38 protein-coding genes (1 of these 38 running past the window's edge) are annotated in these 44,267 nt (G+C 59.3%); 33 read left to right on the top strand and 5 right to left on the bottom strand.

The window, feature by feature from the left end:
- Positions 1-933: 933 nt before the first annotated feature.
- The 14 genes from rpmH to RE428_RS23960 all read left to right on the top strand — a co-directional run bounded on the left by rpmH (position 934) and on the right by RE428_RS23960 (position 15,743).
- On the top strand, positions 934-1,068 hold the full coding sequence (gene rpmH / locus RE428_RS24025; protein WP_004579611.1) for a 50S ribosomal protein L34: 135 nt from the start codon (positions 934-936) through the stop codon (positions 1,066-1,068).
- Positions 1,069-1,087: 19 nt separating this feature from the next.
- The gene (gene rnpA, locus RE428_RS24020) at positions 1,088-1,462 is read left to right on the top strand and encodes a ribonuclease P protein component (protein WP_004579612.1); all 375 of its coding nucleotides are present in this window, start codon (positions 1,088-1,090) and stop codon (positions 1,460-1,462) included.
- A 21-nt stretch (positions 1,463-1,483) separates the two neighbouring features.
- Entirely contained in the window at positions 1,484-1,768 is a 285-nt protein-coding gene (gene yidD / locus RE428_RS24015) for a membrane protein insertion efficiency factor YidD (protein WP_081614546.1), read from the top strand.
- Positions 1,769-1,772: 4 nt separating this feature from the next.
- Entirely contained in the window at positions 1,773-3,476 is a 1,704-nt protein-coding gene (gene yidC, locus RE428_RS24010) for a membrane protein insertase YidC (protein ID WP_004579614.1), read from the top strand.
- 121 nt (positions 3,477-3,597) lie between these two features.
- Positions 3,598-4,959 (top strand): tRNA uridine-5-carboxymethylaminomethyl(34) synthesis GTPase MnmE, encoded by a 1,362-nt coding sequence (gene mnmE, locus RE428_RS24005; protein ID WP_004579615.1) that lies wholly within the window; start codon positions 3,598-3,600, stop codon positions 4,957-4,959.
- A 193-nt stretch (positions 4,960-5,152) separates the two neighbouring features.
- The gene (locus tag RE428_RS24000) at positions 5,153-5,905 is read left to right on the top strand and encodes a substrate-binding periplasmic protein (protein ID WP_004579616.1); all 753 of its coding nucleotides are present in this window, start codon (positions 5,153-5,155) and stop codon (positions 5,903-5,905) included.
- Positions 5,906-6,108: 203 nt separating this feature from the next.
- Positions 6,109-6,855 (top strand): substrate-binding periplasmic protein, encoded by a 747-nt coding sequence (locus tag RE428_RS23995; RefSeq protein WP_004579617.1) that lies wholly within the window; start codon positions 6,109-6,111, stop codon positions 6,853-6,855.
- A 525-nt stretch (positions 6,856-7,380) separates the two neighbouring features.
- A complete protein-coding gene (locus RE428_RS23990) occupies positions 7,381-9,006 on the top strand; it encodes an ABC transporter substrate-binding protein (RefSeq protein WP_004579618.1) in 1,626 nt (541 codons plus the stop codon).
- An 18-nt stretch (positions 9,007-9,024) separates the two neighbouring features.
- Complete coding sequence (locus RE428_RS23985) at positions 9,025-10,053, top strand: ABC transporter permease (RefSeq protein WP_004579619.1); 1,029 nt, start codon at positions 9,025-9,027, stop codon at positions 10,051-10,053.
- A 1-nt stretch (position 10,054) separates the two neighbouring features.
- Positions 10,055-10,948, top strand: coding sequence for an ABC transporter permease (locus tag RE428_RS23980; RefSeq protein WP_004579620.1), 894 nt, complete (start codon positions 10,055-10,057; stop codon positions 10,946-10,948).
- Positions 10,949-10,957: 9 nt separating this feature from the next.
- On the top strand, positions 10,958-12,643 hold the full coding sequence (locus RE428_RS23975; protein ID WP_004579621.1) for a dipeptide ABC transporter ATP-binding protein: 1,686 nt from the start codon (positions 10,958-10,960) through the stop codon (positions 12,641-12,643).
- A complete protein-coding gene (locus RE428_RS23970; RefSeq protein WP_004579622.1) occupies positions 12,640-13,338 on the top strand; it encodes a GntR family transcriptional regulator in 699 nt (232 codons plus the stop codon). The genes RE428_RS23975 and RE428_RS23970 overlap by 4 nt, the downstream gene beginning before the upstream one ends.
- Before the next feature lie 4 nt (positions 13,339-13,342).
- Positions 13,343-14,935 (top strand): gamma-glutamyltransferase family protein, encoded by a 1,593-nt coding sequence (locus tag RE428_RS23965; protein ID WP_004579623.1) that lies wholly within the window; start codon positions 13,343-13,345, stop codon positions 14,933-14,935.
- A gap of 13 nt (positions 14,936-14,948) precedes the next feature.
- Entirely contained in the window at positions 14,949-15,743 is a 795-nt protein-coding gene (locus RE428_RS23960; protein ID WP_004579624.1) for a sulfite exporter TauE/SafE family protein, read from the top strand.
- A gap of 25 nt (positions 15,744-15,768) precedes the next feature.
- Here the strand turns inward: RE428_RS23960 and RE428_RS23955 are convergent, their stop codons facing one another.
- The 4 genes from RE428_RS23955 to RE428_RS23940 all read right to left on the bottom strand — a co-directional run bounded on the left by RE428_RS23955 (position 15,769) and on the right by RE428_RS23940 (position 20,370).
- A complete protein-coding gene (locus tag RE428_RS23955) occupies positions 15,769-16,308 on the bottom strand; it encodes a hypothetical protein (RefSeq protein ID WP_040882330.1) in 540 nt (179 codons plus the stop codon).
- A 3-nt stretch (positions 16,309-16,311) separates the two neighbouring features.
- Entirely contained in the window at positions 16,312-16,947 is a 636-nt protein-coding gene (locus RE428_RS23950) for a hypothetical protein (RefSeq protein WP_004579626.1), read from the bottom strand.
- 250 nt (positions 16,948-17,197) lie between these two features.
- Positions 17,198-18,133: an ectoine hydroxylase gene (thpD, locus tag RE428_RS23945; RefSeq protein ID WP_004579627.1), complete on the bottom strand. Its 936-nt coding sequence runs from the start codon at positions 18,131-18,133 to the stop codon at positions 17,198-17,200.
- Positions 18,134-18,549: 416 nt separating this feature from the next.
- Positions 18,550-20,370, bottom strand: a complete 1,821-nt coding sequence (locus tag RE428_RS23940) for an acyl-CoA dehydrogenase C-terminal domain-containing protein (RefSeq protein ID WP_004579628.1) — start codon at positions 20,368-20,370, stop codon at positions 18,550-18,552.
- 230 nt (positions 20,371-20,600) lie between these two features.
- On the opposite strand from RE428_RS23940, the gene RE428_RS23935 reads away from it, so the two are divergent.
- From RE428_RS23935 to RE428_RS23925, 3 genes are read left to right on the top strand one after another with little or no spacing between them, the layout of a single operon-like run.
- Positions 20,601-21,188, top strand: a complete 588-nt coding sequence (locus RE428_RS23935; RefSeq protein ID WP_004579629.1) for a DUF3833 domain-containing protein — start codon at positions 20,601-20,603, stop codon at positions 21,186-21,188.
- 51 nt (positions 21,189-21,239) lie between these two features.
- A complete protein-coding gene (locus RE428_RS23930) occupies positions 21,240-22,334 on the top strand; it encodes an efflux RND transporter periplasmic adaptor subunit (protein WP_004579630.1) in 1,095 nt (364 codons plus the stop codon).
- Positions 22,335-22,336: 2 nt separating this feature from the next.
- Positions 22,337-25,486, top strand: coding sequence for an efflux RND transporter permease subunit (locus tag RE428_RS23925; RefSeq protein ID WP_004579631.1), 3,150 nt, complete (start codon positions 22,337-22,339; stop codon positions 25,484-25,486).
- Positions 25,487-25,594: 108 nt separating this feature from the next.
- Here the strand turns inward: RE428_RS23925 and RE428_RS23920 are convergent, their stop codons facing one another.
- Positions 25,595-26,851 carry an EAL domain-containing protein gene (locus tag RE428_RS23920; protein ID WP_004579632.1) on the bottom strand — a complete coding sequence of 419 codons (1,257 nt, stop codon included), beginning with the start codon at positions 26,849-26,851 and terminating at the stop codon, positions 25,595-25,597.
- Positions 26,852-27,237: 386 nt separating this feature from the next.
- On the opposite strand from RE428_RS23920, the gene RE428_RS23915 reads away from it, so the two are divergent.
- The 16 genes from RE428_RS23915 to glmS all read left to right on the top strand — a co-directional run.
- Positions 27,238-29,118 carry an MFS transporter gene (locus tag RE428_RS23915; protein ID WP_004579633.1) on the top strand — a complete coding sequence of 627 codons (1,881 nt, stop codon included), beginning with the start codon at positions 27,238-27,240 and terminating at the stop codon, positions 29,116-29,118.
- A gap of 329 nt (positions 29,119-29,447) precedes the next feature.
- The gene (mnmG, locus tag RE428_RS23910; RefSeq protein ID WP_004579634.1) at positions 29,448-31,331 is read left to right on the top strand and encodes a tRNA uridine-5-carboxymethylaminomethyl(34) synthesis enzyme MnmG; all 1,884 of its coding nucleotides are present in this window, start codon (positions 29,448-29,450) and stop codon (positions 31,329-31,331) included.
- A complete protein-coding gene (gene rsmG, locus RE428_RS23905; protein WP_004579635.1) occupies positions 31,328-31,984 on the top strand; it encodes a 16S rRNA (guanine(527)-N(7))-methyltransferase RsmG in 657 nt (218 codons plus the stop codon). Before mnmG ends, rsmG begins: the two co-directional genes overlap by 4 nt.
- A 2-nt stretch (positions 31,985-31,986) precedes the next feature.
- Positions 31,987-32,781 (top strand): ParA family protein, encoded by a 795-nt coding sequence (locus RE428_RS23900; protein ID WP_004579636.1) that lies wholly within the window; start codon positions 31,987-31,989, stop codon positions 32,779-32,781.
- Between the two features lie 89 nt (positions 32,782-32,870).
- Entirely contained in the window at positions 32,871-33,746 is an 876-nt protein-coding gene (locus RE428_RS23895; protein ID WP_004579637.1) for a ParB/RepB/Spo0J family partition protein, read from the top strand.
- A 235-nt stretch (positions 33,747-33,981) separates the two neighbouring features.
- The gene (locus RE428_RS23890; protein ID WP_004579638.1) at positions 33,982-34,380 is read left to right on the top strand and encodes a F0F1 ATP synthase subunit I; all 399 of its coding nucleotides are present in this window, start codon (positions 33,982-33,984) and stop codon (positions 34,378-34,380) included.
- 19 nt (positions 34,381-34,399) lie between these two features.
- Positions 34,400-35,272 carry a F0F1 ATP synthase subunit A gene (gene atpB, locus RE428_RS23885; protein WP_004579639.1) on the top strand — a complete coding sequence of 291 codons (873 nt, stop codon included), beginning with the start codon at positions 34,400-34,402 and terminating at the stop codon, positions 35,270-35,272.
- A 103-nt stretch (positions 35,273-35,375) separates the two neighbouring features.
- Entirely contained in the window at positions 35,376-35,630 is a 255-nt protein-coding gene (atpE, locus tag RE428_RS23880) for a F0F1 ATP synthase subunit C (RefSeq protein WP_004579640.1), read from the top strand.
- 66 nt (positions 35,631-35,696) lie between these two features.
- A complete protein-coding gene (locus RE428_RS23875; protein ID WP_004579641.1) occupies positions 35,697-36,167 on the top strand; it encodes a F0F1 ATP synthase subunit B in 471 nt (156 codons plus the stop codon).
- A gap of 12 nt (positions 36,168-36,179) precedes the next feature.
- On the top strand, positions 36,180-36,716 hold the full coding sequence (locus tag RE428_RS23870; protein WP_004579642.1) for a F0F1 ATP synthase subunit delta: 537 nt from the start codon (positions 36,180-36,182) through the stop codon (positions 36,714-36,716).
- Between the two features lie 28 nt (positions 36,717-36,744).
- A complete protein-coding gene (gene atpA / locus RE428_RS23865) occupies positions 36,745-38,289 on the top strand; it encodes a F0F1 ATP synthase subunit alpha (RefSeq protein WP_004579643.1) in 1,545 nt (514 codons plus the stop codon).
- A 76-nt stretch (positions 38,290-38,365) separates the two neighbouring features.
- Positions 38,366-39,229, top strand: coding sequence for a F0F1 ATP synthase subunit gamma (atpG, locus tag RE428_RS23860; protein ID WP_004579644.1), 864 nt, complete (start codon positions 38,366-38,368; stop codon positions 39,227-39,229).
- A 53-nt stretch (positions 39,230-39,282) separates the two neighbouring features.
- Positions 39,283-40,674, top strand: coding sequence for a F0F1 ATP synthase subunit beta (atpD, locus tag RE428_RS23855; protein ID WP_004579645.1), 1,392 nt, complete (start codon positions 39,283-39,285; stop codon positions 40,672-40,674).
- A 36-nt stretch (positions 40,675-40,710) separates the two neighbouring features.
- Positions 40,711-41,130 (top strand): F0F1 ATP synthase subunit epsilon, encoded by a 420-nt coding sequence (locus RE428_RS23850; RefSeq protein ID WP_004579646.1) that lies wholly within the window; start codon positions 40,711-40,713, stop codon positions 41,128-41,130.
- A 170-nt stretch (positions 41,131-41,300) separates the two neighbouring features.
- Complete coding sequence (gene glmU / locus RE428_RS23845; protein ID WP_004579647.1) at positions 41,301-42,668, top strand: bifunctional UDP-N-acetylglucosamine diphosphorylase/glucosamine-1-phosphate N-acetyltransferase GlmU; 1,368 nt, start codon at positions 41,301-41,303, stop codon at positions 42,666-42,668.
- 85 nt (positions 42,669-42,753) lie between these two features.
- Positions 42,754-44,267: the 5' portion of a glutamine--fructose-6-phosphate transaminase (isomerizing) gene (glmS, locus tag RE428_RS23840; protein WP_004579648.1), read on the top strand. It continues 319 nt past the right edge of the window; only the first 1,514 of its 1,833 coding nucleotides appear in the window; the start codon lies at positions 42,754-42,756; the stop codon falls past the right edge of the window.

The following is a 44,267-nucleotide window of genomic DNA, read 5'->3' as shown; positions in this document are numbered from 1 at the left end:
TCAACATTCTCATCGGCTATCGGTAATCTGCACTTTTTGTGGACGTCCAGCCTTGCTGGTCTTCGCTCGTTACGTTTGCAACACCCTCTGGATGATTACGAGTTGCTGTGGCTTTCTTCTTCTCGCGTTCGACGGACCGACCCTGATCGATTCCTATGTTATCCACTGGACAAAGCCAGCCCCTGGATACCTGCATAGAACAAGTAGCCGGAAGAGTGCGACACGCAGTGCGGAAAGCCTGAATAGCCGGTCATTCTACGCTCGGAAGACGGCCAACAAAAGCCCCAAAGCCGATTCCATAAACAGCCTGTTGATAACTTTATTTATATTTTTCAATAAATTATTGACTTACATACAGCCTTGTGTACAGAAATTCAATGAAAAATAGTTTTCCACAGGCCTCTGTGGTTACCCGCCCGGGAATCCTGTGAACAACCTGAGTTCGAATCCATGAACAACTTGCCTCTCACTCGAACCCGGACGTTATCCCCATTTCAATGACGGCTTTTCCCCAAGGCTCAAGGTCATTTACACCCAACTTTCTCAAACCTCTAAGGCACTGACTCACATATATAAAGTTATCTTTTCCACAGAATCATGGATGACTAACAGTAACAGTAACTGTCTTATATTCATTTAAAAGAAAAAAGACTTTCAGTAACTGTTATCGACTCCCATGTGTGAACGGAAAACAGCGACCGGCCTTGGCGTACCATCCCGAGTAGTAGATTCCACGATCCACCGGAACTTTCACCCAATGATCGCGTTTATCGATTGAATTCCGGGTCGGCTTTGTCTAAAATCCCGCTCCTATTTTGACTGTTCATTTTTTGACAGGTCTCCGGCTGGCGAGTGATTGCGCCCAGGCGCACGGGAGGCACTGGTCAGCAGACAGAATTCGTTTTCAATACATCCGAGTGTGAGATCGACATCATGAAAAGAACGTTTCAACCCAGCGTCCTGAAGCGTAAGCGCGTTCACGGTTTCCGTGCCCGCATGGCTACTGCCAACGGCCGTAAGGTCATTGCCCGTCGTCGTGCCAAGGGTCGTGCCCGCCTGTCAGCCTGATCGGGACTGACGGGTTCCAATGCCGGCTGGGACATTTACCAAACAGGACCGTTTGCTCAAGCCCCGTGATTACAGTGGGGTCTTTAGCCAAGTTACTGTTCGCGTTCCCCACCGGCATTTCCTGATCCTGGCGACCCCCAATGATCTGGGGCATGCCAGGATCGGCTTGATTTTCTCAAAGAAAAATCTGAGGCTTGCCGTCCAGCGCAACCGTATAAAGCGTATCGTGCGGGAAACCTTTCGCCAGCAGCATGATCTTCCCGCCTTGGATATCGTCGTCCTTGGCCGCCAAGGTCTCGCTGATCTGGAGAATCCGGCCATTCACCGAATTCTCAATGAGCTGTGGCAGCGCTTGCGGCGCAAGGCCCGTCAAGCGGATGATGCCTCCGGCTAACCCGAGGTACCGGATCTGATGATGCGACAGCTCGTACTGCTTCCCATCCGGTTTTACCGGTATGCCATCAGTCCCATGATGGCCAGTCACTGCCGTCACTACCCCACGTGTTCGTCCTACGCGATGGAAGCCATTGAAAGTCATGGTATCCTGCGCGGCGGTTACCTGACCCTGCGTCGACTGTTACGCTGTCACCCCTGGTCTGCCGGAGGTTATGATCCGGTACCGCCGAACTCCGGTCGGGAACATACGAATAACGAGCACCATAAGCACTGTTCTTCCCATTCAAACCAGCCGACACATTGAACCTATGGATATTCAAAGAACAATCCTCTGGATAGGCCTTGCCATTGTCAGTTACCTGATGGTGCTCGCCTGGAACGAAGATTATCACCAGGCCCCGCAGCAGCCGGTTGCGCAAACTGCAGAACAGGAAGGATCCGCCAACAATACCGCTCCTGAACTGAGCGCGCCCGATGCGGCCCGGGGCGGCGACAACGAATTCGCCACACCGGAAGACCAGGGCCAGACCCAGGTGGAAGGTTCGACGGTACAGGCTAGCGATAGCGGCAAGCAGATTACCGTTCGTACGGATGTACTCGAGTTGAATATCAACCTGGCTGGGGGCAACGTTACCCGAGCTTCCCTGCTTAAGTACCGGGAATCTCGAGACGACCCGGCACCACTTAAATTGCTCCAGAACAACCAGTTCCGCACCTACGTTCTGGAAAGCGGGATGATTGGCAGAGACGGTTTCGACGCTTCCCGCAATGGACCGATACCTACCTATCAGGCAAGCCAGGACAACTTTACCCTGGGAGAAAATGCCGACACGCTAACGGTTGACCTAACGTTCACCAGCGATAGCGGCGTTGAGGTCACCAAACGTTATACCCTGCAGCGCGACAGCTACGAAATCGACGTCCGCTACCTGATCGACAACCAGTCGGAATCCGCCTGGCAAGCCAACTTTGCCGGCAAGATCGTCCGTGATAGCAGCGGGGACCCGACCGCACAACAAAGCCTGGGTATCAAGGCATTTCTGGGCATGGTGCTGAGTACCAACGAAGATCCGTACCAGAAGTACGATTTCGAGGACCTGAGAGAGAATCCGATCAGTCGCACAGCTGAAGGTGGCTGGATAGCCTTCCTACAGCACTATTTCCTGAGTGCCTGGATTCCAGACGCCGACAGCCAGCACAAATACCAGACGGCACAGCGTAATAACCTCACAGTCATGGGCTTCGTCAGTGGAGCAACGACCGTCGAGCCAGGCCAACAGGCGGAAGTCGGGGCTCGTGCCTACGTGGGGCCAAAGATTATCGAACGGCTGGAAACCGTCGCACCGAACCTGGACCGCACGGTCGACTTCGGCTTCCTGTTCTTTATCGCCCTGCCCCTGTTCATTGTGCTGGACTGGTTCCATGATCTGGTGGGCAACTGGGGCGTAGCTATCATTCTGCTGACGGTCTCGGTCAAGCTGCTGTTCTTCAAGCTTTCCGCGACCAGCTATCGGTCCATGGCGCGTATGCGTGCCGTGGCGCCACAGCTGACTCGATTGCGTGAACTCTACGGTGATGACCGACAGCGGATGTCCCAGGAAATGATGGCGCTCTACAAACGGGAGAAGATCAATCCGTTGGGCGGCTGTTTACCTATCCTCGTACAGATGCCGGTGTTCATTTCGCTGTATTGGGTTCTTTTCGAGAGCGTGCAGCTCCGACATGCGCCCTTTGTCCTGTGGATACACGACCTGTCGGTGATGGACCCGTACTTCATCCTGCCGATCCTGATGGGTGCGAGTATGTTCATCCAGATGAGCCTGAACCCGACACCGCCGGATCCCATGCAAGCGAAGGTGATGAAACTGATGCCATTGATCTTCACCGTGTTCTTCCTCTGGTTCCCGGCGGGCCTGGTGCTCTACTGGCTGGTGAACAACGTGCTGTCCATTGCTCAGCAGTGGTACATCACACGCAAGATCGAGGCGGAAGGCATCGGTAAGAAGGCCTGACCTGGAGTTATCCACAGGACTTGGCAAACCGATTAACAGGGCTCCGCAAGGGGCCCTGTTTCGTTTAGCATGCACTTTGACTGTTTGACGCTGGCTCCAGGCCGCGCCGGGTAATCGACCTATGCACACCACCGACACCATTGCTGCCATTGCCACCGCACCCGGCCGGGCCGGTGTGGGGATTATTCGTCTGTCAGGCCCGGATGCCGGAATCATCGCCCAGCGTATCCTCGGGTTCGCTCCCAGACCCCGCTATGCCCACTACGGGCCATTTCGCGCCAGCGATGGATCGGTCATCGATGAGGGGCTGGGCCTGTATTTCCCAAACCCCCACTCGTTCACGGGTGAAGACGTGTTCGAGCTTCATGGTCACGGGGGGTCCGTGATCCTGGATCTGTTGCTGCGGGAAGTCTGTGAACAGGGAGCACGGCTGGCGCGGCCTGGCGAGTTCTCCGAGCGGGCCTTTCTCAATGACAAGGTGGACCTCACCCAGGCCGAAGCCATTGCCGACCTGATTGAGAGTAGTTCTGAACAGGCGGCCCGCTGCGCCATCCGGTCGTTGCAGGGTGCCTTCTCACAGCGTATCGAAACGTTGGTGGAATCACTTACCCACCTGCGTATCTATGTGGAGGCCGCGATCGACTTTCCCGAAGAGGAGATCGACTTCCTGGCGGATGGCAAGGTCGCCGGGGATCTGCAAACCATCATGGACGACCTGGCTACGATCCTGGCCGAAGCACAGCAAGGTACTATCCTGCGCGACGGCATGCGGGTCGTCATCGCGGGCCGCCCCAATGCCGGCAAATCCAGTCTGCTCAATGCGCTGGCCGGACGCGAAGCGGCAATCGTTACGGCGATAGAAGGCACGACCCGGGACGTGTTACGCGAACATATCCACATTGATGGAATGCCCTTGCATGTGATCGATACGGCCGGTTTGCGTGACAGCCCGGACGAAGTGGAACAGATCGGTATCGCCCGGGCCTGGGACGAAATCCGGCAGGCCGACCGCATCCTGTTGATGGTGGATGCCACCACAACCGGTGAAACCCGGCCCGAGGCGATCTGGCCTGATTTTATCCATCAGTTGCCGAACAATGCGCCGCTGACGGTGATCCGCAACAAGGTCGACCTGAGCGGCGAGGCCGCCGGCTACAGTGATGACGACGCTGCTCCGATCATTCGCATCGCTGCCAAGTCCGGCGAGGGACTCGATGTCCTGCGGGATCACCTGAAAGCCTGTATGGGATATGCGACCACCACCGAAGGTGGTTTCCTGGCCCGCCGCCGTCATCTGGTTGCCCTGGAAAAGGCCCGCGACTGCCTGGTTCAGGGGCAAGCCCAGTTGGAGGGGTATGGAGCAGGCGAACTCCTGGCCGAAGACCTGCGGATGGCCCAGGATGCTCTGGGGGAAATTACCGGTGCGATGACGCCGGACGATCTGCTCGGGAAGATATTCAGCAGTTTCTGCATCGGCAAGTAGCCTGATAGTGCCCCCAAAGCGCGCATGGGGGCACCAATACAAACCATGATTTCAACACGTTGCGCGATGAGATCATGGTTTCCGGGGGAAAACTCCAGTGTTGATGCGAGCTTACGCGAACCGATAAAACTGGCTTGGACTATGCAATCTCCCGGTGTCTGAAGTTGAGATGCACCCCCCGGAGATCCAAGTCATGGGCAAGGTTCCTGTTTTCTGCTCGTTGTTGCTGACCCTGTTGTTACCCGCTGCTGTCCAGGGCGCGGATAAGGAGAAGATCTACCTCTACACTGAAAATTTCCCGCCCTACAACATGAGCATCTCCGGCCGCGCCTTTGAGCATAGCGAGGACCGTATCGAGGGCCTGTGTACCGAGATGGTCAAGGCCATCTTGTCCCACACCGAGCTGGAGTACCGCATGAAGCTGCGGACCTGGGACTACGGCTACACCAAGGTGCTGGATAAGCCCAACCATGGCCTGTTCTGCACCACCTATACCGAGGATCGTGCGCCGTTATTCAAATGGGTCGGTCCGTTGACCCGCAACGAATGGACCATCTTCACGCCGCCCGGTAGCAAGCTGACGATCGACAGCCTCTCTGATATCAAGGGTATGACGATCGGTGGCTATCGAAATGACGTGAAGACGGTCTACATGCTCAAGCACGGTTATAAGGTATCGGCCCTCGATAGCGACGACCTGAACCCAAAGCGGTTGGCCCTGGGCCAGATCGACGTCTGGATCGGCGACCGGTTGGCAGGTCCCTACATGGCCTCACAGCAGGACGTCGATGGCCTGATACCGGCCTATTCCTTCAACAAGACCGAACTCTACCTGGCCATGAATCCCAAGACCTCCGACGCAGTCATTGAGGAATTGCTAGCGGGCCTTAAGGCCATCCACGACAATGGTATGTACGGCGCCATCGAGGAAAAGTACGGACTCTAGCCATCGTTAGGTGTATGAATTAACAGGTGAATAAAAATTTAGTACGTTGATTCATAGGCTTACATACGCCGCAGTTTTACAAAAACGAACAGGGAAGCAGACGCAATGCGGTCCGGCCTTAGGGTAGACTTTCGGACGATTTACCTTTCGTCCGGAGTCCTTCCGGACTGCGAAGAAAAAAGAAATCGTGGAGATTCCCTGCCATGCGCAAAGTGCTCGTTCTGGGGTTGCTCGCCCTGTCCCTGTTGCCGGCGACCGGTGTCCAGGCTGCCGAAAAGCTTTATTTCTACACTGAAAACTTCCCGCCCTACAACATGAGCGCCTCCGGCCGCGCTTTTGAGCACACGGGGGAGGATATCGATGGTCTATGCACGGAAATGGTCAAGGCGATCATGTCCCATACCGACCTGGAATACATCATCAAGCTGCGCAACTGGGACTACGGCTACAACCGCGTACTGGACAAGCCCAACCACGGTATCTTCTGCACTACGTACACCGAGGATCGTGCACCGCGATTCAAGTGGGTGGGCCCTCTGACCCGCAACCTGTGGACCGTCTTTGCCCCCCCGGGCAGCGATATCGAAATGGATGAGCTGGAAGACGCCAAGGGCATGACCATCGGGGGCTACCGTGGTGACGTCATGACCGAGTACCTGCTCAAGCGTGGCTACACGGTGTCCCAACTGGATAGTGACGACCTCAACCCCAAGCGTCTGGCTTTAGAGCAGATCGACCTGTGGATCGCTGATCGCCTGGCGGGTCCCTACTTCGCCTCCCAGCAGGATGTGGAAGGTCTGGTGCCGGTCTACTCGTTCAACAAGACCGAACTCTACCTGGCCATGAACCCGAATACCCCGGACGAGGTGATCGAGGAATTGAAGGAAGGCCTGGAAACCATTCGTGAAAACGGCATGTACGAAGCGATCGAGGACAAGTACGGTCTTTGATCGATAGCTAGAAGAAAAGCCGGTACTGGCGTCATCCAGTACCGGCTTTTTTGTGGTTCATCGCGCATTGGCGTGGCAGGGAGCCGGGTGTCCTTTGCACGCGTTTTAAGACCATGGACACCTTCGGCGCCTCAGAAGCTAAAGCATCTGCTACATGCTCGAGTTATCTGGAAAATGTAGCAGACGCTTCAGCTTCGGAGCAGTCCTCTGGCTGCCCATTCCCGGACTGCTCTGCACTACAAGAATTCTCGCTAAAGTGCGATGAACCTTTTTATGGGCTCCTGCACCAGCCTTTTATGTCAGGGCGGCCCTTTGGTGCGCTATCCGTTTTTCTGCCTGTGAATAGTGCATACCAAATTCACGGGAAGTTTCTCTATCTGCATACAAACCTCGCAATGACCCTTGCCTATACATGTAAATAACTAATTTATAAGTATTTATTGAGCTACTGAGAAGGCCGGAATTCGTCGCTGGCACATCAGGTGCATGCACATTCGCTAATTAAAATGCGAAGGAGCATGCAAAATGAAGCGCCGTGACTTTCTTGGAGGAGCCCTCAAGGGGGCAACCGCCCTGTCCCTTGGAGCCAGCGTCCTGCCACTGCTGAAATCCATGCCTGCCCAGGCGGCGACCTCGGATACCGCGGTGGTCGTCTTCGGCGGTACGGTCAACAGCCTGGATATCCACAGGAGCGGGACCAACCGTGACAGCTACCAGGTGGCCATCAACTGCTATGACCGTCTGGTTACCTTCGGCACCAAGACCCTCGACGATGGTTCCCTCTCATACGATTACGACAACGTAGAGCCGGAACTGGCCGAGTCCTGGGAAATAAGTGAAGACGGTACCGTCATGACCTTTACCCTGCGTGAAGGCGCCACCTTCTGGGACGGCAAGCCGGTCACCGCCCACGACGTGAAATGGTCGTTCGATAGGGCTGTTTCTCTCGGCGGCTTTCCAACCGTACAGATGAAGGCGGGCCGATTTACCAGTCCGGAACAGTTCGAGGCCGTGGACGACCGCACTTTCCGTATCACCCTGCCGTTCCCGTCGAAATTGTCATTGCCGGATCTGGCAACGCCTATTCCCATTGTCATCAATGCCACCGTCGCGAAAGAAGAAGCCACCGATGATGATCCCTGGGCAACGGATTACCTCCACCGCAATCCGGCCGGCTCGGGGGCCTTCAAGGTCAACCGCTGGGACCCGGGCCAGCAGCTGGTCTACGAACGTAATGAAGACTGGGCCAGCGGCCCCAAGCCAGGTTTCCAGCGGGTGATTGTGCGGGAGATACCGGCCCAGTCGACCCGCCGCGCATTGATCGAACGGGGTAATGTCGGCATCTCCCAGAATATCCCCAACAAGGATGCCAAGGAGCTGGCCGAAAAGTCCGGTGTGAAGGTCGTAAGTACGCCTATAGAGAACTGCATCTATTCCCTGTGCACCAACCTCAATTTCGAACCCTTCCAGGACAAGCGGGTCCGCCAGGCGGTGGCGTGGGCGATTCCCTACCAGGCGATCTTCGAGCAGGCGGCCTACAGCCAGGGTGTGCCCATGTGGGGCGGCATCGCCGGCGTGGATTCCATTGCCTGGCCCCAACCCTCGCCCTACGACTACAACCTGGAAAAGGCAAAAGAACTGTTGAGCCAGACCGACTACAAGGATGGCTTCGACGTACCGCTCTCCTTCAGCCTGTCCCATGCGGACTGGGCAGAACCTGCGGCGCTGCTGATTCAACAGGGACTTGGCAAGATCGGCATCCGGACCACCATCGAGAAGATCCCCGGCGCCAACTGGCGGACCATCGCCCTGGTGGAAAAGAAGCTGCCGCTGCATATGGAGAACTTCGGCGGCTGGCTCAACACGCCGGACTATTACTTCTTCTGGGCCTACATCAAAGGCAACCTGTTCAATTCCTACAACTACGGCGATCCGGAGATGGCCAAGTTGGTAGATGAAACACTGGACATGCCAATGGACGATCCCCGCTACGCGCCCAACGTGACACGGATGATCGAAATGGCGTTTGAGGATATTCCGCGGATACCCCTGTGGCAGCCGACCCTCAACGTGGCCATGAGCCCCGACATCCAGGGGTACGAATACTGGTTCCATCGCCAGATGGACGTGCGCCCCCTCAAGCCCGCCTGATTCGGCAAGGAGCCTGCTATGTCCCTGGCGATCAAGAGCCGCCGGGTTGGAATGCGCCTGCTACAGGCCATTCCAACCATTTTCGGCATCCTGGTGGTGTGCTTCCTGCTGACCCGGGCGCTCCCCGGAGATCCGGCGGCGTATTTCGCCGGACAGATGGCCGATGCCGAGTCCATCGAGGCGGTGCGCAAGAACCTGGGGCTGGATAAGCCCATGCCGATCCAGTTCGTGGCCTATGTCGGCGACCTGGCGCAGGGCGAGTTGGGGACGGCAATATCCACAGGCCAGAGCGTCACCTCGGAGCTGGCGACCCGATTGCCCGCCTCCCTCGAACTGACGCTCGGGGCCTTGCTGCTGGCGTTTGTCATTGCGGTACCCCTGGGCGTGATGGCCGCCACCCGGCCCAATAGCTGGATCGATCACCTGTGCCGTTTCCTGGTAACGGCCGGCGTGTCCCTGCCGATCTTCTTTACCGGCCTCGCCTTGATGTATGTCTTCTACTACCTGCTGGGCTGGGCGCCGGCGCCCATGGGGCGGCTGGATCTCCTGTATCTGCCGCCGGATCCGGTAACGGGCTTCTATACCATAGATGCCTTGATTGCCGGCGACTGGGAGGTCTTCCGCGCCGCGTTGGCACAGCTGGCGTTGCCCCTGATTACCCTGACGCTCTTTGTGCTCGCCCCCATCGCTCGCATGACCCGCGCTGCCATGCTGCAGACGCTGGGTAGCGAGTTCGTCCGCACCGCCCGCGCAGCCGGCCTGAGCGGGCACCGGGTCCTGATCACCTACGCCTTCCGCAATGCGCTTTTACCGGTAGTCACGACCCTTGGCATGGTGTTCTCGTTCCTCTTGGGTGCCAACGTGCTTGTGGAAAAAGTGTTTGCCTGGCCCGGTATCGGTTCCTTTGCGGTGGAGGCGCTGGTGGTCTCGGACTATGCGGCGGTCCAGGGATTTGTACTGTGTATGGCCTTGCTGTTCGTTGGCCTGAACCTGCTGATCGACGTCATCTACACACTGATCGACCCGCGGGTGGGCGAGGAGAGCTGAAATGACCGCGATAACCTCACCCAAAACGCCACCCGCAGCTGCGCGACCGCGGTCCGGATACTGGCAGCACCTGAAACACGTGATGGCAGACAATCCCGTGACAGGCCTGGCATTCGGGCTGTTCGCGCTATTCGTATTGATGTCGATCCTGGGGCCGGCGCTGGTGCCCTACGATCCGATAGTCACGGGTGTCGGGCCTGCGCTTCAGCCGCCGAGCGGCACCCACTGGTTTGGCACCGATCACCTGGGCCGGGATGTATTCTCCCGTGTGGTTGCAGCAACCCGACTCGATTTGCTCATTTCGGTCTCGGCGGTCGCCATCTCCTTCGTGATTGGCTCCGTGATGGGCGCCTTCGCCGGCTATTTCGGTGGCTGGACCGACCGGATCACCGGTCGCCTGGTGGATACCATCATGGCCTTCCCGCTGTTCGTGCTGGCCATGGGTATCGTCGCGGCGGCCGGCAACACGGTGGAAAACATCGTCTACGCCACGGCCATCATCAACCTGCCGTTCTATGCGCGCATGGCCCGGGCCGAAGTCAGTATTCGCCGCAATGTCGGTTTCGTGCAGGCGGCCCGGCTGTCCGGCAATTCCGAACTGCGGGTGCTGTTCGGCCACGTCTTCCCCAATACCCTCCCGCCGATGATGGTCCAGATCTCCCTCAACATGGGGTGGGCGATCCTCAATGCCGCCGGCCTGTCGTTTATCGGTCTGGGTGTTCAACCGCCGACGCCGGAGTGGGGCATCATGGTGGCCGAAGGCGCCAACTTCATCATTTCCGGCGAGTGGTGGCTGGCCCTTTTCCCGGGGTTGGCCCTGATGTTGGCGGTTTTCACCTTCAACCTGATCGGCGACGGCCTGCGGGATCTCGTCGATCCCCAGCGTCGCACTTGAGGAGACGGGATGAACGAGATATCGAAAGGTATACCGTTGCTGGATGTCCAGCACCTGAGCGTGGATTTCTCCACCCGCAACGGCATTGTCCGCGCGATCGATGACGTCTCCCTGCAGCTGGCCAAGGGCGAAACCCTGGGGATTGTCGGGGAGTCCGGATCCGGCAAGTCGGTGACCTCCTACGCGGTAATGCGCATCCTCGACCGGGCCGGCAGTATTGCCAATGGCCGGATCGTCTACGGCGGTATGGATATCCATAAGGCCCGGGAAAAGGACATGCGTGATTTACGTGGCCGGGAAATCTCGATGATTTTCCAGAATCCCCGGGCCGCGCTGAATCCGATCCGCAAGGTGGGTCAGCAAGTGGCCGATGTCCTGATCCAGCATAGCCAGGCCACCCGCAGCAATGCGGCGAAAAAGGCTGTGGATATGTTGCGGGCGGTAAAGATTCGCGATCCGGAAAAACGTTTCCACGCCTACCCGTTCGAGCTCTCCGGCGGGATGTGCCAGCGGGTGGTGATTGCGATTGCCCTGGCTTGCCGTCCGAGGTTGCTGATTGCCGACGAACCCACCACCGGCCTTGACGTCACCACCCAGAAAGCGGTGATGGATCTGATCGTGGAACTGACCCACGAGTACGATATGGCGACGATCCTTATCACCCACGACCTGGGGCTGGCAGCCGCCTACTGCGATCGGCTGGTGGTCATGGAAAAAGGCCAGGTGATTGAAACCAACGACTCCTCGGCACTTTTCCACAACCCACGCCAGCCTTATACCCGGCAATTGCTCAAAGCGACGCCCCACAAGGATTCGGCGGTGCGAGACCTCCTGTCTCCGGAGCTGCAGGCGAAGGCCATGCCGTTGCCTGAGTCCGGCGCGATCGGCGAGCCCTTGCTTGTGGTGCGCAACCTGAAGAAACAGTTCGGCAAGCCCGGCGCGGAGGAGGGTCACCTGGCAGTCAAGGGTCTCTCCTTTACCTTGCACCAGGGCGAAAGTCTGGGGCTGGTGGGTGAAAGCGGCTGCGGCAAGTCGACCACGTCGGCAATGATCATGCGCTTGCTGGATACCACGGCCGGGAGCATCGAATTCCTGGGCGAAGATATCAGCACGGTGTCCAGTGCGAAGTTTGCGGCGCACCCGTTGCGGGGCAAGTTGCAGATGGTGTTCCAGGATCCGACGGACAGCCTGAATCCGCGTTGGACAGCGGCACAGTCCATTGGCGATCCACTATCCCGGTTGGCGTCGGGTATGAAACGCGCCGGCCGGGAAACGCGAATCAACGAATTGGCCGAATTGGTGGGCTTGCCGACCCACTTGCTGGACCGGTTCCCCCATCAGCTCTCCGGTGGCCAGAAGGCACGGGTGGGAATTGCCCGCGCCATTGCACTGGAGCCACGGTTGCTGATCCTGGATGAACCCACCGCCGCCCTGGATGTGTCGGTTCAGGCGGTCGTGCTGAACCTGCTCGAAGACCTGAAACACCGGCTGGGCATGAGCTACCTGTTCATCAGCCACGATCTCAACGTGGTGCGGCTACTTTGCGACCGCATCATGGTGATGCAGAACGGCGAAATCGTCGAGGAAGGGGCGGCCAGACAACTGCTGGACGCGCCGACCACAGACTATACCCGGCAACTATTGGCGGCGATTCCCCATCCGCCAGAGACCGCAGAAGGACACGCGAGGCCATGAGTGGAGAACAAAGCGTGCGCAAGGGCACGGTGGTGGATTCGATTGTCCAGACCCTGGCGGACGATATCGTCAGTGGCCGACTGGTACCGGGTATAAAGCTCGATGCCCAGGGTATGGCGGAACGTTTTGGCGTTTCCCGTACCCCCATTCGCGAAACCTTCGGTCACCTGGCGGCCATGGGCCTGGTTACTCACCGCCCCAACCGCGGTGTCGTGGTGTCCACGCTGTCGCCCCAGGCATTGGGCGATCTCTACGAGGCCATGGCCGAACTGGAAGCGGCGCTGGCGCGTCTGGCCACATTGCGTATGAACAGCGAACAACGCGAGCGGCTGATGCAGATTCACCGGGAGTCGGTGCACCTGGTACGCGACGGCACCACCGACGAGTACGCGCGCTATAACCAGGATTTCCACAACCTGATTTTTGAGGCGGCCCAGAGTCCGCAACTGCAGGACCTGGCTCTCGCCACCCGCACCCGCCTGGCGCCGTTTCGTCGCGCCCAGTTCCGGCTGACCAACCGTATGAGCAAATCCTGGGAAGAGCACGATGCCATCGTCCAGGCCATTATGGCCGGCGATGCGGATGGGGTCGCCCGCTTGATGCGCCTGCACGTCCAAACGGTCAGCGCCATGACCGCCGAATTCGTCGCCGAGCACCGGGCGGCGGCGGACTACGAACCGTCGGTCAACGAGTAGGGTGATGACTTATCCACAGAAAGCTACATCTAAGGGCGGCGTCATCTGCACGCCCCACCGCCAGGCCAGCGAAGCAGGCCTGGCTATCCTCGACGCCGGCGGCACGGCGATCGACGCCACACTGGCGGCCAGCGCCGTATTGTCGGTGGTCTATCCCCATATGACTGGTCTCGGCGGCGACGCCATGTGGTTGCTGAGCGATGGCAGGCAGGTGGACGCGATTCTCGGTCTGGGCCAGGCCGGGCAACGATTGCCTGACGGGGAACAGATCACCGAGCGGGGCCCGGCCTCTGCAGCCACCACGGCGGGAGCGCTGCGCAGCTGGTCCCTGGCCCTGGATTGGAGCCGGCGGCAGTGGGGATCCAGGCTCGGCTGGTCCCATTTGCTGGAACAGGCCATCGGGTTGGCAGAAGAAGGTATGACGCTTTGTCCGTCCCAGGCCTTCTGGCAAGTCCAGCGACGGGACCTGATTGCCAGCATGCCGGATCTGAAAGCGTTCTGCTGTGACGCGCAGGGCGAGCTCTTGTCCGAAGGCACGACGATTCGCCAGCCTGAGCTGGCGGAAACCCTGCGCCAGCTGGCCCGGGCGGGCGTGGACGACTTCTATGACGGTGACCTGGCGCTGGCTTTGTCAGACGGCTTCCGATCGCTTGGAAATGGCCTGACCCAGGATGACCTGCGTCGTACCCGGGCCGAATTGTGTCGGCCGATCCAGATCCGCTATCGTCAGGGCACCCTTTACAACCTGCCGCCCCCGAGCCAGGGTCTGTATACCCTGCGTGCGCTGCACGCCCTGGACCGGGTCAATATCGGCGCCATGCCCAATCGGGGCGTTGATTATTACCATCACCTGGTCGAGGCAATCAAAGCCCAATTGAAGAATCGCAATCGGCAGTTGTGCGACCCCCGGCACTGTAAGACGGATTTCCTGGCCCAGTTATCCACAGCCCAGGCCGAGGCGGACGTACGCTGGCTTGACCCGGGTAGAGCAGCCGGCTGGAGGGAGCCCGCCCACCCGGCGGATACCGTCTGGTTTGCCGCAAGCGATCGTCACGGGCGCACGGCCTGCCTGATCCAGAGCCTGTTCCATGATTTCGGGTCCGGCTGTTTTATTGGCGATACCGGCGTGCTCTGGTTGAACAGGGCGGCGGGGTTCGATCCGGCCCCCCACCACCCCAACGCCTGGGCACCGGGCAAGCGGCCGGCCCATACCCTGAACCCGTCCTGCTACCTCGCGGACGATGGCCGGCAGTTCTATTTCGGGACCCAGGGTGGCGATGGCCAGCCCCAGACGCAGATGGTGCTGGCAACGCAACTTATCGACTACGAACAGACGATAGAAGCTGCCCTTTCAACGCCGCGGTTTCTGCTTGGCCGGAGCTTTTTTGGCAGTAGCGAGAATCTGAAGCTGGAAGCGCCCATTGGCGATGACGTAGCCTCTGGCCTCATCGCCCGCGGGCACGAACTTGAGTGGCTGCCGGAACTCAGTCCGTTCACTGGTCAGGCCGGCGCCATTGCCTTGAACATAGACGGTCAGCGCGAAGCCATGCATGATCCACGAGGCCAGGGCGTAAGCCTCGGTCAGACAACCCGCTAGACGAGAGAAAGACATGTTGGAAATGATCATTGCCTGTTCTGTACTGGGGATTGTGGCCGGCGTCCTGGCCGGGATGCTGGGAATCGGCGGTGGCGTGGTGATTGTCCCGGCGCTGGTGATCATCCTGACCAGTCAGGCTTTCCCCGCCGAGTTCGTCGTCATTTCCGCTGTAGCCACCTCCCTGTGCACGATCATTTTCACCTCCATCTCCGCCGCCCGGGCCCAGATCAAACGCAAGGCGGTCGACTGGACTATCTTCAAGCGCTGGGCCTTGCTGGTGGTGATCGGCAGTTTCGTCAGCGGCTTTATCGCCGGCCGGTTACCTCCGGTAGTGCTGGAGATGGGCATTGCCTGCTTCCTGCTCATCGTCTCGATCATCATGCTGAGTCGTTGGGTACCGAATCCGTCCCGGTCGATGCCCGGGCCAGTGGGCACATCGTTCCTTGGGCTGTTCAGCGGTACGCTGTCCGGATTGGCGGGGATCGGCGGTGGCAATGTGATGGTGCCGCTGATGGTGTTCTTCAACGTACCCATGCAACGGGCGGTGGCCACGTCGAGCGCCCTGGGGCTACCTCTGGCCCTCGTCGGTACGATCGGCTATGTGATTTCCGGGTGGGGAACGCAGATCACCGAATGGTCCCTGGGTTACGTCTATCTGCCGGCTGCGGCGCTGATTGCCGGCTTCACGGTGATCACGGCCCCCCTGGGTGTAGCCCTGAGCCACCGCATCCCCGCGCCAACGCTCAAACGGTGCTTTGGGGCCCTGCTGTTCCTGGTGGCCGCCCGAATGCTGGTCACCTCGTTCTGAGAAACAGGGTCCCGCATGGCGGGATCTATTCGGTCAGTGTATTCACCCGAGCCGGGCTGCCGATGTAAAGGGCTGTCGATCGCTGCTGCCGGGCGCCTGTGGCGCGGATGATGCTGTGGATGGATACCACGGCCGGCGAGTTCGGATTGGTAAACCGGGTCACAATGCCGGCGGGCACGGCGTCCCGTATGCGTTCCACTTCGGAGGATTCCCAGCTACTACCCAGGCAGGACTGCAGGAGTTCGCGGGTACGCTCGTGGCGCTGCTCGGCGACCTCCTGGTCCGGTGCCGCTACGGTACAGGCATAGGCGGTGTCCTGCTGGTTCCAGGCCCAGATTTCACACTGGCCCTCGATGAGCTGTTCCTTCGCCTGGTACACCGTCAGCAGGTTGGTATTGCGCGCCTTGCCGCGAAAGGCGGCGAAACCGTTGGGATAGTCGTCGATGACGGCCTGTAGGGTCTGGCACGGATCGTCGGTGCCGTGGGAAACCGTTTGCTGGCCAGCGCAGCCGGACAGGATCAGCCCGGCCAGGGTGGAAACGATGAGGGGCATCCGTTGCGTCATGGCTCACTCGCTGTGTTTGATGTCTTCTTCCAGGACAGCGGCCACGGCAACGGCAAAATGATGGGCGCCGTCCTCCACCGAACGTGGATTGACAGTATCAGAGTATAGCCGCCATACGGCCTCTTCGCTTTCTGCATCGAACAGCGTGGTCTCGAGCACGTAGGTTTTCCGGGTTTCGTAGTAGCCCGGCTGCACGGTGGTGCGCATGTAGGTATGGGCATGGGCCCCAACACCGGTCACGATGGGTTCCTGGATGACCTGCATGGATACGTAGTCGTCCTGATCCTCCTTGCGCACGAAACTGACCACCAGTACACCGTCAGCACCGATCTCCTCGGCTTGTTCGGCCACGGTTTCCCGTAGCGCATCCTTATCGTCCCAGGGCAGATCGCCGTCCTGGAAACGGAACACGCGGAAGTTCCGTTGTAGCAGCTCCTCGGCTAGAGCCTTTTCTATGGCATTGCGATAGACCATGTTACCGGTAGCTGCCAGTACCACGAGACTGTTATAGGTCTTGTCGGTCTCTTCGAGTACCTCCTTCTTCCTGATGGTCGTATTGGTCGTAGAGGTACAGGCACCGATCAGGCTGATGAGAAGTGCTGCGACTAAAAATCGAACGGACAGGCTGGTTGTTGTCATGACGATGTATCCCTACAGGTCGTGGCTGGCTCTTGTTGACGGCTCGGCACTACCGGTAAGGCTCAGTCATCGGTGGCCCAGATGCTTTCGCGTTATCCAATCGGATTGTTTTCGATCAGGCTGCTTCCAATCTGGCAGCAAACAGCTTGATTATGGCATCGAACCGTTGATCGGGCGTTGGTCGCAGGTCACAGTCTGGGTGGACGGCAGAAGGTGACCAACGCGGGCCACCTTCAGCTCCGGGCGGGCTTCAGCCGACCTTGGACAGATCACGATCACGCAACGGTTGCAGGGCTTCGGTATGGTTACGGTTGCCCAGGAAATCCGGTCGCGGCTTGTTGCCACAGAATGGCTGCTCGAGTGCGTTCTCCACGCTGTTGTAGACGAAGAACAGGTTGCTGCGGGGCCAGGGCGTCATATTCGCGTTGGAGCCGTGCAGGGTATTGCACTCGAAGATGATGAGCGAACCGGCTGGGCCGGTGGGGGCCTTGATGCCGTTCTGGCTGATCAGCGCATCGAGGTCCCTGTTACTGGGTACACCCAGTTCCTGCTTCTTGAGCGAGGATTGGTAATTGTCTTCCGGCGTGCGGCCGACGCAGGGCACGAAGGTCTTGTGGGAGCCGGGCACCAGCATCAGTGGGCCGTTGAACGGGGTGTTGTCGGTCAGGGCAATGGAGAAACTGACTGCCCGCATGCGCGGCATACCGTCCTCCGCGTGCCAGGTCTCGAAATCCGAGTGCCAGTCGAAGCCCTTGCCGTGGAAGCCCGGCTTGTAGTTGATGCGCGACTGGTGGATGTAGGCGTCACTGCCCAATAGCTGCTGCACCATATCCAGCAAGCGCGGATCACGGGTCAGGCGATCGAACCGTGCGGACAGTTCGTGGATGCCGAAGATGGAGCGTATTTCCTGCTTGCCGGGCTCGGTGATGGTGCCTTCGGACTGCAGGATACCGTCGTCCTCCTCGTAGGCGCGCAGGTCCTCACGGAAGCGGCGTACTGTAGTCTCATCGAGGAAGCTGTTGAACACCAGGAAGCCGTCGCGTTCGTACCGGGCCAGTTCGGTTTCACTGAGCGGGCCGTCCTTGCGGGCCGCACCTGTGCTGTGGACAACCGGATCGCGTCGGTCATAGCTGGATGTGGGACGTTCCAGCCGGGTGGGATAAAAGTCGTCAGATCGAGTATCCATTCGAACCTCCTACTTTTGAACTCGTTTTCTCTACTCGCGGTTGGTCTAATGATTTTCCAGGGTTCACCTCGTTGGCGAAAAATAGCGATAAGAGATTCGGGGTTAAGGATTGGTTTTTCAACCCCTGTCTTGCCCGACGCGAACCTCGCCACAAAAAGGTTTCATCGCGGATTGACGTAACGGGAGCTCGAAGTCCTCCTCACGATTTGTAAGACCATGGGCACCTACGGCGCCTCAGAAGCTGAAGCATCTGCTACATGCTTGAGTTACCCAGGAAATGTAGCCGACGCTCCAGCTTCGGAGCGGCCCGCCGGGCTGCCCATCCCGGGAATGCTTTCCGTTACACGGATTCCCGCTAAAGTGCGATGAAAAAGTCCCGGTCGTAACCGGGACTTGGAAGGGCATGGAGTTTTGGTTTAGCCGGTAAAGGCCATGTCCTGTGCATCCAGCTGCATCAGGTTGCGGGTGGGCGAAAGCATGCTGGTGGCATGGGCCTGGGCCCGTGGCAGCAGCCGGTCGAAGTAGAATTCGGCGGTGGCAATCTTGGCGCGGTAGAAGGCCTCGGATTCCGCGCCGCCGTTTTCCAGCTTGTCGTAGGCGACGACCGCCATGCGCGCCCACATGTAGGCCATGGTCACGTAGCCGCTGAACATCATGAAATCGTTGGCCGCAGCGCTGATGATGTCCCTGTCCTTACGGGCGGTCAGCATCAGGCGCACGGTGAGGACGTTCCACTGGGCAGCCAGTTTCAGCAATTCCCAGGCGAAGGGGCGGGCTTTCCTGTGGGTCACCTGGCGGCGCGCCCAGTTGGAAATCCGCAGGGTGAATTCGCGCACCGCACCGCCCTGGGTCGAAAGCATGACCTTGCGGCCCAGCAGGTCCAGCGCCTGGATGCCGGTGGTACCCTCGTACAGGGTGGCGATCTTGGTGTCGCGCACGATTTGCTCCATGCCATGCTCGCGGATATAGCCGTGGCCACCGAAGACCTGTACGCCAAGGTTGGCCGCCTCGTAGCCCATCTCGGTCAGGAAACCTTTGAGGATTGGGGTGAGGAAACCGAGTTTGTCGTCGTAGGCTTCAGCCTTCTTTTCATCGCCCTCAAGGTGACCTTCCACCATGTGGTCTGCCAGTCGCGCCGCGTCATAGAGCATGGCACGTCCGCCTTCGGCGAAGGCTTTCTGGGTCAGCAACATGCGGCGCACATCGGCATGGTGGATCAGGCTATCTGCCACCTGCTCCGGATCCTTCTTGCCGGACAGGGCGCGCATGGAGCGACGTTCCTTGGCGTATTCCAGTGCCCACTGATACGACAATTCCGCCGGTCCGACGCCCTGGATGGCGGTACCGATGCGGGCGGTGTTCATGAAGGTGAACATACAGTTCAGGCCTTCGTTCTCAGGACCGATCAAATGTCCGGTGGCATCGTCGAAGTTCATCACGCACGTCGCCGAGGCTTTGATGCCCATCTTCTTTTCCAGGCTGCCGCAGGTGACGCCGTTGCGCTGGCCGACACCGCCTTCGCCGTTCGGCAGGAACTTGGGCACGATGAACAGCGAGATGCCTTTGGTGCCTTTTGGTGCATCCGGTAGGCGAGCCAACACGATATGCACGATGTTCTCGGTGAGGTCGTGATCGCCGGAAGAGATGAATATCTTGGTGCCGGTGATCTTGTAGCTGCCGTCCGCCTGGGGTTCGGCCCGGGTCTTCACCTGGCCCAGGTCGGTGCCGCACTGGGGTTCGGTGAGGCACATGGTGCCGGCCCAGCGGCCTTCGGTGAGCGGGACCAGGTAGGTCTGGCGCTGTTCGTCACTGCCATGGAGCTGGATGGTGTTCATTGCGCCCAGCGACAGGCCAGGGTACATGCTGAATGGCCAATTGGCGGTACCCATCATCTCCTGTTTGAGCAGGCCCATGGAAGCGGGTAGCCCTTGGCCGCCGACCTCTTCCGGGGCGGACAGTCCCTGCCAGCCCCCCATCATGTATTGCTCGTAGGCTTCCTTATAGCCCTTGGGCGTGGACACATCGCCGTTTTCCAGCTTGCAGCCTTCCTCGTCCCCGCTTTGGTACAGCGGGCTGAGTACTTCCTCGCTGAAGCGGCCGCATTCGGTGAGGATAGCGTCGACGATATCCGGCGTGGCGTTCTCGCCGGATTTCAGCGAGGCGTAGTGCTTTGGATAGTCGAAGACCTCGTTGATGAGGAATTTCATGTCGCGCAGGGGCGCCTTGTAAGTGGGCATCGTGTCACCTATCCGTCCGGTACAACTCATTCGGTCAGGCCGGCATGTGCTCGGCCAGTGTTGCTGCACGTTTTACGACAATCGGTGAACCCTGCCATTGACGGAAAGCGCCAGGGCCCCTGTCGGATTAGCCAATTGGCTGAAATGACGGAGGCCGGGTACGGCTGGTCCGTGGTTCTGTCTGGCGCGTAAGACTGTTGCAACGCTACCCATTCATCATGGTGAAAATTATGCGAGCCTATTTGTGGAAAAGTTACTTGCGGAAACACGTTCGGGCTGGTGCGCCCGGCCTGTTAGGCGTAATTTTTGTATGTGGTTTGTTGGGCGGTTGCGTTGGGCCGGAGCTCAACGATTATGCGGGTCGTGAACCGACACTCGATCCACGCGACTTTTTCCAGGGTGAACTAACCGCCCGGGGTATCGTCAAAGACTACGCCGGCGAAGTGATCCGCACCTTCGATGCCGACATCTCGGCGAGCTGGAACGCGCAGGGCGTCGGCACCCTCGATGAAGTCTTCCGTTTTGATGACGGCGAGGTCCAGACCCGGGTCTGGACCCTGCAGCCTGTGGATAACGGTTATCGGGCGACCGCTGGCGATGTGGTCGAACCGGGTCTGATGCAGTCGCGGGGGAATACGATTCACATGAACTACGTCCTGCGGGTGCCCTACGGTGATGACACCCTCGATGTGCGTATGGATGACTGGATGTACGCAGTAACGCCCGACACGGTGATCAACGAAACCGGGATGAGCAAGTGGGGCGTAGCGGTGGGTGAGATCGTACTGGTTATCCAACGGTCATCGCCGGACGAATAATAAAACAATTGACGGAGCTGGGCGCTCCGGCTCGGGTCAATGGAGACAACAATGGGCAGGCAAATCCTGATTGCCTTTATCGTGCTTGTACTGGCGGCAGGCGGAGCTGGCTTCCTGTGGATGCAACAGGAGGCGGGAGCGACGGCGGAACAGCGGCAGCGTCCACCGGCGAACGTCAATGTGATCTATCCGCGCTTGGCGGAAGTGCAGGACGTGGTGGAAGCCGTCGGTACGTTGCAGGCCCGGGAAGATGTGATGATTACTGCCGAAGTCAGCGGCCGTATTGTGCGGCTCAACTTCGATGAGGGCCAGCCGGTGGAGAAAGGCCGGTTGTTGGTCCAGCTCGACGACCGTCAGGCCCGCGCCGATCTTCAGGTCGCCGAGGCCCAATTGCAGGATGCCCGCACCAAGTATGACCGTGCCTCGCGCCTGCAGTCCAACAACAGTATTTCCCAGTCCCAGGTGGACGAACTGCGCACCGCCCTGAGCGTCGCGGAGGCTCAGAAGGTTGCCGCCGAAACCCGACTGGACAACCATCGCGTCGAAGCGCCGTTCGCGGGTGTGGTCGGGCTGCGGGATGTGAGCGTCGGCACCTACCTCAACATCGGCGACAGCGTCACCACCCTCGACGCCATCGACCCAATGGAGCTGACGTTCTCCGTACCCGAACGTTACCTGGGCCAGATCGACCGCGGCCAGGTACTGCGTTCCAGCACGGCCGCGTATCCGGGGCAGAACTTCAGCGGCACGCTTTCGGAACTGGGCACACGGCTCAATTCGCTGAGCCGATCACTGCCGGTGAAGGCGGTCATCGACAATCCCGACCGCAAGCTTCGGCCGGGGCTTTTCATGGCGGTCTCGCTCACTTTGCAAAGCCGCCGTGCCCTGGTGATCCCGGAGCAGGCGGTCCTGACCCGCGGCGACAACCAGTACGTGTTCATTGCGGTGGACGGCGAGGCACGTCGGCAACCGCTGGAACTGGGTACCCGCGAGCCGGGCAAGGTGGAGGTGGTCAACGGCCTCAAGCCGGAGGATGCGGTGATCATCACCGGTCAGGACCGACTCAGCACCGGCGATGGCATCAGCGTACTTGAAAGCGATAGCGCCCTGATCGGCGGCGGTTGGCCGACCCGTCGCGAGGGTTGAGCATGGTGCTTTCCGATGTTTCCATTAAACGGCCCGTTTTCGCCACGGTCATCAGTCTGCTGATCCTCGTTTTTGGCTTGGCAGCCCTGCGCGGCCTGCCGGTCCGGGAGTACCCGGATATTGATCCGCCGGAAGTTTCGATCTCCACAGACTACACGGGCGCTGCCGCCGAAGTGGTGGATACGCAGATCACCCAGGTGATCGAGGGCGCCATCAGCGGTGTTGAAGGTATACGCTCTATCGAGTCCAGCACCGAGCAGGGCGAGTCCCGCACCTCCATCGAATTCAACACCTCCCGCGATATCGACGTGGCCGCCAACGATGTGCGTGATGCGGTCTCGCGTATCCTCAACGAGCTGCCGGAGGAAGCGGATCCGCCGGTGGTGCGCAAGGCCGATTCCGATGCCCGGCCGATGATGTGGGTCACCCTGCAGAGCGACGTCTGGGACAGCGCCCAACTCTCCGATTTCGCCGAGCGAGTTCTGGTGGATCGCCTGTCGGTACTCGATGGCGTGGCCGACGTGCAGATTGGCGGCGAACGGCGCTATGCCATCCGCGTCTGGCTCGATCGGGAGAAACTGGCCTCGCGCAACATCACCGTGGCGGAGGTGGAAGAGGCCCTGCGCGCCAACAACGTGGAGCTGCCGGCCGGGTCGATTGAATCCCGCACCCGGGATTTCACCGTCCGTGCTGAGGGGCGGTTATCGACTGTGGATGAGTTCCGTAACCTGGTGATCCGCCGGGATGGCAACGACCTGTTGCGTTTGGGTGAAGTGGCCAATGTGGTGATGGGCGTGGAGTCCGATACCAGCCGTTTGCGGGCCAACGGCCGCACCGCCATCGGGATGGGGGTGATCCGTCAGTCCAAGGCCAACACGGTGGCAGTCTCGGATCGGGTCCGGGCCGAGATGGCAAAGATCCGCGAAACCCTGCCGCCGGAAGTCACCATCCAGCAGAGCTATGACGAATCCATCTTTATCCGCGCGTCGATAAAGGAGGTGATGGTGACCCTGGGCATCGCCATTGCCCTCGTTATCCTGGTCATCTTCATTTTCCTACGCTCGTGGCGCGCCACCCTGATTCCGGCGGTGACAATTCCCGTGGCGGTCATCGGGGCCTTTATCGGCCTGGGCACCATGGGCTTCTCCATCAACGTACTGACACTGCTGGCGATTATTCTCGCTATCGGCCTGGTGGTTGACGATGCCATCGTCATGCTTGAGAACATCCAGCGCCGCATCGACGAAGGCGAGCCGCCCTTGTTGGCGTCCTTCTTCGGCGCCCGCCAGGTGGCCTTTGCGGTTATTGCGACCACGCTGACCCTGGTAGCGGTCTTCGTGCCTATTTCCTTTATGGGCGGCAACATCGGCCGACTGTTCGGTGAATTCGGCTTCACCCTGGCCAGCGCCGTGATTGTGTCAAGCCTGGTTGCGCTGACGCTGACACCGATGCTGTGTTCCAAGTGGCTCAAGCACAGTCCGGAAACGGTCGAGGGACACCGCCTGTGGGCCGCATCCGAGAAGGCGTTCGGCACCCTGAACAACGGCTATGAACGACTCCTGCGCTTCTCCTTGCGCCAGCCCGGCCTGCTGCTGGGTCTGGGATTGGCGGGCATCCTGCTGGCGGCGGTGATCTTCCCCTCGTTGCCCCAGGAACTGGCGCCCACGGAGGATCGCGGCATCATCATTATGCCGACGAAGGCGCCGCGGGGGTCGACGGTGGAATACACGGACCACCATGTGCAGAAGATCGAGGAACGGCTGATGCCCTACATCGAGGAAGGGGCCGCCGATCGTCTGCTGGCTATCGTCGGTTTCCGCGGCGAGGCGGACAATGCTTTCCTGATCATGGGCCTCACGCCCTGGGAAGACCGGGAGATCAAGCAGCAGGCGATCAGCGCCGAGCTGTTCCCGAAACTGGCGGAAGTGCCGGGGGTACGTTCGGTGGCGGTCAATCCGCCCGGTCTCGGTCAACGTGGATTCAACCAGCCGATCGAGTTCGTGATCGGTGGCCCGGACTACGACACCGTGCAGCGCTGGAGCGAGGAGATCCTCGAGCGGGCCAAGGAAAATCCCAACCTGCTCAACCTGGAAACCGACTTCGAACTGACCCGGCCGGAGCTGCGCGTCACCCTGGACCGTCAGCGGGCGGCGGATCTGGACGTGACCGTGGAGGATGTCGGGCTGACCCTGCAGACCATGCTGGCCTCGCGTCAGGTTACGACCTATCTGGACCGGGGCCGGGAATACGATGTGATCCTTCAGGCCGGTGATGCCGACCGCGCCACGCCCTCGGACCTGAGCAATATCTTCCTGCGCCCGCGTGAAGGTGGGGATTTGATTCCGTTGGGCGCCTTGGTGAACCTCCAGGAAATCGGTGCCAACCCGGATCTGCGCCGGATCGACCGGCTGCCGGCGGTGGTGATCAGCGGCTCGCTGGCGCCGGGCTACGATCTCGGCTCGGCCCTGGAATACATGAACCAACGGGCTGTGGATAACCTGCCACCGGAAGCCCGGGTGAGCTACAAGGGGCTGAGCCGGGAATTCGAGGAATCGTCGAATGCGATCTATGTGACCTTTATCCTGGCGTTCATCATCGTGTTCCTGGTGCTGGCGGCCCAGTTCGAGAGCTGGATCCATCCTCTGATCATCATGCTGTCAGTACCGCTGGCAATTACCGGGGCGCTGATGGCGTTGGCGTTATCGGGGATCAGTCTCAATATCTATAGCCAGATCGGGATCATCATGCTGCTGGGACTGATGGCAAAGAACGGCATCCTGATCGTGGAGTTCGCCAACCAGTTACGGGATGAGGGCTACAGCGTTCACGATGCCATCGTCAAAGGGGCCATCCTGCGTTTTCGTCCTGTACTTATGACGACAATTTCAACGATTTTCGGCGCCGTTCCGCTGGTCATCGCGACCGGTGCCGGCGCGGAGAGTCGGGCGGCGATTGGTGTCGTAGTCCTCGGGGGGCTGATTTTCGCGACTACACTGACGCTGTTCATCATTCCGGTGTTGTATAACCTGATTGCCCGGTTTGCCAAGTCCACCAATGCGGTTGAGAAGGCCCTGGACGAGCAGATCCACCAGAATGGTAGTTCCGGGGCGCTCGCTTCGGGGGCCCAGGCGCCTCGGAAAGATCAGGCCTAGGTATCGGGGAGTCAGAAGGGACCGTGTGGTTCGATTTCGCGGTTACGGATGGCCGTCCCTTCGACCAGCCCCCTGGTTAGCACTATCCGGGAGCTTCGTACTTCCGCGTCAAAGCGTATCCGGAATCACCAGTTGGCCATCGAATAACGCGTCCGGATGCAGGTCGACGCAGAACACCTTGGTGGCGCCTTGCACGTTCAGGCACACGGAAAGGGTAACCGTGCGCACCGCATCAGGCAGGGCCACGTAGGGGCGGCAGGCGTTGATCTTGTGCGGGCGGTCCATGGCCCGGCGGAAGTAATCCCGGTGCGCCCAGCAAGCGCCGCTGGACTGGTAAAGCGGGTTGAACTGGATGTCGCGATGGGCGCTGGTCTCGCTGGCCAGGCCGCCCAGCTGGATACCCTGCGCATCCAGCACGAAGCAGCGTTTGATGCCGGCAATCTGCAGTAACCCAGCGCAGGCATCTGCCAGGGAGGCTTCGGCAGCGACTCGATGACAGGCTTCCAGTACTTCGTAGCGGAGCAGGCGCAGGAAGCCTTCCTGATGGAGACCGTCCTGCAGGGAATGGCGCCGGTAGTTATCCAGGTGCTGGGCGAAATCCACCTCCGGCGCCGCGCGCGGTTTGCCCAAGGGTTCGGGGCGACCGAACAGGAACCCCTGCATCAGGTCGGCTTCGGTGGCCAGGGCGATACGCGCCTGCTCCGGCGTTTCGATACCCTCGATCAACACCAGGCTACCGCTCTCGCGAATCATGCTGACCAGGCCGTTGAGGAGCTGCCGGGCGCGGCTGTGAGCCTCCGCGTTCACCAGCAGGCTGCGGTCGATCTTGATGATCAGCGGCTCCAGCTGCCACACCCGCTCGAAATTGGAATCCCCCGTGCCGAAATCGTCGATAGCGATCTGGAAACCGCGATGACGGGCTTTGCGGACGAACTCAAGGAGTTCTGTCTTGTTTTCCGTAGTCGTTTCCACGACTTCCAGGACCACTTGGGCTGGGTGCAGGCCATGTTCGTTGCAAGCGGTTTGCAGGTGGTTGAGTGCCTGGTCCGGCTGGACACAGGTGGTCGGGCTTATGTTCAGGAACAGCCAGGTATTGGGGGCGTGCTGGGTAAAAGCCTGGATATGCGTGGCCTGCAGTTGCCGGTCCAACTGCTCGGTCAGTTGTAGTTGCTGGGCCTGTTCGAAGACCTCCAGGGGTGAAACCGGGTCGCCATCGAGCGACGCGCGCATCAAGGCCTCGTAACCCACAAGACGCTGGTGGGTGGGGCTGAAGATGGGCTGGAAGGCGGAGGCAAGACTGTAATCGCAGGTCGGATGTCTGCGGGAGCGGTCGAGCGCGGTTTTCAGCGAGGAGACGTACGACATAAACGGACTCGTCTGTGATCAAGGCACTATCGTCGTCAGGGCAACGGCCCTGGTGGTAGCGCGCCTGCAGCACTCCGGCCAGTTTGAGCTTTGGCATTCCCGCCAAAACTGTTCCAGAAAATTGTCCCAGCCCATTACTAATGCGAAGGACGTGCCATGCGACCATTTTTATGGCGCAACCCAATGTCAGTTGGCGTCAATAAACCATAGATCATATTTTATTCGAGTGGAATCACGGGAAGATGCTCTCGATTGGTGCGAGCGCGTCAAATGCGGGCGAACGGTTAGTGGCGCCTTTATGTCGCCGCTTGCGCGGGACGCGGGGTTGACGCAGACTTCTGCGCATCCTGTCCACGGATTTGCTTGCAGATATAGGATGGATATCTATGGCGGAGCACAGTCAGTTCCGGTTGTTGAGTGAACGACGGTTTCTGCCGTTCTTCCTGACCCAGTTTCTTGGCGCCTTCAACGATAATTTCTTCAAGAACGCCCTGCTGCTGATCGTGACCTACAGTATCGCCGGGGGAATGATGGGCTTATCCACCGATGTGGTGGTCAACCTGGCTGCAGGACTCTTCATCCTGCCCTTCGTGGTGTTTTCCGGTATCGCAGGGCAAATTGCGGACAAGTACGATAAGGCGCTGGTCATACGCCGGGTCAAGTTCGCCGAGATCCTGATCATGCTGGTCGCCGCTGTCGGGTTGTGGTTCGGCTGGTATCCGCTGCTACTGGTTTTGCTTTTCCTGATGGGTGCGCAGTCCACCTTCTTCGGGCCGGTAAAGTACGCCATCATGCCCCAGGTCCTGACCGACGACGAACTGGTAGGCGGCAACGCGCTGGTGGAGATGGGCACCTTCGTCGCCATCCTGCTGGGTACGCTGGCGGCCGGGGTGATTATGGGTTTCGGGAGCGCCACCAGAATTGCGGCCATCGGTGTGGTCCTGTTGGCGATTCTCGGTTATCTGTCGGCCCGGAAGGTTCCGTCTGTCGCGCCGGCTGACCCCCTATTGAAACTGCGGTTGCAACCCCTGCGCGAAACCTGGGGCCTGATCGCCATCGCGCGGGAAAAGCATTCGGTATTTCTCAGCATCCTCGCCATTTCCTGGTTCTGGTTCCTCGGCGCGGCTTACCTGACCCAGTTTCCCAATTTCGCCAAGGTGGATCTGCTGGGCGACGAATCCGTGGTCACGGTATTGCTGGCGGTATTTATCGTGGGCATCGCGGCTGGGTCGATGCTTTGCGAGCGACTGTCCGGCCACCGGGTGGAACTGGGCATCGTGCCCATCGGCTCACTTGGGCTGAGCCTGTTCGGCCTGGACCTGTATTTCAGCGTGCCGGAGGCGCCGGTGGAGACCAGTTGGTGGTCGATGCTGACCACCGCTTCGGGACTTCGCGTCCTGGCCGATCTGTTGGGCGTGGGCCTGTTCGGTGGCCTGTTTATCGTGCCGCTGTATGCGTTCGTCCAGCAGGAAGCTCACCCGGAGAAGCGGGCCCGGGTCATCGCGGCGCTCAACGTCATCAATGCGTTGTTCATGGTCCTGAGCGCGTTGGTCGGCGTGGTACTGCTGGGCTTTGTGGGGCTGACCATTCCCGGGTTCCTGTTGGTGCTGTCCATCGCCAACCTGGTGGTCGCGGCCTTCGTCTACCAGCAGGTGCCGGAATTCGCCCTGCGTTTCGTCATCTGGTGCCTGTCCCACACCATCTATCGGGTGCGTCACGAGGGGCTTGACCAGATTCCGGACGAGGGGCCGGCGTTGCTGGTCTGCAACCACGTGTCCTATATGGATGCGCTGGTGATCGCGGGCGCCGTCAAACGGCCGGTGCGGTTCGTGATGGACGACCGCATTTTCAACCTGCCCTTGCTGGGGGGATTCTTTCGTCTTGCCCGAACCATTCCCATTGCGCCCCAAAGCAAGAAACCCGAGGTCTACCAGGCCGCCATGGACAAGGTTGCCGGAGAACTGGCGGACGGAAATATCGTCTGCATTTTTCCTGAGGGCAAGCTGACGACCGACGGCGAAATCGACCAGTTCCGCCGCGGTATCGAAACCCTCGTCGAGCGCTCGCCGGTGCCGGTGGTACCCATGGCGTTGCAAGGTCTGTGGGGCAGCGTGTTCAGCCACAAGGGTGGCGCCGCCGGATCGCATCCGCCCAAGCGCTTCTGGTCGAAGATTGGCCTGGTCGCGGGCGCACCCTGGGCGCCGGAGCAGGTATCCGCCGAGGGATTGGAAGCGGAAGTGCGCCGGTTACGGGGCGATGCGGTCTGACCAGTCCGTGAAACTCCGGATGTTGTGGATAACTTTAGGGATAACCTTTGGGTTATTCGCCGTTAGCTAAATGTGAAATAAAATAAAACAGTAACTTAGGTCATTTTTTACGGTATTCGAAAGCTGACGTGGATGTGGATAACTTTCTTGAAAAGTTTTCTCAGAAGCGCCCGCCAAGCGCATGACGCACAAGTACTTTTTGTCAAATATGGAACATAAGGTCAGGTTTGTTATTTGGGCTGGTTAAAAAATGCGCACGCCCCCTGCAATTTTTTTGGTGTAAACGGTATACTTCGCACCCATTTTATCCCGTCACCTGAGGTGTTTTTGTGGAATTCCCGGATCGTTTCGATGTCATCGTAATCGGCGGCGGCCATGCCGGTACCGAAGCTGCCCTGGCAGCGGCGCGCATGGGGTCCCGCACGCTGTTGCTGACCCACAACATTGAGACCCTGGGTCAGATGTCCTGCAACCCGGCGATCGGTGGCATCGGTAAGAGTCACCTGGTGAAAGAAATCGACGCCCTGGGCGGTGCCATGGCCATGGCCACCGACCAGGCGGGTATCCAGTTCCGGGTTCTGAATTCACGCAAAGGTCCGGCGGTGCGGGCGACCCGTGCCCAGGCCGACCGCGTCCTCTACAAGGCAGCGATTCGCCACATCCTTGAAAACCAGCCCAACCTGACCATCTTCCAGCAGGCGGCAGACGACCTCGTCGTCGAGGGTGACCAAGTGCGTGGCGTCGTCACCCAGACCGGTATCCGCTTCAACGCCGAAACCGTGGTGCTGACCACCGGTACGTTCCTCGGTGGCGTTATCCACATGGGGCTGAAAAATCATGCAGGCGGTCGGGCGGGCGATCCCCCCGCGATCGCGCTGGCGCAGCGCCTGCGCGAACTGCCGTTTAACGTCGGCCGACTGAAGACCGGAACCCCTCCGCGCATCGACAGCCGTTCCGTGGATTTCTCTGTGATGCAGGAGCAGTGGGGTGACGACCCGACACCGGTGATGTCCTTCCTGGGTTCCCGTGAGCAGCATCCGGAGCAGGTGTGCTGTTATGTCACCCGCACCACCGAGGAAACCCACGACATCATTCGCAGTGGCTTTGACCGTTCGCCGATGTTCGCTGGCGACATTGAGGGCGTTGGCCCGCGCTACTGCCCGTCGATCGAGGACAAGGTGAATCGTTTCGCGGACAAGGATTCCCACCAGATCTTTGTCGAGCCGGAAGGCCTGACCACTAAGGAGCTATACCCGAACGGTATTTCCACAAGCTTGCCCTTCGATATCCAGCTCAAGGCAGTGCGTTCGATCCCGGGCTTCGAGAACGCGCATATTACGCGGCCCGGCTACGCAATCGAGTACGATTACCTGAACCCGCAGGACCTGCGTCACACGCTGGAAACCAAGTTTATCGCCGGCCTCTACTTTGCCGGCCAGATCAACGGCACCACGGGTTATGAAGAAGCCGGCGCCCAGGGTCTGCTGGCCGGTATCAACGCCGCGTTGCGGGCCCAGGAAAAAGAGGCCTGGTACCCGCGCCGGGATGAGGCCTACCTGGGTGTGCTGGTGGACGACCTGATCACCATGGGCACCTCAGAGCCCTATCGCATGTTTACCAGCCGCGCGGAGTATCGTTTGATCCTGCGCGAGGATAACGCCGACCTGCGCCTCACCGAGACCGGTCACAAGCTGGGTCTGGTAGACGAAAACCGCTGGGCGGCATTCAACGCGAAGCGGGAGGCCATTGGTGTCGAACGTCAGCGTCTGGACAAGACCCACGTGCATCCGAACACGCCAGAGGCTGAGCGGGCCAACCAGTACCTCCAGAAGCCGCTGCAGAAAGAACACACTCTGGCGGATCTCTTACGTCGCCCGGAAATTATTTACGCCCACATCGCCGATATCAGTGGCGAGCAGGCGGACGAAATCGTCGCCGGTCAGGTGGAGATCGAGGTGAAGTACGAGGGGTATATCTCCCGTCAGGAAGCCGAGATCGACCGCCTGCGCCGCAATGAGAACCTGCCACTGCCGGTCGATCTCGACTACGACGCCGTCGGCGGTCTGTCCAACGAGATCAAGCAGAAGCTCAAGGATGTGCGGCCGGAAACCGTAGCCCAGGCGTCGCGGATTCAGGGTGTGACACCGGCGGCGATCTCGCAGTTGCTGGTGCACCTGAAGAAACGTGACATGCTGCGCAAGCAGTCTGCATGAGTACGGCGGTCGATCCGGGTTGGCCGGCTCAGCTGGAAGCCGGCCTGCAGCGCCTCGGGATCGCACTCGATCCGGTCACCCAGGAAGGTCAGCTGGCCTTCCTAGGACTACTGCAGAAATGGAACAAAGCCTATAACCTGACGGCGGTACGCAATCCCTCGCAGATGGTGTCACGCCAGTTGCTCGACAGCCTGGCGGTCATGCCCTATATCAGTGCCGATGCCGTGCTGGACGTCGGTGCCGGCGGGGGGCTACCGGGTATACCGCTTGCCCTGGCGTTTCCGGAACGGAAGTTCACCCTGCTCGACAGCAATAGCAAGAAGACCCGCTTCCTGACCCAGTGTGTGCTTGAATTGGGACTGGATAATGTCGAGGTGATCCACGCCCGGGCCGAGGACTTCCATCCGGAGCAACCCTTCCGGCAGATCACCAGCCGCGCTTTCACTGCCCTGGAGAATCTGGTCAACTGGTGCGGACCGTTGCTCGCTCCTGACGGCCACTTTCTGGCCATGAAGGGCCAGTTCCCCCATGATGAGCTGGCGGCGCTGCCCGGGGCGTGGCAGTTGGCGGACAATATCGAGCTGACGGTTCCCGGTTGTGATGGGGCACGTCACTTGCTTATCATTGATCGCGTTCAGGCGACAGGAGGCTAACCATGGCGCGAGTCATCGCGGTGACCAACCAGAAAGGCGGTGTGGGCAAAACCACCACCTGCGTCAATCTGGCGGCCTCCCTGAGTGCGACCAAGCGGCGGGTTTTGCTGGTGGACATGGATCCCCAGGGCAATGCCACCATGGGCAGCGGCGTGGATAAGAACGCCCTGGCCTTGTCCGGTTACGATGTGCTCACCAAGCGTCAATCCACCGCAGACGTGATCGTGTTTGCCGAAGCCTCTGGCTACGACATCCTGCCGGCCAACGGCGACCTGACCGCGGCGGAAGTGGAGCTGATGAACGAGATCGGCCGCGAGCATCGCCTGCGTCTGCAGCTCAATAGCGTACGCGACCGCTATGACTATATCCTGGTGGATTGTCCGCCTTCGTTGAACTTATTGACGGTCAATGCCCTGTCCGCGGCGGATAGCGTCCTGATTCCGATGCAGTGCGAGTATTACGCACTGGAAGGTCTGGCTGCACTGATGAACACCGTGGAGCAGATCCAGGAAACTGTGAACCCGGAACTGGCACTGGAAGGCATCCTGCGCACCATGTACGACCCGCGCAACAGCCTGACGCTGGATGTGTCCGCCCAACTCAACGAGTATTTCGGCGACAAGGTGTACAAGGCGGTCATCCCGCGTAACGTACGTCTGGCCGAAGCCCCCAGTTACGGCGTGCCGGCCCTCAAATACGACCGGGCCTCCAAAGGGGCTATTGCCTACCTGGCCCTGGCCGGAGAAATGGTCCGACGCAACGGCCAGCAGCGTCAGGCGCAACCGGTCGCCGTTTAACGGGCTGCCGGCCATTCTTCAAGACATTTTGCTTTTTTCGATATGACTGACATACCTTCGATAACTCTGATAACAGAATGACGGATACGATGGCGGCGAAAAAACGTGGATTGGGTGAGCGCGGTCTGGGCGCACTACTGGCCGGCTCGAAGGTCAACCTGGATCGGGATGTCAGCGAGCACGATGGTGAGTTGCGGGAGATCCCGGTCGACCTGATCCAGCGCAGTCGCTACCAGCCGCGCCGGGACATGGACCAGGCAGCGCTGCAGGAGCTGGCGGATTCCATCCGCCAACAGGGCGTCATGCAGCCGGTAGTATTGCGGCCGCTGGGCGAAGGCCGATACGAGCTCATTGCCGGCGAACGCCGCTGGCGCGCCACCCAGTTGGCGGAACTCGATCGTATCCCCGCGATTATCCGCGATGTGCCGGACGAAGCGGCCATCGCCATGGCGCTGATCGAGAATATCCAGCGCGAGAACCTCAATCCAATCGAAGAAGCTTTCGCCTTGCAGCGCCTGCAGGATGAATTCGGCTTGACCCAGGCCCAGGTCGCCGAAGCGGTCGGTAAGTCCCGTACGACCATCACCAACCTGTTGCGCCTTATCGGTCTGGCCGAAGATGTGAGAACCATGCTTGAGCATGGCGACCTGGAAATGGGCCACGGCCGCGCCATGCTCACCCTACCTCCAGAGCAGCAGGCCCAGGTGGCCCGACAGGTGGTTTCAAGATCCCTTTCGGTACGCCAGACCGAAGCCTTGGTGCGCAAGATCCAGCAGGAAAGTCCATCTTCGAAAAAGTCCCGCAGGGGCGAAATCGATCCCAATATCCGGGCGTTGCAGGATGATTTGGCAGACCGGCTGGGGGCGAGGGTACAGATCGATCACGGTCAGCGGGGCAAGGGTAAGCTGGTGATCGAATACAGCTCACTGGATGAGCTGGATGGAATCCTGGGCCATATCAAGTAACGTCCATATCCCTTCCTGTTGGCACCAAGATCCCTGCAAAACACAACATGTTGTGCTTGTTTCGGTTTTCCACAACCACCGGTGCCATGTTGCCGTGCAAACCCCATTGCAGGTGCCCGTTAACAGGGCAGTTTTGTTGATTCGTACACCCTGAAAACATATAATCTCGGGCGCTTGTGCAGGTGGATCGGCAATCAATTCGGGTTCCGAATCCGGGTATTTGTGTGGGGCATCAATGGCGAAAGCTAGGCATCAGGGTATCCATCGCCCCCCCGTACTTCGGTGGCTCGCGTTCCAGACCGGCATCGTCATCCTTATTGGTCTGGCATTTTTGTTCAAAAGTACGGTTGCCAGTTACTCCGCTTTTCTGGGAGGCTTCATCTTCGTGCTTCCCAATGCATATTTCGCCCGCAAGGCATTCCGGCATGCCGGGGCGCGCTCCGCGAAGCAGATCGTCAGTTCTTTTTATCAGGGTGAGGCCGGCAAGCTCATCCTGTGCGCCGTCCTCTTCACGATGGCATTCAAATGGATTCAGCCGCTCGACGTAGCGGCACTTTTTTTAACATTTGCGATCATGCTGGTGACGAACTGGCTCACGCCCCTCCTTGCGAGCGGCGGACCGCAGCGAAGCTAACAGGACCTGAGAGAATACTATGGCAGGCACTGCATCAGAATACATCGTGCACCACCTTACCAACTTGACCTATGGCAAGTTGCCCGCCGGCTACGAGCGTGCCGATGGGACGGTTCTCCAAGAAGCAACCTGGACCCTGGCGCAAAACGGCGACGAAGCCTCCAGCATGGGATTCTGGGCTCTGCACGTGGATTCTCTGGGTTGGGCAGTGTTCCTCGGTATTGTGTTCCTGGCCCTTTTCCGGATGGCGGCCAAGCGTGCCACCACCGATGTGCCCGGCGGCCTGCAGAACTTCGTCGAGATCATGGTTGAGTTTGTCGATAACAGCGTCAAGGAAACCTTCCACGGCCGGAACAAGGTCATCGCGCCTCTCTCGCTGACCATTTTCTGCTGGGTTTTCCTGATGAACCTGATGGACCTGGTGCCGGTGGATTTCCTGCCGCAGCTCTTCCACGCCATGGGTGTCGAGTACATGAAGGTGGTTCCGACCACGGACGTCAACATTACCCTGGGTATGTCCCTGTCAGTGTTCGCCCTGATTATCTTCTACAGCATCAAGGTCAAGGGCGTGAGCGGTTTCGTCGGGGAACTGACACTGCACCCCTTCTCCTCTGACAACATATTCCTGAAGATCCTGCTGATCCCGGTCAACCTGCTGCTGGAGGGCGTAAGCCTGCTGGCCAAACCGGTTTCACTGGCGCTGCGTCTCTTCGGTAACCTCTACGCCGGCGAGCTGATCTTCATCCTGATCGCATTGCTGCCGCTGTGGGCACAGTGGACGCTGTCCGTGCCCTGGGCCATTTTCCACATCCTGATTATCACATTGCAGGCATTCATCTTCATGATGCTGACGATCGTGTACTTGAGCATGGCACACGAAGATAATCACTGATTTTAAAGCCCGAGCATTTGCAAAACCGGATCTGTAGTTGAAAAGCTGAACTTTTAAACCCTAAACCCTTAACTTGAAAACCTAACTGAAACTGGGAGTTATCATGGAAACTGTAGTTGGAATGACCGCGATTGCCGTTGCGCTGCTGATCGGCCTGGGTGCACTGGGTACTGCGATTGGTTTCGGTATCCTGGGTGGCAAGTTCCTGGAAGGCGCTGCGCGCCAGCCGGAAATGACCCCGATGCTGCAGGTCAAGATGTTCATCGTTGCTGGTCTGCTGGACGCCGTGACCATGATCGGTGTTGGTATCGCACTGTTCTTCACCTTCGCCAACCCGTTCGTCGCTCAGGTCGGTTAATGCATCGCCTCGCAAGAGGCGAGCCCGATTTGAACGTCCCTTATACGACAGGCGAGAGGTGAAGACGTGAACATTAATTTGACACTGATCGGTCAAGCCATCGCGTTCTTTATCTTTGTCGTCTTCTGCATGAAGTATGTCTGGCCGCCGATCATGACGGCCCTGCAGGAACGACAGAAGAAGATCGCTGATGGTCTCGCCGCCTCCGACCGTGCTGCACGTGACTTGGAACTGGCGCAGGAAAAAGCTGCCCAGGAACTGCGTGAAGCCAAGCAGGAGGCTGCGTCACTGATCGAGCAGGCAAACAAGCGTGCCAATCAGATTGTGGAAGCATCCAAAGATGATGCCCGCAAGGAAGGTCAGAAGCTGATTGAGCAGGCCAAGGCCGAAATTGAGCAGGAGCGTAATCAGGCCCGGGAAGCGCTGCGTGCGGAAATCGCTGCGATTGCGATTGCTGGCGCCGAGAAGATCCTGGAAACCTCTGTCGATGCCGATAAGCACAGCGAGATGCTGAACAAGTTGGCAGCGGAACTCTAAAAGAGGTTCATCATGGCAGAACTGACAACGCTAGCCCGGCCCTATGCGAAAGCAGCGTTTCAGACCGCTCGCGACCAGGACAAGCTGGTCGAGTGGGCTGATTCGTTGTCGTTTGCCGCACAGGCCGCGTCTGACAGCGACATGCGCACGGTTCTGGGTAGTCCGAACCTGACCGAGGCGCGCAAGGCTGAATTCTTGATTGATCTTTTCGACGGCTCTGTTTCCGAGCAGTTCAGGAATTTTGTATCCATCCTGTCCGAAGGCAAGCGCCTTGCGCTGTTGCCGGAAATCAACGACCTCTACAACGCCTACCGTGCTGACATCGAGCGCGTCGTGGATGTCGAGGTTACTGCGCCGTTCGAACTGACAGAAGAGCAGCAGCAGACGCTCAGCCAGGCACTGTCAAAGAAACTGGATCGCAAAGTGAGTCTTGCAACCAAGGTCGACCCCGCCCTGATTGGTGGTGTGGTGATCCGCGCTGGCGACATGGTTATCGACGCCTCGGTACGCGGAAAGATCGCCAAGCTGGTCGACGCGCTGGGCTCCTGATTTCAGCACAAGGTTTGAGGATAAAGGCATGCAGCAACTGAATCCATCCGAGATCAGTGACATCATCAAGAAGAGGATCGAGAAACTCGATATCTCTTCCGAAGCACGCAATGAAGGTACGATCCTGTCGGTTTCCGACGGTATCGTGCGTGTCCACGGTCTCGCCGACGTCATGTACGGTGAGATGATCGAATTCGACAACGGCATTTTCGGCATGGCGCTCAACCTTGAGCGCGATTCCGTCGGTGCGGTTGTCCTGGGTGACTACGAAGATCTGGAAGAAGGCGGCAAGGTCCGTTGTACCGGTCGCATCCTGGAAGTGCCTGTTGGCGAACAGCTACTGGGCCGCGTCGTCGACGCCCTGGGTAACCCGATCGACGGCAAGGGCGACCTGGGCACCGAGCAGACTGCACCGATTGAGAAAGTCGCGCCGGGCGTTATCGCGCGTCAGTCCGTTGACCAGCCGGTCCAGACCGGTCTGAAAGCGATCGACACCATGGTGCCGATCGGTCGCGGCCAGCGGGAGCTGATCATCGGCGACCGCCAGATCGGTAAGACCGCAGTGGCGATCGACGCGATCATCAACCAGAAAGAAAGTGGCATCAAGTGTATCTATGTCGCTGTCGGCCAGAAGCAGTCTTCCATCGCCGCCGTCGTGCGCAAGCTGGAAGAGCACGGCGCCATGGATCACACCATCGTGGTTGCCGCTGGTGCTGCTGACCCTGCCGCTATGCAGTTCCTGGCGCCATACTCCGGTACGTCAATGGGCGAATACTTCCGTGACCGCGGTGAAGACGCCCTGATCGTTTTTGACGACCTGTCCAAGCAGGCTGTGGCCTATCGCCAGATTTCCCTGCTGCTGCGTCGTCCGCCGGGTCGTGAAGCCTACCCGGGTGACGTTTTCTACCTGCACTCACGTCTGCTGGAACGTGCGTCACGCGTCAACGCCGACTATGTCGAGCAGATGACGAACGGTGAAGTCAAAGGCAAGACCGGTTCACTGACCGCGTTGCCATTGATCGAAACCCAGGCCGGTGACGTTTCGGCGTTCGTACCGACCAACGTGATCTCCATTACCGACGGTCAGATCTTCCTGGAAACCAACCTGTTCAACTCCGGTATCCGTCCGGCGATGAACGCGGGTGTATCCGTTTCCCGGGTGGGTGGTTCCGCCCAGACCAAGATCATGAAGAAGCTCGGTGGCGGTATCCGTCTGGCTCTGGCCCAGTACCGCGAACTGGCGGCCTTCGCCCAGTTTGCGTCTGACCTGGACGAGGCGACCCGTAAGCAGCTCGAGCATGGTCAGCGTGTGACCGAACTGATGAAACAGAACCAGTACAGCCCGATGTCCGTGGCTGAAATGGGTACGGTTCTGTATGCAGCAAACGAAGGTTTCCTCGACGACGTTGATGTCGACAAGGTGGTTGCATTCGAAGCCGCCCTGATGGACTGGATGCGCAGCGAACAGTCTGAGCTCCTGGCCAAGATCAACGAGAAGGGCGATTACAACGACGAGATCGCCGCGGACCTGAAAGCTGCAATCGAGAAATTCAAGACCACTCAGACCTGGTAAGCCACAGGCCCGCCCTCACCGGCGGGCCCTGTCAGTTTCAGGCTCGCGAGTGTCTAACTTGAAAAGGCAGTGAGTTATGGCCGTCGGAAAAGAAATACGTAACCAGATCTCCAGCATCAAGAGCACGCAGAAGATCACCTCTGCCATGGAAATGGTAGCGGCGAGTAAGATGCGCAAGGCTCAGGAACGCATGCAGGCGACCCGCCCTTATGCGGACAAGATGCGGCAGGTCATCGGGCACATTGCCAAGGCAAATGCCCAGTACACGCATCCGTTCATGGTCGAACGTGATGTCAAGCGTGTGGGCTATATCGTGGTGTCCTCGGATCGTGGCCTCTGTGGCGGCTTGAACATCAACCTGTTCAAGACCCTCGTCCGGGACATGCGGCAATGGAAGGAAAAGGGCGTGGAAGCCGATCTCTGTGCCATCGGCCAGAAGGGCGCCTCCTTTTTCCGCAACTATGGCGGTAATGTGGTCGCAGCACTGACCCAACTGGGCGATACGCCCAGCGCCGAACAGCTGATCGGCAACGTCAAGGTCATGCTCGATGCGTTCGAAGAAGGCAAGATCGATCGTCTCTACCTGGTGAGCAACGAATTCGTCAACACCATGACCCAGAGCCCGGAGATCGAGCAGCTTCTGCCATTGCCCGCAGATGCAGATGAAGACGTCAAAAAGAACCAGTGGGATTACATCTACGAGCCGGACGCCCGGCCGATTCTCGATGGTCTTCTGACACGTTACATCGAATCTCAGGTTTATCAGGGTGTGATGGAGAACCTGGCGTGTGAGCAGGCGGCGCGGATGATTGCCATGAAGAGCGCCACCGACAACGCCGGTAGCATCATCGACGACCTGCAGCTGGCCTACAACAAGGCCCGCCAGGCCGCGATCACCCAAGAGATTTCGGAAATCGTGAGCGGTGCAGCTTCGGTCTGATGACCTCACGATCCAACTGGTTTTAGTGACTATAAGATAACGAGGAACCGAGCATGAGTAGCGGACACATCGTTCAGATCATTGGCGCGGTTATCGACGTGGAATTCCCACGTGACTCCGTACCCAAAGTATATGACGCCCTGCTGCTTGAAGGTGGCGAGACGACTCTGGAAGTCCAGCAGCAGCTGGGTGACGGCATCGTCCGTACCATCGCCATGGGCAGTACTGAAGGCCTCAAGCGTGGCCTGAAAGCGGAAAACACCGGTAAGGCCATTTCCGTCCCGGTCGGTACCCAGACCCTGGGCCGCATCATGGACGTACTGGGCCGTCCCATCGACGAAGCCGGCGATATTGGCGAGGAAGAGCGTTGGGAAATCCACCGTAAGGCACCGGGTTACGCCGACCAGGCCGCTTCCGCGGACCTGCTGGAAACGGGCATCAAGGTTATCGACCTGATCTGTCCCTTCGCCAAGGGCGGTAAGGTCGGCCTGTTCGGGGGCGCGGGTGTTGGTAAGACCGTCAACATGATGGAGCTGATCAACAACATCGCCAAGGAGCACTCCGGTCTTTCCGTATTCGCCGGTGTTGGCGAGCGTACCCGTGAGGGTAACGACTTCTACTATGAAATGAAGGAGTCCAACGTTCTCGATAAGGTCGCGATGGTTTACGGCCAGATGAACGAGCCCCCCGGAAACCGTCTGCGTGTAGCGCTGACCGGCCTGACCATGGCGGAGAAGTTCCGTGACGAAGGTCGTGACGTTCTGCTGTTCGTCGACAACATCTACCGTTACACCCTGGCCGGTACCGAAGTATCTGCACTGCTGGGCCGTATGCCGTCTGCGGTAGGTTACCAGCCGACGCTGGCCGAAGAGATGGGCCAGCTTCAGGAGCGGATCACCTCGACCAAGACCGGTTCCATCACGTCCATCCAGGCGGTCTACGTACCGGCGGATGACTTGACCGACCCGTCTCCGGCCACCACCTTCTCGCACTTGGATGCGACCGTGGTACTGAGCCGTGATATCGCCTCCAAGGGTATCTACCCGGCAATCGATCCGCTGGACTCCACCTCTCGTCAGTTGGACCCACTGGTCATCGGCCAGGAGCACTATGAAGTGGCCCGTGGCGTGCAGACCAACCTGCAGCGCTTCAAGGAACTGAAGGACATCATCGCCATCCTGGGTATGGACGAACTGTCAGAAGAGGACAAGCTGACCGTTGCCCGCGCCCGTAAGATCGAGCGTTTCCTGTCCCAGCCGTTCCACGTTGCCGAAGTCTTCACCGGCGCGCCCGGCAAGTACGTGCCGCTGAAAGAGACGATCGCCAGCTTCAAGGGTATCCTGAACGGTGACTATGACGACATGCCTGAGCAGGCGTTCTACATGGTCGGTTCAATCGAGGAAGCCGTTGAGAAAGCGAAGGAAATGAAGGCCAAAGAGAAGTAAGGCCCTCATCTTCCTGACTGATCAAAGAGGCTAAAAATGGCTATGACCATACATTGTGATGTCGTCAGTGCTGAAAAGAAGATCTTCTCCGGGCTGGTCGAGATGTTGATCGCGGCGGGCTCCGAAGGGGACTTGGGTATTGCACCGGGACACACGCCACTGCTGACACAGCTCAAACCGGGTCCGGTTCGAGTGGTCAAGCAGGGTGGTGAAGAGGAAATCCTCTACGTGTCCGGTGGCTACCTGGAAGTTCAGCCCTCGGTTGTCACGCTGCTGGCCGACACCGCAATCCGCGCCAAAGACGTGGATGAGGCGGCGGCCCAGGAAGCCCAGCGCGAAGCCGAAAAAGCCCTGGCGAACAAGACCAGCGAGTTTGAGTACGGTCGTGCTGCTGCGGAATTGGCCGAAGCCGTCGCCAAGCTGAGAACCATCCAGCAGCTGCGGAAGTCACGCTAACGCCTGACGCATCGTACTGGTAGACTCAAAAGCCGTATCCCGAGGTAGCGACCCTTCCCGGTCTCGTTATTGAAGGATGCGGCTTTTTTTATTCTGGGCGCTTTTTCTCTGCGGGGAAGACGCTCAAGTAACACGGATCGACACGCATACTCCAAGGAATCCTGACTGCTATGACCCTTCCCCTTCACGTTGTTATCCTTGCCGCCGGCCAGGGCTCGCGCATGAAATCCAGTCTGCCCAAGGTTCTGCACAAGGTGGCCGGCAAACCCATGTTGCACCACGTCATCGACACCGCCCGCGCACTCGGTTCAGCCGGTATCCATGGGGTGATTGGTCATGGTGCCGATCAGGTGAAGGCTCAAACGCCGGCAGAGGATATCCATTGGGCCATGCAGTCCGAACAGTTGGGTACCGGGCATGCCGTTGCCCAGGCCCTGCCGAACCTGCCTGACGAGGCGCGGGTGTTGATCCTGTACGGCGACGTGCCACTGACACGGGCTGAAACCCTGAGACACCTGGCCGAACAGGTCAGCGAGGCGGCGATCGGTCTCCTCACCGTCGAGCTCGACAACCCGGATGGCTATGGCCGGATCGTGCGGGACGAGGGTGGCAACGTACAGTCGATCGTCGAGCAGAAGGATGCCTCCGGCGACCAGCTACGCATCCGGGAAGTCAATACCGGCATCCTGGGCGTCTCGGCCCGCCACCTCAAAGAATGGCTGCCCCAGCTCTCCAACAGTAATGCCCAGGGCGAATACTACCTGACTGATGTCATCGAGATGGCGGTTAAGGAAGATATCGCCGTCAAGGTGGCCCACCCGCAAACCGGGTTTGAAGTACAGGGCGTGAACAACCGCATCCAGTTGGCGGAGCTGGAACGCTGGTACCAGGCCGAAGAGGCCCGTCGCCTGATGACCGAAGGCGCCAGCCTGGCCGACCCCGCCCGTATCGATGTGCGTGGTAACCTGTCGATCGGTCAGGACATCGTCATCGACGTTAACGTGGTGTTCGAAGGCGAGGTGACTCTCGAGGACAATGTCGAGATCGGTCCTCACTGCTTCATTCGCAACGCCGTGCTGCGCCAGGGCGCCCGTATCGACGCCCATTCGATTATCGACGGTGCCGACGTTGGTCCTGGCGCCCAGGTTGGCCCGTTTGCCCGCTTGCGTCCGGGCACGGAACTGGCGAAGGACGCCAAGGTGGGGAACTTCGTCGAAACCAAGAAAGCCGTGGTGGGCGAGGGTAGCAAGATCAATCATCTCAGCTATGTCGGTGACGCCTTTCTGGGTCGTAATGTGAATGTGGGTGCAGGCACCATTACCTGCAATTATGATGGGGTCAACAAGCACCAGACCCGCCTGGGCGACAACGTGTTCGTCGGTTCCAACACCGCCCTCGTTGCACCGGTCTCTGTCGCCGATGGTGCGACTATCGGAGCCGGTTCGACGATTACGCGCGACGTTGAAACCGATGAACTCGCCGTAGCCCGCGGTCGCCAGCGCAACATCCAGGACTGGCAGCGTCCGCAGAAAAAGTAAGCGGCTCATCCGTCGTTAGCTGATGTAATACCAGGGTTTGGAAGAAACAGGGTTCAGCAAAAGACAAAGGTTCAGGATAAAAAATATGTGTGGAATTGTAGGTGCAGTATCGGAAAGGGATGTCCCGGCGATTCTTCTCGAAGGTCTACGGCGACTTGAGTATCGCGGCTACGATTCTGCTGGCATGGCGGTACTCAACCCGTCCGGCACCCTGGTCCGGGAACGGGAAGTGGGTAAGGTTGCCGCCTTGGCGGATGTTCTCGACAACACCCACTATCGCGGTGCGGTAGGCATCGCCCACACCCGGTGGGCCACCCATGGTGAGCCGGCCCAGCACAATGCCCACCCGCATATGTCCGGTGAGCGCCTCGCCATCGTCCACAACGGCATCATCGAAAACTATCAACCCCTACGAGACCGTCTGAAGGAAGAAGGTTTCAACTTCACCTCCCAGACCGATACCGAAGTGGTGGCGCATCTCATCGAATCCCATTTCCGCCAGAACGGCGATCTGCTCCACGCCGTCAAGGCCGCAATCGCCGAATTGCGCGGCGCCTTTGCCCTGGCCGTGCTGCACGCCGACGATCCGGAGCGCATTATCGTCAGCCGTGAAGGTAGTCCGTTGGTGGTGGGTGTGGGTATTGGCGAGAATTTCGCTGCGTCCGATCCCCTGGCCTTGTTGCCTGTCACCGACCGGTTCATTTACCTGGAAGAAGGCGATGTGGCGGAGATCCGTAAGGATACCGTCCGGGTTTGGGATCGCGATGGCCAGTCCATCGAACGGCCCACCCAACGTTACGAGCATGGCCACGACGCCGCCGACAAGGGCGAATACCGCCACTTCATGCTCAAGGAAATCTACGAGCAGCCCAAGGTGATCCAGGCCACCATGGAAGGCCGACTGACGGACAGCAAGGTTCTGGAACAGGCATTGGGCACAGAAGCTGAAAAGCTGTTGGGCGATATTCGCCATGTGCAGATCGTCGCCTGTGGCACCAGCTATCATGCGGGTATGGTGGCCCGCTACTGGATCGAGGAATTGGCGGGCGTGCCTTGCTCTGTGGAAGTGGCGTCGGAATACCGTTACCGTAGCCACGTGATCCAGCCGGACACCCTCTTCCTGACCATTTCCCAGTCGGGCGAAACCGCTGATTCCCTGGCCGCCCTGCGCCAGGCCAAGAAAGCCGGTTTCCGTGCCGCCCTCGCGGTGTGTAACGTGCCGGGCAGCTCGCTGGTGCGGGAGTCGGACCTCGTAGTGATGACCCAGGCAGGGCCGGAAATTGGTGTTGCGTCTACCAAGGCTTTCACTACCCAATTAACGGCGTTGCTGATCTTCACCTTGGCGCTGGCTCGTCACAATGGGATGGATGCGTCGAAAGAGGCGGAAATCGTACAGGCCCTGCGCCAATTGCCGCGTCAGGTTGAGCAGGTACTGGCGCTCGATGGCAAGATCGCCGACCTGAGCCGGGCCTTTATGGACAAGAACCACAGTCTGTTCCTGGGCCGTGGCGCCATGTTCCCAGTGGCGCTGGAAGGCGCACTCAAGCTCAAGGAAATCTCCTATATCCACGCCGAAGCCTATCCGGCAGGCGAACTCAA

Origin of the sequence: Marinobacter nanhaiticus D15-8W (assembly GCF_036511935.1) — a bacterium.
GTDB classification, from domain to species: Bacteria; Pseudomonadota; Gammaproteobacteria; order Pseudomonadales; family Oleiphilaceae; genus Marinobacter_A; species Marinobacter_A nanhaiticus.
This window is presented reverse-complemented; position numbering and strand designations above follow the sequence as displayed.

Bases quoted from the DNA above. Each gene is read 5' to 3' on its own strand.
- rpmH (WP_004579611.1), top strand. From the start codon at position 934: ATGAAAAGAACGTTTCAACCCAGCGTCCTGAAGCGTAAGCGCGTTCAC.
- rnpA (WP_004579612.1), top strand. From the start codon at position 1,088: ATGCCGGCTGGGACATTTACCAAACAGGACCGTTTGCTCAAGCCCCGT.
- yidD (WP_081614546.1), top strand. From the start codon at position 1,484: ATGCGACAGCTCGTACTGCTTCCCATCCGGTTTTACCGGTATGCCATC.
- yidC (WP_004579614.1), top strand. From the start codon at position 1,773: ATGGATATTCAAAGAACAATCCTCTGGATAGGCCTTGCCATTGTCAGT.
- mnmE (WP_004579615.1), top strand. From the start codon at position 3,598: ATGCACACCACCGACACCATTGCTGCCATTGCCACCGCACCCGGCCGG.
- RE428_RS24000 (WP_004579616.1), top strand. From the start codon at position 5,153: ATGGGCAAGGTTCCTGTTTTCTGCTCGTTGTTGCTGACCCTGTTGTTA.
- RE428_RS23995 (WP_004579617.1), top strand. From the start codon at position 6,109: ATGCGCAAAGTGCTCGTTCTGGGGTTGCTCGCCCTGTCCCTGTTGCCG.
- RE428_RS23990 (WP_004579618.1), top strand. From the start codon at position 7,381: ATGAAGCGCCGTGACTTTCTTGGAGGAGCCCTCAAGGGGGCAACCGCC.
- RE428_RS23985 (WP_004579619.1), top strand. From the start codon at position 9,025: ATGTCCCTGGCGATCAAGAGCCGCCGGGTTGGAATGCGCCTGCTACAG.
- RE428_RS23980 (WP_004579620.1), top strand. From the start codon at position 10,055: ATGACCGCGATAACCTCACCCAAAACGCCACCCGCAGCTGCGCGACCG.
- RE428_RS23975 (WP_004579621.1), top strand. From the start codon at position 10,958: ATGAACGAGATATCGAAAGGTATACCGTTGCTGGATGTCCAGCACCTG.
- RE428_RS23970 (WP_004579622.1), top strand. From the start codon at position 12,640: ATGAGTGGAGAACAAAGCGTGCGCAAGGGCACGGTGGTGGATTCGATT.
- RE428_RS23965 (WP_004579623.1), top strand. From the start codon at position 13,343: ATGACTTATCCACAGAAAGCTACATCTAAGGGCGGCGTCATCTGCACG.
- RE428_RS23960 (WP_004579624.1), top strand. From the start codon at position 14,949: ATGTTGGAAATGATCATTGCCTGTTCTGTACTGGGGATTGTGGCCGGC.
- RE428_RS23955 (WP_040882330.1), bottom strand. From the start codon at position 16,308: ATGACGCAACGGATGCCCCTCATCGTTTCCACCCTGGCCGGGCTGATC.
- RE428_RS23950 (WP_004579626.1), bottom strand. From the start codon at position 16,947: ATGACAACAACCAGCCTGTCCGTTCGATTTTTAGTCGCAGCACTTCTC.
- thpD (WP_004579627.1), bottom strand. From the start codon at position 18,133: ATGGATACTCGATCTGACGACTTTTATCCCACCCGGCTGGAACGTCCC.
- RE428_RS23940 (WP_004579628.1), bottom strand. From the start codon at position 20,370: ATGCCCACTTACAAGGCGCCCCTGCGCGACATGAAATTCCTCATCAAC.
- RE428_RS23935 (WP_004579629.1), top strand. From the start codon at position 20,601: ATGCGAGCCTATTTGTGGAAAAGTTACTTGCGGAAACACGTTCGGGCT.
- RE428_RS23930 (WP_004579630.1), top strand. From the start codon at position 21,240: ATGGGCAGGCAAATCCTGATTGCCTTTATCGTGCTTGTACTGGCGGCA.
- RE428_RS23925 (WP_004579631.1), top strand. From the start codon at position 22,337: ATGGTGCTTTCCGATGTTTCCATTAAACGGCCCGTTTTCGCCACGGTC.
- RE428_RS23920 (WP_004579632.1), bottom strand. From the start codon at position 26,851: ATGTCGTACGTCTCCTCGCTGAAAACCGCGCTCGACCGCTCCCGCAGA.
- RE428_RS23915 (WP_004579633.1), top strand. From the start codon at position 27,238: ATGGCGGAGCACAGTCAGTTCCGGTTGTTGAGTGAACGACGGTTTCTG.
- rsmG (WP_004579635.1), top strand. From the start codon at position 31,328: ATGAGTACGGCGGTCGATCCGGGTTGGCCGGCTCAGCTGGAAGCCGGC.
- RE428_RS23900 (WP_004579636.1), top strand. From the start codon at position 31,987: ATGGCGCGAGTCATCGCGGTGACCAACCAGAAAGGCGGTGTGGGCAAA.
- RE428_RS23895 (WP_004579637.1), top strand. From the start codon at position 32,871: ATGGCGGCGAAAAAACGTGGATTGGGTGAGCGCGGTCTGGGCGCACTA.
- RE428_RS23890 (WP_004579638.1), top strand. From the start codon at position 33,982: ATGGCGAAAGCTAGGCATCAGGGTATCCATCGCCCCCCCGTACTTCGG.
- atpB (WP_004579639.1), top strand. From the start codon at position 34,400: ATGGCAGGCACTGCATCAGAATACATCGTGCACCACCTTACCAACTTG.
- atpE (WP_004579640.1), top strand. From the start codon at position 35,376: ATGGAAACTGTAGTTGGAATGACCGCGATTGCCGTTGCGCTGCTGATC.
- RE428_RS23870 (WP_004579642.1), top strand. From the start codon at position 36,180: ATGGCAGAACTGACAACGCTAGCCCGGCCCTATGCGAAAGCAGCGTTT.
- atpA (WP_004579643.1), top strand. From the start codon at position 36,745: ATGCAGCAACTGAATCCATCCGAGATCAGTGACATCATCAAGAAGAGG.
- atpG (WP_004579644.1), top strand. From the start codon at position 38,366: ATGGCCGTCGGAAAAGAAATACGTAACCAGATCTCCAGCATCAAGAGC.
- atpD (WP_004579645.1), top strand. From the start codon at position 39,283: ATGAGTAGCGGACACATCGTTCAGATCATTGGCGCGGTTATCGACGTG.
- RE428_RS23850 (WP_004579646.1), top strand. From the start codon at position 40,711: ATGGCTATGACCATACATTGTGATGTCGTCAGTGCTGAAAAGAAGATC.
- glmU (WP_004579647.1), top strand. From the start codon at position 41,301: ATGACCCTTCCCCTTCACGTTGTTATCCTTGCCGCCGGCCAGGGCTCG.